This window comes from Actinacidiphila glaucinigra (assembly GCF_900188405.1).
GTDB classification, from domain to species: domain Bacteria; phylum Actinomycetota; class Actinomycetes; order Streptomycetales; family Streptomycetaceae; genus Actinacidiphila; species Actinacidiphila glaucinigra.
Window position 1 is genome coordinate 513,104 of the sequence record NZ_FZOF01000002.1, and the last position, 57,671, is coordinate 570,774.

Genomic DNA, 57,671 nt, shown 5'->3' on the forward strand with positions numbered 1-57,671 from the left:
CAGCACGCTCCCCTCCACCTCCCACAACGCCTCGTCCACCTCCCCGTACGGCGCCCTCCGCAACGCCTCCATCGCCTGCTCGAACCCATCCGTGACCGGCGTCTCGCTCTGCCTCATGGGCCCATGCTCCGCCCGCGGGGGGCGCGCGTCGCGCCGGACGCGCACGAGTCAGCGCGCGGCCCTGAACTCATCCCCTGCAGGCGGAAGCGCCGACGTCCCCGCTCGGACTCCCCGGCCGCCGGCTGGCTACCTGGTGGCTGCTTTGAGCAGAGCGCCGGCGTCGCGTTCATAACCGCGCTCATGAAGCGCCAACGCGGCCTCCATGACATCGCGTTCCGGTTGTTCCCGTCCGTAGATGTGGAGCAGGTTGTCCGCCAACTGGTCCTCGCTCAGTTCCCTCAGCAACACAAGCGCCGTGGCACTCTCGGCTGGCGTGAGAACCTCCCCGGTCCGTCGCATCACCGTGACCACTGCTACTTGGTCCCGGCGCGCGTGGAGCCGCTGGACGCTCTCCACGAGGCTCCGTGCGGCCACCACGTCACGAGCCCATCGTTGCCGGTCCCCATCACCATGCGGGACCGGCAACGATGCCGCCCCACGCCTGTTCGCAGATTCTTCAGCCAAGCCGGCTCGAACGCTGCTGTGCAGCGATTCGCTCTCCGCCCGCAGACGCTGGTTCTCACGGCGAAGCTGCCTCATTGCGTGTCGCATGGCTTTCACCGCCCGCCCCGAGGTGGCGCAGCTCGAACACGCCCGGCGCCTGGCTCTGGCGCACAACGTGAGCAAATCGCTCTTGCCGAAGACCAGCGACCTTCCCGCTTTCTCCGTGGCGGCCTCGTAGAGGAGCGTCACGAAGTCATCATCGGGAACCCGCTCACCTTTCTCGTACCGACTGATCCCGCTCCTGTCCTTCACAGATCCGTAGCCTCGCGCGGCCAGATGACGAGCCAAAGCCGCCATGGACATGTCCATACATTCAATCCTGAGCCACCTGAGCCGGGCCGCCAGTTCGACCCTCGCCAGCGACAGGCCCCCGGCACTGCCCTGAACCACTTCGCCAGTCATCCCGCTCCCCGGCCCTTCATCGCATCGACAGATCAGCATCCCAGTGCTGCCGGTCCCCCTCATTCCCGCCAGAGAATGGATTGTTGCCACTTAGACGTCAACACGAATTGCGCTGGACTGCGGTTGCGCAACCCGTCAAGACTGGTCGCCACGCACCGCCCGGCAACGGAGTGGGGGGCTCGGCCGTGCCATGCACGCATGGCCGCGAAGCAGCACTGCATGCGCCAATTGCAGACAAATAACCCAATAACGTAAGGACGCAGACAATGCAGCCGTCGTGGCAGGACCCGAAGTACGGAAGCAAGGTGCGCGTGGCTCTGTGGCTGGAGTCGGAGGTGGGGGTCGGAAACATTTTCACCAAAACGGATCTTCGGGACGCATTCCCGGGCGTCGCTCAGATCGACCGGCGCTTGCGGGACTTGCGGGATCACGACTGGCGGATCGACACGAATCGTGACGACCCTGCCCTGAAGGCAGTGGAACAGCGGTACGTCGCCAGAGGTGCTGAAATCTGGCTGCCCGGCCAGGCAAAGATCGCCAAGCACAAGAGCAGCCTGTCGCCCACTCAGCGGGTCAAGGTGTGGCGGGAGGACAACTTCGTCTGCCGGACTTGCGGCATCGGCAGCGGTGAACGCTACGACACGGCGAGTGTGGAAGTAGCCCAGCTCAACGTGGCCCGCCGCACGGTCCGTCTCAGCGGTGACAAGCTGACGCATCAGCTCGTCACCGAGTGCAAGCGTTGCGGAGCCGCCGCAGGCGATCGAACCGTGGAGCTGGATACCCTGCTCGCCCTGGTGGACGCACTCGCCCCGTTCGAGCGTGCGGTGTTCGCCGGCTGGATCGCGGCGGACCGGCGCGAACAGGAACCTCTGGAGAAGCTCTGGGGTCTCTACAGGACCCTGCCGATGGAATCGCGCGCGGCCGTCGCGCAAGCCGTAGCCGCCAAGTAACAACGGGGAGGGAACACACAATGCGGAAGTTTCCGCCGCCGCCGCGAGCGGCTGAGTTCAGCGAGCTGATCAAGAAGCGTCTGGAGGAGGTGAAGAGCGCCGGTGGCACCCGTGAAACGGTCACCATCGACTGGAACGAGCAGCAGGCCCACGTCGAGGTCATCGACCTCCCGGTCAAGTCGCTCTACTTCAATCCTGGGACGCACCGCATCCGTGCCCAGCGCAGCCACGACCCGGCGCGGGACGCGGTGCTCGACAAGGACGCGTGGTGCGACGACAGTCAGAACTACCTGCAGTACCTGCTGAGCGTTCTGCCCACGAATCCGAGCCTCCGGGACCCGGAATTCGACAAGCTGAAGGAGAGCCTGAAGGACTTCGGGCAGAACGACCCTGGCCTCGTGACCCATCACGGGATCCTGGTCAATGGCAACACCCGAGCCGCCGCCCTCCGCGAACTGGGCATCCAGTCGATGCGCGTCGGGGTACTCCCTGAATCCTTCACTTGGTCGGACATCAACGCCGTCGAGCTGTCGCTGCAGCTGCGCAAGGACCACCGACGGGACTACTCGTACATCAACCGGCTCCTCGCCATGAAGGAGCAGGCGGAGCTGGGCAGAACGCCTGAGGCGATCGCCAAGGACTTCCGGATCAAGACCCCCACGTACCACCAGGAGCGTTGGATCCTCAGCGTGATCGAGGACCTCATCGAACGCAGCCGCAGCGGCGGGGGGACTGGACTCAGGCTGGTCGACTGGGAAGGCGACCAGGAGAAGCTCAAGGAGCTCCAGCGCTTGTACGAGAAGCTCAAGACACTCGACCACGACGCCGCGGAGGTACTGAAGGAGTGGCGGCTCGCGGCCATTCTCCTCGGGTTCTCCAAGACTGACGTACGGCACATCGACGAGGACTTCCTCAAGGCACAGTACTTGGAGAAGACCATGCCGGCCGGCGTGTCTGGGGCAGGAGCGGCCGGGGAACCCGACGGAGTGGCGATCCCGGGTCTCGGGATCAGCGTCCCCGCGGCATCGTCCGAGGTCTCGTCCGCCCGCTCGCTCAATGACCGGATACTCCGCGCCGCCGCCACCGTACGCACCGGTGACGACCTGCTCGATGCCGACAAGGCCGAGGCTCAGGCTCTCCTCGACGACGCCGAGAAGGCCTTCGACTCCGCTATCGACGCGGCCGGCCGTGACGCGCGCATCCGGAAGCGCAAGCAGCTCGCGCCGGCGCGGCTCGGAGAGGCGATCGCGTGCATTGACCAGTGTGTGGTGGAGCTCGTGCAGGCACGTGCGCAGCGGACCCTTGACGAGGAAGCCTTCGATGACGCTGTCGTGAAGCTCCGCGAGAGCCTCGTCAAGCTCGCTCAACAAGCTGGACGTGGCATGCCGAACCCGGGGGACGGCGTTGCCTGGCTCGTCGACGCCGCCGCTTCCGGAGGCACGCAGTGACCACGTCCGGGGTCTCCCTTCGCCTGGACTTCGATTCATCCAGGACCAAGGTCGTCCTGACGACCACCGAGCAGTACCGGCACGAACTCGTCCGGCTGGCCGCCCGTTTCCGTACGGGCGGCCAGCTCGGCCCTCTCTCTGCTTCCGTCGCGCTCGACGAGTTGCTGGCGGACCTCAGTGCGCTAGGGAGCTGGCCTCACGCCACGGGTGTCGAGTGGGCTCCCGAACTGCAGGCGCTCGTCGTGGGCATCGTCCAGGACGCGAACACCGTCAAACGGCGGCTCAGCTCAGCCGAGCACGGCGCGGAAGTCTCCCCTGACGACGTGCCGGCGTTGCTCGGGGATGACTGGACCGCCGAGCTGAGCACCTTCCAACGACGGGACATCGCCAAGCTCTTGTCGCTCCAGCACGGGGCCAATTTCAGCGTTCCCGGTGCGGGCAAGACCCGTGTCGCCCTGGCCGTCTACGCGGCCCAGAGAGCGGCGGGGAAGGTCAGCCGCCTGCTCGTCGTATGCCCGAAGTCAGCCTACGAATCCTGGCAGTACGAAACCGCGGCCTGCTTCAGGCAGCCGCTGCGCACAAACGTCCTCGGCGGCGACACGCAAGACCAGTGGATGGAAGTCCTCATCGTCAACTACGAGCGGCTGGACCGCTCTCTGGGCCTGCTCGCCGCATGGCTGCAGGCAGGTCCGGCAATGATCATCCTGGATGAGGCCCACCGGATGAAGCTCGGGGCACGTGGCACCTACGGTGCCGCGTGCATGACCCTGGGCCCTCTCGCCCGCCGTCGCCTCATCCTCACCGGAACTCCGGCACCCAACGGCTCGAAGGATCTCGAGAGCCTGCTCGGCTTCGTCTGGCCGGGACACGGGCAGCGCAGCGTCGTCCAGGCCGTCGCAGGCGGCGACCTCGGTCATGCGAGTACCGTCCTCCGGCCTCTCTTCACTCGTACCACCAAGCAAGAACTTGGCCTGCCGCCCGTGAACACCCAGATCCGCTACGTAGACCTGCCACCGTTGCATGAAGAGATCTACGATTCACTGGTGAAGGGATCGGGTGGTAACGCCCGCGACGATCTCAGCGCTCTGGGGAAGACCGCCCTGAGGCTTCTCATGGCAGCCACCAGCCCGGCGCTACTTCTCGAAGGCACAAGCCGCTACGAGCCGCTGGCTTACCAGCTGCCCCCGCTGGAGATCCCCAAGAGTGACTCGCTCTACTCGCTTCTGCAGAACCTGCCCGATTACGAGCTGTCGCCGAAGTATCAGGAAGCGATCGCGATCGTGGCTGAGAACGCTGCCCGGGGGCGCAAGACCCTCGTGTGGACCACGTTCGTCCGTAGTCTGACGACCCTGGAACGGCTCTTCGCGAAGTACGCGCCGGCAACGGTGTACGGCGGCACACCGGACAGGGAGGAACAGCTCCGGCGATTCCGTGAGGATCCGAGTTGCATGGTGCTGATCTCGAATCCCGCCACTCTCGGTGAGGGAATCTCGCTGCACCATGTCTGTCACGACGCCGTCTACGTGGACCGGGACTTCATGGCTGGACGATACCTCCAAAGCCTGGACCGCATCCATCGTCTCGGCCTGGCGCCGGGAACCGACACACGAGTCACCGTGCTCGCGGTGCGCAACACGATCGACGAGGTCGTGGAAGCGCGCCTGAAGCAGAAGCTCGACTTCATGGGGAAGATCCTCGATGACCCCACGGTGCAGCAGCTGGCCGACCTCGAGGAGGAGCCCGCTGTCGCGGCAGGTCTGGCCCCGAGCGACATCGAAGCCCTCCTCCATCACATCCGGGGAAGTTCCTGACGTGTTGAGCTGCCCCGGTTCTCCGTTGCACGCCCTGGACCGGGGCGCCCGACCACGTGTGGGGAACCAGGCAGTCCGCACTTGATCGCCTCTGGTAGCGTGGCATTATTTTGCGCCACACCACGAGGAGCACGCCGATGGCTGATAGCGGTCCGGGAGAGCCTTCTAAGCCTCTGACCTCGATCGAGATCTGTGCAGGGGCAGGCGGACAGGCCGTAGGACTGCACCAGGCCGGCTTCCAGCACCTCGCCCTCGTTGAATGGGATGCCCACGCGGTGGCTACCCTCAAGGCCAACGCCGTCAGGTGGCCGGGCTGGAGCAAAGAGAAGGCAGAGCGCCTCACCCCGCAGGACGTAACAAAATTCCTCTCTTCTGAACAGCTCGAGGAACTTTCTACTGAAGATCTCGATGACCTGGATCTCCTGGCAGGCGGCGTCCCTTGCCCACCCTTCTCTCTCGCTGGAAAGCAGCTGGGTCCTGACGATGAGCGAGATCTTTTCCCCGCCGCTCTCGAAATCATCAAAAGGCTGCGACCCAAGGCCATCATGATCGAGAATGTACGCGGCATCCTTGAGCCTCCCGACACTTTCATTGGCTACCGTCGATCAATCCTGAGCAAACTTGCCGAATTCGGCTACTCAGTACCAAAGATCAAAGAACACTGGTCGGTCGAAGACCAGAACCACGAAATGCAGAAGGTTTGGAGGCGCGTCGATGCGGCCAATTTCGGGGTACCGCAGCTTCGCCCCCGAGCAATCCTGGTAGCTATTCGTGAGGATTGCCTGAACGGCCGAGAGTTCATTTGGCCGGAGAAGATTGCCGGCGATACGCTGGAACTCCGCGAAGCCTTGGTTAAGTCGATGCGCGAGCGCTATGACCGATACGCGGAGACTGCGCCAAAGGAAGCGAAGCAGGCAGCTGACAGGGCCTTTGAAACCTGGCACTCGAAGGCTGGTGGATCGGCCGTCGCCCCCACGCTCGTCGGTGGTTCCAAGAAGCACGGCGGTGCAGATCTCGGCCCGACCAGAGCCAAAAATGCCTGGAAGAAGCTGGGCGTAGACGGGAACGGCGTCGCCAACGATCCGGAGAAGTGTGATCCGGAGCGAGACCTGTTCCGACCTGCGGGCCCCATGCTCACCGTCCGGCAGGCCGCCACATTGCAGGGATTCCCTGAGGACTGGGACTTCCAGGGCGGCAAGACCGCTCGCTACCGGCAAGTGGGGAACGCCTTCCCTCCGCCGGTTGCCGAGGCCATCGGCAGGGCGATTGCCGCGGTCCTCCGCCCAGCGGAAGCGGACAGCCTGCTTGAGGGGTACGTACTCGCCTCAAGCAATGGGGAAGATGCGACCGACCCGTACGGAACTCAGGACACCCTAGACGACTCACTTCTGGCCAAGGTCCACGCGCCGGGCGATGACCGTCGCAGCGATCTGGTCGGCGCAGATGCCTGATGGCTCGTGCTCCCAGAAGCGGAGCACGAGCCACCCAGCTTCCTTGAGACGTTCGTCGGTGTCTCGGTCCCGCGCCACGTTGCGGGTGACCTTGTCGGACCAGTACCCGGGGTTCACCTTCGGCGCCTTGTAGTGCTCCGGGCAGCCGTGCCAGTAACACCCGTCAATGAACACGGCTACCTTGGCCGGCCGGAAGACCAGGTCGGCCGTGCGTCGCAGGTCGGGAAGTGGGCGGGCAGCCACGCGGTACCGCAGGCCGCGGGCGTGCACGAGCCGGCGGATCAGCTGTTCGGGCTTCGTGTCCCGGCTGCGGATGGCTTGCATGTTGCGTCGGCGCGCCGCCGACGACGCCCAAGATCCCTCCGGAGCTTCCCATTCCGCAGCGTCAGACATGTTTCCGAGAGTAGTCCTGCAGCTGGGTCGCGATGACCCGAGCTAAGCCTGGGGCTTCCCCTGGGTGCCGGGTTCGGTATAGAAGACCCTCTGTGTACGGTCTTCGCAATATCTTCATCATTACTAGCCGAAGCTGAAGACCGGCCACGCCAGCCTGCCCCGTCGCTGTCCGAGGAACCACGAGCGCATGTCTTCTTCTCCCGCACTGCCCGCCAGCTGGCAGTACGACGTCCCTACGAACGGCAGCACCCGGCTTCCACCGGACGCAGGGTACGCGAAAGCCCTGACCAATCAGGGCTACGGTTTCGAAGCGGCCATAGCGGACCTCGTCGACAACTCCATCGACGCGGGCGCGGAGTCGGTCGTGGTGCACTTCCTGCGTGACAGCGAACGCATCGTGTCGCTGCTCGTTCTCGACAACGGCCGTGGCATGGACGACCGGGAGCTCGACGACTCCATGACCGTAGGCCGCCGCCGTGACTACGGCGGACAGGCGCTCGGTATGTACGGCACCGGGCTCAAGGCTGCTTCCCTCTCCCACGCCCGCTCGCTTACGGTGATCAGCCGCACCAAGCGCAGCCGTGCGGCCGGCCGGAAGCTCACCGCCGAAGGCATCGAGGACGGCTTCCGTTGCGACATGGTCGATCCGGAGTTCGCGCAACGACAGATCGACGTGTACGACGGGCTGATCGAGTGGCACGGCACGATCGTCCGCTGGGACCGGGTACGTGCCTTCGAGACCGTGGCCCGCGGGCAGAGCGACCAGTTCCTGTCGGAGGCGATATCCCGGCTGGAGATGCACCTCGGTCTGCACCTGCACCGCTTCCTGACCAACGGGCTCAACCTCGACATAGCCGTCTGGGACGTGGAAACCGGGGAGGAGACGGACCACATCAGTGTCGACCCGCTCGACCCGTTCGCCAGCAAGGTACCCGGCAAGGCCGGCTACCCCCGGACGTTCCAAGCCGGAGTCGAAGGCGTGGGTGAGGTCGGGCTGCGGGCGCACATCTGGCCTGCCAAGTCGAAGCAGGCGGGGTTCCGCCAGATCGGCTCGCTCCTCGAACGACAGGGTTTCTACTTCTACCGCAACGACCGGCTCGTGCAGGCCGGTGGGTGGAGCAACCTTCGCAGCCCGGAGGGCCATCTCGTTCTTGCCAGGATCGCGGTAGACCTGCCGGCCGCTTCGAACGAGGTGTTCAGCCTGACCGTGAAGAAGGAGGGGGTCGAGGTCACCCCCGCCTTCACCCGGGGCGTCGAGAAGGCCACCGACGGCAATGGGACCTTCTTCGCCGCCTATCTGGCTGACGCGGAGGAGGTCTATCGCGAGGGCGCGTCACGAGCAGTCGTCGAACGCCCCTCCGTGATCCCCCCTGGCAAGGGCGTTGATCCGAAGGTGAAGCGCGCGGTGGCGGAAGAGCTACCCGTCAAGGGAGGCGAGGACCCGATCCGCATCGAGTGGGTCACGCTCGCCGACGACCGCTTCTTCGACCTGGACCGTGACGGTCACGCGATCCTGCTCAACAAGACCTTCAGGGACGACTTCAACGACGGCAAGCGCGGCGGGTCCAACGACGCGCCGGTCACCAAGACATTGATGTATCTGCTCCTGCAGGACTGCTTCGGGCTCGGCCGGTGGGAGAAGAAGCGCGCCGACCGCATCGAGTACTGGAACAGCATCCTGATGGCTTCCGTACTCGCACAACGTGAGCGCCGCGCCCGCACCATCTCCTGACCACGCCACCAGCGGCACCCCGGGCCGCATACACCAGAGGAACCCCCTTGAGCGACGCACTGCTTGAAGTCCACACCTCGGCGCTGGCAGGGATGACAGCCAGTCCCGGCCACTTCGAGAAGTGGGCGTCACTTGCCGCGGATGAGGACTTCCCGGAGGCCGATCTCAGCGAGGCGGCCTTCCGCACACGGCTCGTGGACGATGAGGCTGCGGGAGGGGCGCTGACGGCACTGTGGGCCCGTGCGCTGACCAAGTGGGACTTCGAAGAACAACCGCGATGGTCCCCCAGCACTGAAGCCCGTACCGACGAGCGCCGCACCGCGGTGTACGACCGGCTGCGCTTCGGTGAGGATCTGCGCAAGGTGCTCGGCACGGCCGTGCCCGTGGCACACATCGCGCCGGTGACCGTGATCGCCCGGGAGCATACGCCTTGGTACACCTCCGAGCGGGCGGCGGCGCGTTCCTTTTACTGGACAGCCTACGAACGCAAGCTCCGCGAGAAGGGTTGGTCAGAGTCTGCGATCGCAAGCCTCGACGAGGCGAGCCGGTCGGTCGTGGAACGGCTCGCCGACCCTGAGCAAGCCGCCGTACGCCAGTCCAAGGGCCTCGTGGTGGGATACGTCCAGTCCGGCAAGACGGCGAACTTCACCGGGGTGACCGCGAAGGCCATCGACGCGGGCTACCGTCTCGTCATCGTGCTCGGCGGCACCCTCAATCTTCTGCGCGCCCAGACACAGCGTCGTCTCGACATGGAGCTCATAGGCCAGGAGAACATCCTCCGCGGAGCTGACCCGGAGGACCCAGATTCGCTGGTGGGCATCGACTACGCCGGGTACGACGACGATTGGCCGGACTTCGTGCGCCACGGTGACCGGCCGTCCGCGCTGCGGGCCTTCGACATCGAACGCCTCACCACCCGTGACAGGGACTACATCAGCCTGGCGCAGGGCATCCGGGCGCTGGAATTCGAGAAGCGCGAGCCAACACTGCCGCTCTACGACTCGGTCAACCTGCACCGTGCGGCCGCACGCGTGATGGTCGTCAAGAAGAACAAGAGCGTTCTGACGAAGCTCGTGAAGGACCTCAAGCAGATCCACGGCATTCTCGGCGAGCTGCCTGCCCTCATCATCGACGACGAGTCCGACCAAGCCTCGGTGAACACATCGAACCCGAAGCAGTGGGCGCAAGGTGCGACCGAGCGCACGGCCATCAACGGGCTCATCTCGCAGCTCCTGGGCCTCCTCCCGCGCGGGCAGTACGTCGGTTACACAGCCACGCCATTCGCGAACGTCTTCGTCGACCCGGGCGACGCGGAGGACGTCTTTCCCAGCGACTTCCTCATCTCGCTGCCCCGGCCAGCCGGGTACATGGGCGTCCAGGACTTCCACGACCTAGACTCACCGCTCCGGCTGGATGAGCGCACCGTTGCCAACTCCCAGGAGATGGCACACGTCCGCGGTATCTACGACGGTGCAGATGACCGTCTCGGGGAAGCCATCGACGCCTTCGTGCTCACGGGTGCCCTCAAGCTCTTCCGAGCCGCACAGGGAGTGTCCGACAAGCCCTTCCGGCATCACACGATGCTGGTCCACGAATCAGTCAGGATGGCCGAACACGCGGCCCTCGCACAGCGCATCAATTCGATGTGGCACGCGGCCGGCTACTCCTCCAGCGAGGGCCACGCCCGTCTCGCAGACCTTTGGGCGCGTGACTTCGGTCCCGTGTCGGCCGCAAGGGCCGAGGGCCTTCCCAGCCCGGCGTCGTACGAGGAACTTCGTCCCTTCGTCAGCCGCGCCCGGCAGCTCATCTCGAAGGGCGGAAACCCCGTCGTCATCGTCAATGGTGACTCCGACCGTGACTTCGCGCAGATCGACCTCGACTTCGACAGGACTCCCAACGTCTGGAAGATCCTGGTCGGCGGTACCAAGCTGTCCCGAGGCTTCACCGTCGAGGGGCTGACCATCACGTACTACCGCCGGACCACGCGTCAAGCGGACACGCTGATGCAGATGGGCCGGTGGTTCGGCTTCCGGCCCGGCTACCGGGATCTCGTACGCCTCTTCATCGGCCGCGAAGAGGCGCTGACGAAGACCTCGTCCGCGGATCTCTACGAGGCCTTCGAAGCGATCTGCCGCGACGAGGAGTTGTTCCGGCAACAGCTCACTCAGTACTCCATTCTCGTGGACGGGAAGCCTCAGGTCACGCCCGCCCAGGTACCGCCCCTCGTCGCCCAGCACCTCTCGTGGGTCAAGCCTTCCGCGCGCAACAAGATGTTCAACGCAGAACTGGTCGAAGTGCGCTCGCCGGGCAGGCCGGTCGAGCCTGCGGCGTATCCCGTGAATCCGGCGGCGCTACGCCGCAACACGGAGCGGTGGCAGCCTCTGCTCGGCACCTTCTCCGGACACACGGCGGACTTCACCAATCCGCCGGACGGCAGTAGTGGACTGGCACGGACGTTTTCGGCCCTGACGGCGCGAGTTACGCATTCGGCGCTCATCGCCGTGCTCAGTTCACTGGAGTGGGAGCGCCCCGGGATCTTCCAGCCGCACCTCCAATACCTGGCACAGCTCGACGGGACGCTCGCCAAGGTCGACGACTGGCTGCTGATCGCGCCCCAGCTCACCCAGGCGAATCGCGTGGAGGCTTCGGTCCTCGGCTCCGTCCCTCTGTCGCTGGTCCGACGCAGCCGTCAGCCGGGGAAGCCGTCCTTCGGCCGCATTGCGAGTGTGGAGCACCGTACAGCAGCCCAGCGCCTCATCGATACGGCAGCAGCCGGAGGCGGCCCCGTAGCCATTGGGAACGCGGATGCGGGGCCGAATACGGGCGTCGCGCTGGTCTACCCCGTCGTCGAGGGCACGACGGACGCCGATGTGCGCGCGGCAATCTCTGGCGGCCACGCCGACCCCGCCAAGCTGGTCATGGCCTTCACCCTGATTCCGCCCCGTTCCGCTACCGACTCGACCCGCCGCCTGGTGCGGTTCCGCGCACGGAACTCCAGCCACGCCGACGAACCAATCGTGGCGGCACCCGGCGAGTAGTCCGGTGCTTAAAAGACCGGTCGACCGGGGCAGGCGTCCGGTCGATCGGTCGCTGAGCAGCACCCCGCTGGCCAGCGGTCTATCCCGGGCCTCCGTTGCAGAGCTGTGGCTTAAAGGTTCCTGCACCACTCCCCCGAGCGACCTTCTGTCACCGGCACGCAACACCACGTATCGCCCGAATCGGATCCGCCGTTGCTGGTGCGTCAGGACATCAAGAGCATCGGAGGAACCCCCATGGGCCGAGTCAACGCGGTGACGCGCTACGTGTCGCAGGCCGCCCTGGCGACATCTACGGCGGTCGCCACGGTGATCAGCTTCTCAACGCCTGCATCCGCGAGCGCCGTGGGGTACGCAAAGGTGGTCGGCTTCTGCATGGATGCCAAGGGGCAGGAGCTTTGCCTCCCCACCACCACTCTCGGCCACTTCGTGCGTGGGTCGGGCAGGAACGTGAACCGCCAGGAAGCATCCGTGCAGGACAGCTTCGGGATGGACAGCGCCGGCGGTAACTGGTGCAACTGGCGTATCGACTGGCGCTACTCGGACACGAATGGCCGTGTCTACCTCATCAGCAAGGGCGAAACGCACCGCAAGTGCACGCTGCACAGCTCGATCGGCCGTGTCGACACGACGCACCGCACGTTGAAGCACTACGGCAAGGCGTGTGCGGACTTCTTCGTCGCTGGCACCAAGCGCGCGTCGCAATGCCACTTCATCACCGAGTGACAGCCGGAGCGACCATGCCCTCTCAAATGCACCCCTCGCTGGCATCCCGCGCACTGCGCGTTCTCTTGGGCGCGGGAGTGAGCTATGCACTCGCAACTGGATTGGTCCTACTCATCTTCGCCTTGCTTCCCCAAGACGCTCTGCGGTCCCTTCAGGAGTCGGGATTCTTCTGGACCGTCCTCGCCACCGCAGTCGTCATCTTCGCGGCCGGAGCGTTGGCCCTCCGGGGCCGCCGCGAGCGGTAAATCCGTGCCACCCCGCCGACCACCGCTAGCCCATTCACACCAGCCCCGTGAGCAACACCCGTGAATTCGTGACTTCGTGCGCCCGTGTCGGGGACCGTGGGCGGGCGTTGAAGCACTGCGGAGGGGCCGGAGCGTGGGCCCCCGGGTGTCGCGGCATCGTCGAGGAACAGGGCGGGATCCCCATGGGCAACAAGTCGCCGAACGCGCGGTCGGGCCGGATGATGCGGTGGGTGCTGACGGCGGGGCTCAGCTACCTGGGGGCGATGTTCGTCGTGCTCGGATGCCTGTCGCTGCTGCCGAAGCGAACGCAGACCTCGCTGTCGGAGACGGCCGTGGGGTGGGCCGTGCTCGGGGTGAGCGTCGTGCTGTTCACGCTGTTCGCGGGGCGGAGCCGCGGGCGGTCCTGAGCACCTGGCCCGGGAGCCCTCAGGCGCGCATCCACTCCCGGGTGCCGAACGAACCGCACGTGCGCGAGGCGACGGTGGCCGCGAAGGCCAGGGCGGCGTCGAAGGACGGCGGGGTGAGGCGGGTCGTGATGTGCGTGGCGAGGTGGTGGGCGAGGGCGCCGTGGAGGACGTCGCCGGCGCCGAGGGTGTCGACCACAGGGGTGACGGCGGGGACGGGGATCTGCCCGTCGGGCCGGAGGATGGGGGACGCGCCCCGGGTCACGGCGGTCCAGCGGACGCCGGCGTCGTGGAGGAAGGCGAGGGCCTCGGCCGGGGTGGTGGTACCCGGGGGGTGGAAGTCGGCGGAGCACACGGCGACGTCGACGTAAGGGAGCAGGGTGGGCGTGGCGGGACGCCAGCTGCCCGCGTCCAGGAGGGTGGGGACCCCGGCGGCGCGGGCGAGGCGGGCGGCGGGGACGGCGAGGGCGGGGTGGTGGGCGTCCACGAGGACGACATCGGCGTCGCCGACCAGGACGGAGAGGTCTCCGGGCGGGGAGACGGAGGCCCCTGAGGCCGCGTTGGTCGAGGCGACGGCGCGGTCGCCGGTGGCGGCGGTGACCAGGATCGTGGAGACCGCGGGGGGTTCGGGGGAGTCCGCGGTGAGGTTGATGACGTCGACGCCGAGCGCCGCGAGGTCCGCGTCGATCGCGCCGGCGAGAGGGTGGCCGCCGAAGGCGGTGAGCAGCACGGCCTCGCCGCCGAGGTGGGCAAACGTGGCGGCGGCGCCCGTGGCGGGGCCGCCGGCGGCGACGGTCTGGGTGCGGGCGGTGAGTTTCTCGTTCGGGGCCGGGACGTGGTCGACGAGCGTGATGACATCGAGAGTGCAGAGGCCTACGAAGAGTGCGCGCATGGGCGCATAGTGGCAGCAGGGGGCGTGCGTTTGGCGTCTTACGCGCCTCCTACGGGTGGGGGTGCACCATTTTTCCGTGAGACCCGACGCGCAGAGCGTCGATGCCACTACGCTGAGTGCTCGCAATGGTGCGCGGGGAATGCCGTGAGCAGGAGGACCGCATGGGGAACGCGCGACCAGGTGGGGCGGGTCCGGCGGACGTCGAGGTGGTGCTGGCCAGGGCGCAGAACGCCTTCGACGTCGACGACCGCGTGCTGGGACGGCTGGCGACCGCGCTGATGGGCTGCACGGAGCTGGCGTCCTTCCGCCAGCGCAAGGGCCCGCCGCGCCGGCTGAGCCGCAGGACGCTGCGGCACACGTTCCTGCTGGCCGACGGCAGCACGCAGATGCTGTGGGAGATCGAGCACAACACCGGCCCCGGCAGCGACGAACCGCTGTACGAGGTGTATTCCGACCCGGATGCGCTGGCCGCCGCGCAGCACATGATCGACGCGCGCTTCGGCGAGCCCTCCCCGGAGGAGCTGGAGGCGGAGGCGGCGGACTGGCTGGCGCGGCTGCCGCAGCTGGCGATGGACCTGACGCCAGGGCCCCGGCAGTACACGGAGGACCACTCCGCCGAGCACGCGTGGCGGGTGCTGCGGCGCGCCGAGAACACGGACGTGCCGGGCGAGGAGCTGCGCAGCCGGCTGGGTTCGGCGGTCGGCCACGACATCGCGTACGTCACCGGGCGGCACACCCGGATCGGCACCGGCCGGGTCGCCGGCTGGACCCTGTACGAGCACGCCTTCCTGCTGGAGACCGGCGAGGAGATCAGCCTCTGGGAGGTCGAGCACACGATGACCCCCGACGGGCGGCCGGTCTGCGAGGTGTACGCCGACGAGACGTCGGCCTGCGACTCCGCGGACGTACGGCTGGAAGGGCTCTGAGCGTGTTCCGGCCGCGTTCGGGCCCGGCTCCGGCCGGGTTCCGGATTGCGGCCGGGGTGCAGCCGGAGGAAATTGGGGCGTAGGCGTGTCGGTGGGAGGCGGGAGGTTCCCATGCCGGTCCTGGCGGAGGTCGAGTTCCCCGGTGTGACGGCCCTGCAGTACGAGGAGGCGAACCACCGCGCGGGGTTCGGGCCCGAGCATCCGCCCGCGGGCCTGCTCTCCCATGCCGCCGTGATCACCAACGAGGGGCTGCGGCTGGTGAACGTCTGGCAGTCCGCTCAGGCGCTCGAGGCCTTCATGGAGATCATGATGCCCGCCGCCAAGGAGTCCGGTTTCCCTGAGCCGAGCGGGCCGCCGAGGATCTCCGAGCTCTACAACTTCGTCGTCCCGTAGACACGGACCGGCGGCCCTGGATGACGGGGGGTGTCACCAGGACCGCCGGAGTTCGTGTGGTCGTGCACGGCCGTTGACGGCCGACCGTGAAGAGCCGCGGCCGGCCGCGGCCGGTCCCGGCCGCTCGCCTCAGACGGACAGGCCCTTGCTGCGCAGCCAGCCCATCGGGCCGATCGGGTCGCCGCCGCCGGGGCGCACCTCGAGGTGCAGGTGCGGACCGGTGACGTTGCCCGTGGCGCCGACCCGGCCGATGGTGTCACCGGTGCTGACCTTGCCGGAGGTGACGATCATCGAGGAGAGGTGGCAGTACCAGAGCTCGGTGCCGTCGTCGAGGGTCAGGATGATGCGGTAGCCGTACGAACCGGCCCAGCCCGCCTCGGTGATGGTGCCGCTGTGGATGGCCTTGACCGGGGTGCCGGTCGGGGCGGCGAAGTCCTGGCCGGTGTGGGTGTTGGCCCACAGCGAGCTGGACTCGCCGAAGCCGGCGGTCAGCGAGTACGAGGAGACCGGCTTGACGAAGCTCTTGGCGAGCTCGGCCAGGCGCTCGGCCTCGATCTTCTTCGCGGCCTCCGCCGCGGCCTTCTTCTTGGCGGCGGCCTCGGCGCGGACCCGCTCCTGCGCGGCGGACTTGGCGGCCTTGGCCGACGCCTCCTGCTGTGCGGCGGTCCTGGCGGCCCGGTCGGCGGCGGTCCGCTGCTGCTGGGCCTGGTCGAGGATGCGGTTGCGCAGTGCCTCACCCGCGCCGGGGCTCAGGGCCCCGGCGACCTGCTTGGCCTCGGGCGCGCTGTCGTCCTCGACGAGGGCTCCGATGCCGGGCAGCTGCGACGCGTCGGGCAGATGGGGGAGGGAGACGGGGAGCGGGTTCTTGCCCTCGGCGGTGGCGACCCCTCCGACGCCGAGCACGGCCACGGCCGCGACCCCGAAGACCGCGGAACCGCGGCCCATGGAACGCTGCTTGGCGACGCGGTGCCGGGCGCGACGGGGGCCGGTGGACTCCTCCGTGGGGTTCCACGGCTCGGCCTGCGGGTCCTCGACGGGCGCGTCCTGGACGTCCCGGGGGCTCCCGAAGGCTTCGAAGGCCTCGATGTCCTCCTGCCGCGGGTGGGCGGCAGGGGCCTGGTACGCCTCGGGACCGGCGGCCTCGGGCTGCGCGGCGCCGGCGTCCGGGGAGGAGGTCTCGGCGGCGGCCGCGTCGAGCCAGCCGGCGGCCATGTTCCACTGGCCGGTGTCCCAGCCGTCGATGGCGTTCTTCGTCGGCGGTGCCTGCTCGGCTGCCGGGGGATTCCAGCCGGCGGCGATGTTCCACTCGGCGGTGTCCCACTCGGAGTACGCGGTCGCGGACCCCTGTTGCTGTCCGGGTATCAGGGCAGGCTCGTTCGACGCCACGCGGGCGCGCTCCTTTCCTTCCTTCTCGCCTACCGGGTTAGCTGACGGGTTCGGAGCAGGAAGGTCTCCTACGAGGACCGCGAACGGCCCCCGATTCACCCCAGGAAGTGGTTCCCCGGTTCCCGCGGACGGGATTCGGCAAGCGCACGGCGCCGCCCTGTCGGCGGCGGGATGACCGCGCTGCGTTATCGAACGTTAATAGAGGCGCCCGCCAATTCCAAGCCACTCAAGCGAGTTCATGACGGGAATCTATGCGGATGGACAGGACATAAGCGGACATTGGGCCGTGACTGCCGTGACCTACGGGAAATGTGAGTGTGCATCAGTCGTTATGCGGAAGGGAGTGCCGCGCTCACGAGGAGTGATGGTCACCCCGGACCCCGGCCGCCGAGCGCACGCCCCAGACGGCCGCCCAGGCGCTCGGCCGACGCGTCGGCCGACCGGTGCGCCGCGAGCATTCCGTGCACTTCACGCTGCAGGACCCGGGTGAACGTGACGTAGTGCGCGGTCGCCGGACGGGCCCTGGCGGCCTGCAGCGCGCACCGCAGCAGGGTCGTGTAACCGGGGGTCGCGGCGGACGGCGAGGGCGAGGGCTCCGAGCCGCGGCCCGCGGGGCGGTCGTAGAACCAGGCACGGGGGTCGTGAGGATCGTCACAGTTGACATCCCCGGCCCCGTATGCAGAGCGCCGCGCGGGGGCGAAACCCGCGCTGAGCAGGGCATGTTGGGCGTCGCGTCCGGTCAGGAAGCGAATCAGGTCCGCGGCGTCGCCGGGGCGGTCGCTGGTGGCCGCCACCCCCAGGCTCTGCCCGCCCAGGGCGGCGACGCCGGGGAGCCGGGCCACGCCGAAGCGGACGCCGGGGGCGAGGGTGGCGTCGAGCCGGTTGTAGGCGTACGGCCAGTTGCGCATCAGCACGCTCTGCCCCTCGGTGAACTGGGCGAGGGTGACCGACTCGTCCGCCTCCAGGGACTCCGGGTTGAGGTTGTTGGCGGCGCCCAGCCGTCCGAGCTCGTCCAGGCCCTCGCGCAGCCCGTCCTCGGTGCCGATGTAGCGGCCGTCGCCGTCGACGAGTTCGACGCCCGCGGTCCAGAAGGTCTCCAGGGTGTTGACGGTCAGGCCCTCGTACGCGCGCAGTTGGGTGGTGTAGGCGGCGTGGCCGAGCGGGCGGACGTCGGCGAGCAGGTCGCCGATCTTGGCGTAGCCGCGCAGGTCCGCGGGGCGGCGGCCGGCCTTGGCGAGGTCGTCTGTGCGGTAGTACAGCAGGCCGACGTCGGTGTTGAAGGGCACCGCGTACGTGCGGCCCTTCCAGCGCCCGGCGTCCGCGGCCTGGCGCAGGAAGTCCCCGTCGACGAGGGCGGGGTCGAGCGGACGCAGCAGCCCGCTGTCGGCGAACTCGGCGATCCAGCTGATGTCGAGGTTGACCACGTCGTACGCGGCGGTGCCCGACTGGAAGGCGCCGATCAGCTCGCTGCGCTGCTCGTCGGAGGCGGAGGGGAGCTCGACGAGCCGGGCGGGCCGGTCCGGGTTGCGCCGGTTCCACTGGTCGATCAGGGCGCGGCGGACCCCGGGTTGCCCGCCGGCGGTGAGGTCGGCGTCGCTGGCGACGATCAGCGGCCGGGAGCGGTCGGGTTCGGGGGCCGGGGCGGTGGCGGGGCCGCCGCAGGCCGCGGTGGCCAGCAGGAGCAGCACACCGAGGGCGCGGCGCCGGCGGCGGGCGGGGCGCGGGGGCCGGAGGGCGCCGCCCGCGCCTGCGGGGCCCATGGCTGTCATGACCCTCCCGAGGTGAGGCGGGTGATGGTCTCCGCGACCCGGTTCGGCAGGTCCTGCGTGGCCGCGAGGCAGGCGCCGCCGCCCTCGGTCACCGCCTTGTTGAAGCGCAGCGAGCAGCCGTAGCTCTCCAGGGACACCACCAGCACGGGGACGTCCACGTCCGGCGGATCCTCGCGGGCGCTGTCCTCGTCGTCGGTGATGAGGACGATCAGGGCGCCGGGGGAATCGGCGAGGGTGCGGGACCACCGGCGCAGGGCGGCGGCCACGGGGGCGTCCCGCTCGACCGGCGCCAGGGCGCGGATCGCGGCGTCCCGCGCGGCCGCGTCGTTCGACCCGATCGGCAGGAGGGTGCGGCCGGGCACCGCGGCGATGCCGTACCGGTAGCCGGAGGCGCGCGCCAGGACGGAGCGCACCGCGGGGACGTTGGCGCCGGAGTAGGAGGAGCTGGAGACGTCGACGGCGAAGAGGACGTCGCGCCGGGTGCCGGCGGCCCCGCCGTGGTCCCGCAGCGCGGCCTCTATGTCCGCGCGGGTGGCCGGTTCGCCGCCCGCCGGGGGGTCGGCGACGAAGACGGCGCTGTCCAGCGGGGTGTCGCCGGCCGCGTCCGTCCCGCTGACGTCCGTGCGGAAGCCCTGCGCGGCCAGCGCCCGCTGCCCCGGGCCGGAACCGAGCCATCCGGCGAGCCGGCGCACCGCCTCAGCCCGGTCGGCGCGGTCGGCCCGGCCGGTCTCCCAGGTCACCGGTACGAGGGTGAGGTCGAGGGGCGGCACGTCGGCCGGGTAGTAGGCCGTGTACGGGTCGGACTGGTTGCCCAGGCAGGGAGGACGGGACTCCAGGGCGGGGGTGACGAGGCCGGCCAGGGTGGACTCGGCGGTGAGCAGGGCCTGTTGGGTGCCGCGCCGTTCGACCAGCCAGGTGCGGGCGGAGCAGGCCAGGGCCCGGTCGTCCGCCGGGGGCACGGCGTCGGTGGTGACCCGGGTGCCGGGCCTCAGGTGCAGCAACTGGTCCAGGGCGGCGTCCGAGGAGTGCGGTTCCGCGCTGCGGACGACCACGTCCTGCGCGTGGGCGGCGTCGACCAGTTGCTGCGCGGTGCTGCCGGTACGCCCGACGCCCTCCAGCGAGGTGGTCGCGGCGACGACGGCCGGGGAGTGCGCGAGGGTGGCCGGCCGGCCGAGGGCGACGACGCTCTCCGGGCGCCGGGTCTCGGCCACGACCTGGGTGAGGGCGGTGCCGGCCGCCGGTATCCACACGTCCGGGTGCGGCCCCACGTCCCGCAGCGGCAGCGCGCAGTCCGCGCCGTCCTCGCAGGCGCGTTCCGGTTCGGCCCAGGCGGCGGAGGCGCGGAAGGCGGCGATGGTGCGGTCGGACGGTGCCGCGTAGACGGTGGTGTTGATCTGGCCGCAGCCCTCGGGCCGGCCGCCGAGCGAGGCGGTGGTGCCGGGGGCCTCACTGTCCTGGAAGGCGTCCAGCACGGAGGTGAGCGCGGCGCGCGTCTCCGGTGAGGTGAGCACCCGCAGTTCGAGCGGGGCGGGGCACAGCGGCGCGGGGCGGTGCGCCCACGTCCAGCCGGTGACGCCGCCCGCGAGCAGTGCCAGGGCGGTGCCGACGCCGACGGCCCGGTGCCAGAGCGGCTGGTGGGGGCCCGCCGTCCACGTCCAGGTGAAACCGGCGTACTGGGCGAGCCGGCGCAGCGGCGCCAGCCCGCGGGCCCCGCGGGCGGGGCGCGGGGCGAGCCGGGCCTGGGACAGGACGGTGTCGCCGGCGCTGTTGCTGGAGCGCTCGGTCGGGAACCAGGGGTCGTAGTCCACGCGCTCGTCGAGCGTGGCGGCGTACTCGCCGGCCAGTTCGTGCAGCCGGACCCCGAGCCGCTGCACGGTGACCGGGTCGTACGGGTCGGTGCCCTCGCTCAGCACCCGGACCAGGGCGCCGGTGAAGGGCGTCGGGTCGATGCCGTCGCCCTTGTGGATGCGCGAGCCGACCGCCGAGGAGGTGATCAGGGAGAACGGCCGCTCGGGCAGCGGCACCAGGCCGGCGTTGCCGGAGTAGCAGCAGTCCAGGACGAGGACGACGCGCTCGGCGCGCGAGGAGGCGAGCAGTTTCAGCAGGTCGCGGTACGGGATGCCGTCCAGGCGGGCGCCGTCCTTGGTGGACTCCCGGGTCATCAGGTAGAGCTCGGGCTCACCGGTGCCCAGGTCGACGTAGCCGTGCCCGGTGAAGTGGACCAGCAGCAGGTCCTGGGCCTGGGCGGCGGCGGTGCCGATCAGCCGCAGCGCGCGGTCGCGGGTGCGCGGCTCGGTGAGGGTCTCCACGGTGCGCGGGATGAACCGGCCGAGGTTGCCGGCGACGAGTGCGGCGCGCAGCCGCGCCACGTTGGCCCGGGCGGAGGGGATGTTGGAGAAGTCGCGGGCGTGTTCGTACTGCGACACCCCGATCAGGACCGCCCGCGACCGGGACGCGAACGGTTCGTACGGCATGCCCGCCGGACCTCCCCAGGGCCGTCTTCCTCCGGATCTAGTTCTCCAGCGTCTGGCGGATACGGGCCGCCATCGCCTCCAGCTCGCCTCGGGTCAGGGCGTCCCTGCCGGTGAGGACGCACTCCACGTCGCCGGCGCGGACGGTGACGCTGAGCGAGTCGCCGGGCTGGTTGCGCAGGTGGTTGCGCAGGGCTCGGAGCAGCGTGAGCGCGGTCGTCTGCAGGGTCTCCTGGAGGATCATCAGCAGCAGGTCGTAGGCGACGCCCATGCTCTCGCCGGCGGGCCGCTCCCTGCGGACGACCAGCGGCGCCAGTTCCTCGTCGGCCCGCAGCCAGACCTCCAGTCTGCGCAGGTCCTCCGCCGAGTCCTTGCCGCCCTCCAGCTCGATGGTCACGTATGTGTCCATGACGCCTCCCCTCATTCCCAGCCTACGCTGACGTACCGTCATTCACACGCCTTGTGCGAGGAGTTGTGTGTACCGGGCAGGAAGTCGCGGCGTCCGGAGGGGGGCCGGGGCACCCCGTCCGGCGGCGGCCCGGTGCGCCCGATGCCCGAGTGCCCCCGGTAAAAGGGATCCGCCCGGTCCTGGAGTCTTGGCCAACGGCTGCACGCAGGAGACGGACGAGCTCACGGGGAGCCGCCGCGCGTGGAACCGCCGGCGCGGGCCGCCCGGACGCCTGGCCGCTTCCCGGAGCGGATGGAAGGGCCGGACCGCCTCGCGGAGAGCCCTCCGTCCGGGTGGCAGCCGGCCCGTCCGGCCGTGCCGGGCCGCCTCATGATCGGCCGCCCATACTGGAACACATGGAGCACAACGCCGAGCTCAGGGACTTCCTGCGGGCCCGCAGGAACCGGCTGAGCCCGCAGGACGCCGGCATCACCGTCAGCGGTGCGCCGCGCCGTGTGCCGGGGTTGCGGCGGGAGGAACTGGCGCGGCTGGCCGGGGTGAGCACCGATTACTACACCCGTTTGGAGCAGGGCAGGCACCTGAATGTCTCGGAGGCGGTGCTGGACGCCGTCGCCCGGGCCCTGCGGCTGGACGCGGCCGAGCGCGCCTGCCTCTTCGAGCTGGCGCGGCACCGTACGCCGCCCCGCCGCAGGCCGGTGCGGCCGCAGCGGGTGCGCCCGGAGGTCCACCGCGTGCTGGACCTGCTGGGCGACCTCACCCCGGTGTTCGTCATCGGCCGCCGCACCGACGTACTGGCCGCCAACCGCATGGCCCGCACGCTGCTCACCGACTTCGACACGCTGCCCCACCGCGACCGCAACCTCGCCCGCTTCATGTTCCTCGACGACGCGGCCCGCGACCTCTACCGGGAATGGGACAAGCACGCCGCCGAGACGGTCGCCGCCCTGCGGCTGGACGCGGCCCGCCACCCCGACGACCCGGGACTGACCGAGCTGGTCGGCGAACTGACCATCAAGAGCGCCGAGTTCCGCGCCTGGTGGGCCGACCACAACGTGCGGCAGCGGTCGCACGGGGTGAAGCTCTACCACCACCCCGTCGTCGGCGACCTGACGCTGTCGTACGAGCACGTGCTCTTCCCCGGCGACAGCGACCAGCTCGTGTGCATCCACACCGCCGAGCCCGGCTCCACCTCCGAGGCGGCGCTGCAGCTGCTGGCCGCGTGGACCGGCTCCGGCACACCCGCCAGCGGGTTCCCCGACCCGGAGCCCGACCCCCGGTGACACCGCGAGGGCGGCACCGGCGTCGCGCCGGTGCCGCCCTCGACGGGGGTGCGTCAGCAGCCGTCCGGCTTGATGCGGACGATCTGCGGGTCGTGGTCGCTCGCCTGGTCGGCGAACTCCGCGTTGATGTGCACCACGTCGTAGTCGAAGCGGCGCAGCGCCGGGCTGAGCAGGATGTGGTCCAGCGACTGCGAGTTGCCCTCGTAGACGTAGGTGTAGCGCTCCGACTTCGGCAGCGTGGTCAGCAGGTCCTTCAGCACGCCGCCCGAGGTGAGCGTGGACACCGTGCCGGAGAACTCGTAGTCGTTGAGGTCGCCGAGGACCACGACGTTGGCGTCGCGGTCGGCCGCGAGCAGCGACTTCACAAAGGTGTTGACCTCGGTGGCCTGCAGCTTCCGCTGGGTCTCGGAGCTGCGCACCGGCTGCTGGTTGACGCTGTGCAGCGGCTGGTCGCCGCCCTTGGAGTTGAAGTGGTTGGCGATGACGAAGACCGGCTTGCCGTGGAAGCGGAACTCGCCGACCAGCGGCTTGCGGCTGGCGTTCCACGCCTCGCTGCCCGGGTTGATCCGGCCCGGGGAGACCGACAGCTCGGCGCCCTTGCGGGTCTTGACCGCCTTGACCGCGGTGGTGGCGTCGCCGCCGGCGCGGTCGGTGAACTGCACGCGGTGCGGGTTGAAGAGGAAGACCTGGCGGATGTTGCCGCCGGGCTCACCGCCGTCGGTGCCGTCCGTGGGGTCGACGGAACGCCAGCTGTAGCGGGGGCCGCCGGCCGCGACGATCGCGTCGGTGAACTTCTGCAGGGTCTGGCCGGCGGCGACGGTGCCGTCGTCGGCGGCGCCGTTGTCGTCCTGGATCTCCTCCAGCGCCACGATGTCGGGCGAGGAGAGGTGGGTGACGACGCCGTCGGCGAGCCGCGCGAACTTGTCGGCGGGGTCGGTGGGGTCGAGGTTCTCCACGTTGTACGTGGCGACCGCGAGCTCACCGCCCTTCTGCTTGCGGGTCACCTCGCGCTCCAGGCCCTTGTCGACCAGCGTGCCCAGCTGCGTGGCCTGGAGGTTGTAGCCGCCGAAGCCGTCGTAGTCGATCGCGCCGGTGGTGGTGCCCGCCAGCCGGTCGCCGACGTCGGCGGCCGGGACGTCGGCGCCCGCGCCGATCGACATGACCTTGATGCGGCCGGTGTTGGGCTGGTCGTACGAGCCGTACACCGTGCCGCCGCGGCGGGTGGGGTTCTCGTCCGGCTTCACCGTCACCCAGACCTCGTGGTACTGGGTGGTGCCGCCGACGACGCGGGCGTCGGAGAACCGCGCCAGCTCGCCCTCGTGGGCCTCGTAGAAGTCCAGCGCGTAGCGGGCCGGGTCGAGCGGCAGGCCCTCGATACTGCCGCCGGCGGCGTCGGGCGCGTACGCGGCCGGGACGGTGGCCGCGTCCAGCGTGACGGGGGCCGGCAGGGCGTTGCCCGCCGAGAGCACGGCGGTGGTCGGGGCGGTGACCTCGGTGACCGACTGGCTGCCGGTGCCCGGGTAGTACTCGGAGACCTTGCCGGTCACCAGCACCTTGTCCCCGACGGCGACGGTGGGCGTGACGGAGCCGGTGTAGACGAACACACCCTCGCTGGTGCGGGCGTCGGCGTCGGCCTCCGGGTCCTGGATCCAGTAGCCCTTTGAGCCGGTGGTGCGGACGCCGGTGACGATGCCGGGGACCCGGGTGACGGTCTGGCCCTTGAGCGGGGAGACCCGGGTGGTGCCCTGGATGTCGTGGATCCGGGTGGTGCCGGGCTCGGTCGGCTCGGGGTCGGGCGTCGGGTCCGTGCCGCCGCCGCCCGGGGTCTGCCCGGCGGCGTTGACCGGGGTCGGCGCGCCGGCGGTGAGGTCGGCGGCGTTGTCGTCGGTGTCGGCAAGGGACGCGCCGCGGGCGACGGAGGCGGTGTTGCTCGCGCCGGTCGCGGGGCCGCTGCCCTCGCGCACGACCGCGGTGCCGAAGCCCACGAGGTCGACCACGCGCGGGTCGGCGGCGCAGTCGGCGGCGGTGATGCAGGTCAGCGGGGTGGTGCCGTTGACCAGGGCGATGGTGCCGCTGGTGCCGCTCATCGCGATCGAGCCGCTGGCGTCGGCGGCCGGCAGGGGGGTCGTGCCGCCGGTGCCGGCGGACTCCGACACGAGGTAGCGGCCGCCGGGGGCGATCGCCCCGGTCAGCGCGGTCGCCTGCCACTTGGAGGCGGCGGACGGCGAACCGGGCAGGTACTGCACGCTGTAGCCGGCCAGGTCGTACGCGGCCGAGCCGGCGTTGGCGAGCTCCACGAAGTCGTTGGTCAGCGTTGCGCCGGAGTTGCCACCGCCGCCGTACACCTCGGCGACGACCGCCTGGCTGGAGGGCGTCGCGTGGGCGGCGGGCAGCCCGGTCAGAACGACGGACGCGGCGATTCCGGTCGATATGAGCGCGAGCGCCGCGGCGCGGTTGCGGTGTCGGCTCGGTCTGGCGATCGGCACGAGGGTTTCTCCTATCGGGGTCCAACAGCCCGTCGACGACGGGCAGCGCACGGCGGACCGGCTCAAGTTACGCGCGTAGAACCAGACATGACAAGGGCGCCGAGGTGAATTCTGCGAGTCCGCCCGGGCGCGCACCGCGGCACCGGGGCCACCGGCGAGCCCCCCGGCGCGCGGGCGCCACCGTTCGGGCGACCCCCCGATGGGTCACCCGGCGCGCCGGGACCGGCCGGGATTGCCACATTGATGACGTCCCGTCAGTACCGGTCGCCCACCTCACCCCCGCGGAGCTCGACGTGCGCCCACCCCCCGGACGGCCCGGCCGCCGTCACCGGCCCGCCCTCGCCACCGCCCTGCTGGCGGCCGCCGGCGTCCTGCTCACCCCCGCCCCGGGCACCGCCGCGCCGGCGCCCCCCGTCGCCGGATGCGCCCCGGTCGCCTTCGCAGGCACCGGCACGCCCGGCCGCGGCGGCGACGGTGCCGCCGCCACCGCGGCCACCCTGCACGATCCGGCCGGGCTCGCCACCGACGCCGCGGGCCGCCTCTACATCGCGGACTCCGCCAACCGCGCCGTGCGCCGCGTCACCCCGGGCGCGGCGGGTGCCGCGCCCGTCATCGCGACCTTCGCGACCACCGACTTCGCCCCGTACGGCCTCGCGGTCGGCCCGGACGGCACGGTCTACGTCTCCGGCGAGGGCAAGGCCGTCTCCCTACGCCCCGACGGCAAGGGCACCAAGACGCTGCTCACGGAGGCCGGCCGCCACGACGCCGTCGCCGTCGGCGGGGACCGCTCCGTGTACGTCTCGGGTGGCACGGGCGGCGGCCTGCGGCGGATCCCACCCGGCGGCAAGGCCCCGGTCCGCCACTTCGCCGGCACGACCGTGGGCGCCCTCGCCGCCGACGGGGGCGGCAACGTCTACGCCGTCGTCGACGGCCGCGTCCGCCGCATCGACCACGACGGCCGGGCCACCCCGGTGCCCGGCGCCGCCCGGCTCACCGCGGGCGACGTCCACGGCCTCGCGGTCACGGAGGACGGTTCCCTCTTCTACCCGTCCCCGCGCGCCCGCACCTCCGGGACCGCCCCGCTGAACCGCCCCTGGGGCACCGCCCTCGCCCCCGGCGGACGGCTCTACGTCTCCGACCAGGCCGCCCACCGCGTCTACGTGGTGGCCCGGCCCGTCCTCGTACCGGGGCGGCTGCGCGTCACGTCCGGCCCGCACGGCCACGCCACCGGCGACGTCCTCAAAGGCGTCACCGGGAAGGGGACGACCGTCACGGCCCACAGCGAACCCGTGCGGGGCGTCCTCGTCCAGCAGGCCAACGGCCTCTTCTCCTACACCCCGCGGGAGAACTTCTCCGGCACCGACGCGTTCACCGCCACGATCACCGACGCCTGCCACAACGCGACGACCCGCACCGTCCTGGTGCGGGTCGTCGCCAAACCCCTGCCGCGCGCCGGGTGACGCGCGGCCCCGTCAGCCGCGCGCCTCGGCCACGGCCGCGCCGAGGGCCTCCTTGATGCGCGGGCCGAGCCGGGCGAAGCCCAGCTCCTTCATCGCGGCCCGCAGCAGCTCGTCGTCCGAACGCGCCTCGCCGTCGCCGTCGATCCACCGCACCAGCGCGGTCAGTTCCTTCGCCGAGTACGCCGTCACGGCCTTCCCCGGCGTGACCGCGGGCTTCCGCGGCCGCCGCGCCGCCGGCTTCGCCTTGGCGACGGGCTCGGGCTCGGCGGCGGGAGCCGCCTCCTCCGCGACCGCGGCCTCGGGCACCGCAACGGGGCCGGCTTCCTCGGCGACCGCAGCGGCCTCGGCCTCGATGACCGGCTCAGGCTCCGCCTCGACGACGGCCTCGGGCTCCGCAACGGGCTCCGCCTGAGCGGGCGCCTCCTCCGCCACCGGCTCAACGACCGGCTCGGACTCGGCCTCCACCGCAGCAGCGGCGTCAACAACCGGCTCAGGCTCCGCCTCGACAGCGACCTCGGGCACCGCAACGGGGGCGGCTTCCTCGGCGACCGCAGCGGCCTCGGCCTCGATGACCGGCTCGGGGGCGGGGGCGGGAGCTTCCTCAACGACCGCAGCGGCGGTCTCAGCCACCGGCTCAGGCTCCGCCTCGACGACGGCCTCGGGCACCGCAACAGGCTCCGCCTGAGCGGGCGCCTCCTCCGCCACCGCCTCAACGACCGGCTCGGACTCGGCCTCAGCTGCAGGAGCGGCGTCAACAACCGGCTCCGCCTCCTCCGCGACCGCGGCCTCGGGCTCCGCAACGGGGGCGGCTTCCTCGGCGACCGCAGCGGCGGTCTCAGCCACCGGCTCGGGCTCCGCCTCGACGACGGCCTCGGGCCCCGCAACAGGCTCCGCCTGAGCGGGCGCCTCCTCCGCCACCGCCTCAACGACCGGCTCGGACTCGACCTCCACCGCAGCAGCGGCGTCAACCACCGGCTCAGGCTCCGCCTCAACAGCGGCCTCAACCACCGGCTCCGCCTCGGCCGACGCAGCCTCCACCTCAACGACCGGCTCGGGCTCCGCCTCCGCGGGAGCCGCCCCCTCCGGCGCTTCCGACGCGGTGCGCGGTTCGGGGACGACAGGGGTCTCCGGCTCGCCCAGCAGCGCGACGACCTCGGCGGTCTCCGCCCGGCGCTCCGTCAGTTCCTCGAGCACCGCGCCGAGCCCCTGATGCCCCAGGCGGTCACGGGTGGCCTTGAGGTTGGGCAGCCGGTACAGCGTGCCCTCGTCCGCGGCAAGGCGGTCGAGCAGCTCCGCGAGTTCCTCGAAGGGGAGGGTGTCCAGCGCGGCCTCGGGGCGCAGGAGGCGCCCCAGTTCGGTGAGCCCGGCCTCGGCGGCCTCGGCGGCGCGGGAGGCCTCGTCGAGGAAGTCCGCGTCCGCGGGGACGGCCGGGCGGCCGGCGCCGCCGAGGGCGGCCCAGTCGTTGCGTTCGGTGGCCGCGGAGGCGAGGGCGGTGTGCACGGCGTCGCGCCGCGGCCGTCCCGTGGCCAGCCCGCGGACGCGTCCCCGCAGGGACCGGCGGCGCAGCCAGGCGACCTTCACACCGCGGTCCCGGCGCCAGGCGCCGCTCGCGGTGGCGGCGACGAACTCGTCCAGTTCGGCCTCGGCCACGTCGTACACGTCGGCGTTCAGCGTCCGCAGGGTGAGCCGTACCCGCAGCAGCAGCGACACGGTCCGGCCGCTCTCGGCCACCGTGCGGGGGATGTCGATGCCCAGGGCCTCGGCCTCCTCCAGGCGCTCGGCGGCGGCGCGCAGCGCCGGCAGGTCGCGGCCGCGAAGTTCCGCGAGGACGGTGGAGGCGGCGCGGGCCTCCTCGGGGCCGGCGACGGTGTCCACGGCGGCGTACCAGGCGTGGGTGTCGGTCGTCAGCGTGAAGCCGCCGAGCTCCGCGTAGGCGCGCAGGTCGTCGCGCGTCTCCTCGGGGAGGGAGGCGATGTCGGCGGTGCTGTGCAAGGAGGGTGCGGTCATATGAGGTCCGGTTCCTGGCAAGTGCGGTGGGCGTCGGCGGCGTACGCGCGGCGGAGCGGCCCCGGGCCGGCGTGCTCGCGGTGGCCCCACGATACGGGCGCGGTACACCCCGGCGCACGCGCCCCGTCCGTAACAGCGGGCACGGCGGTGCCGTCCGTGCACGGAGAGAGAGGGGCCGGACGCCCCATGTGACCCCGGTGCCGTTCCGGGACTCCTGCGACCCCCGCGACCAAAGGGACAGATTGCACCAGGAGGCGACAGAAGGACTGCATGGGATAATTCGAAGTGGGCACGAAAGGGACTTTTTCGTGATCGACAAGACCGTGTGGCGCGGTTACGAGAGCGGCCGGCCTGACCGGAGCGGCCAGGCCGAGGCCTTCGACGCCATCGGTGACCGCTACGACGAGGCCTTCCCGCACAAGGAGGGGCAGTTCTCCGCCGGCGTGTGGCTCGTGGACACCCTGCCGCCCGGATCCCGCGTGCTGGATCTGGGCTGCGGCACCGGACTCCCCACCGCCCGGCAGTTGAGCGACGCCGCGTTCGACGTCGTCGGAGTGGACCTGTCCGAGGGCATGCTCGAACTCGCCCGGACGTACGTCCCCGGCGCCGTCTTCCACCAGTTGGACGTCGCCGACCTGCGGCCCGGCGGCCCGGTCCGGCTCGGCCGCTTCGACGCCGTCGCGGCCTTCTTCTCCCTGCTGATGCTGCCGCGCGCCGAGATCCCGCACGCGCTCCGCACGATCCACCATCTGCTCGTCCCGGGCGGGCTGTTCGCCCTGTCGATGGTGGAGGCCGACGTGGACGACTTCTCCATCCCGTTCCTCGGCTTCACCATCCGCGTCTCCGGCTACCTCCGGGAGGAGTTGCTGCACGTCATCGAGTCGGGCGGCTTCGAGATCGTCAAGGAGTTCTCGTACACCTACGCCCCGGCCTTCAGCGACGTACCGCCGGAGGAACAGGTCTTCCTCTGCTGCCGGCGAATCGGCTGAGGCGGGCGGGACCAGGACGTGGCGCGGCACCGCACCCCCGGCGAGGACCCCGGCCCGGCCGGGGGCGGAGCGGAACCGCCCGGGCGGCACACCCCCGGCACCCCCTGGCCCCGGGACGCCGACGCGCCCCGCACTCCCGGACAGCCGCAGACGGACCGGCTCCGCTACCTCGACGCCGCGACCCGGCGCATCGCCGCCGGCATGGACCTGGACGAGACGCTGCGCGAACTGGACGCGGCGGCCGTCCCCGCCTTCGCCGACGTGATCTTCGTCCATCTGCACGACCCGCTGCTGACCGGGGAGGGGGTGGAGGGCCTGGACGCCGCGGACGACGTCGTCCTGCACCTGCACCCCACCCGGCGGCGCACCCCGGAGCGGCCGTCGCCGGAGCTGCCCTCGCCGGACGCGGAGGCCGCCGCGCCCGAGCCGCCGCAGATCGCGCTGCGGTGCGTCAACCGCCCCGGGCCGCAAGGGGTGGCGGAGTGCGTACGGCTGAACACCACCAGCCGGCTCACCCGGTTGCTGAGGGAGGGCCGGCCGTGCTTCGGCGACGCGCCCGGCATCGCCCCCGCCGCCAGGGAACTGCTGGGCCCCGTGGTCGGCCCGCCCGGCGCACTGCCGCCCGGCCGCCGCCTGATCATCGCCCCGCTGCACGGCCGCAACCGCCTCATGGGCACCCTCGCCCTGCTGCGCCGCCCCGAGCGGGCGCCGTTCACCGCGGACGACCTGCTGGTCGCCTCGCAACTGGCGACCCACACCGCGCTCGGCGCCCACAAGGCGCTGATGTACGGCCACGAGGCGTCCGTCGCCGACGCGCTGCAGCGCACCATGCTCCCGGCCTCCCTACCCGAGCCCACCGGGGTCCGGCTGGCCAGCCGCTACCTCCCCGCCTCGGAGACCGCACGGGTGGGCGGCGACTGGTACGACGCCATCCCGCTGCCCGGCAGCCGCGTCGCGCTCGTCGTCGGCGACGTGATGGGCCACTCGATGACCTCCGCCGCGATCATGGGTCAGCTGCGCACCAGCGTGCAGGCGCTCGCCGGGCTCGACCTGCCCCCGGACGAGGTCCTGCACCACCTCGACGACCAGGCCCAGCGGCTGGGCATCGAGCACATCGCCACCTGCATGTACGCGGTCTACGACCCCATCTCGCACCGGCTGCTGATCGCCAACGCCGGCCATCCGCCACCGGTCCTCCTCCTCCCCGGCGGCAAGGGCGAGGTGCTGCCCGTGCCCGCTGGCGCGCCGATCGGCGTCGGGGGCGTCGACTTCGAGACCGTCGAGATGCCCGCGCCCACCGGGGCCACGCTGCTCCTCTACACCGACGGCCTGGTCGAGTCCCGCGGCCACGACATCTGGACCGGGGTGGAGAACCTGCTCGCCCGCGTCCAGACCCCCGGACGCGACCTCGCCCCACCGCCGCTGGAGGCCCTGTGCGACCAGGCGCTCGGCGACCTCGGCCCCGGCGGCTCCCGCGACGACGACATCGCGCTGCTCGCCGCCCGCTTCGACGGCTTCCCCACGCACAGCGTCGCCTACTGGTACCTCGCCCCCCAGCCCGAGACCGCCTGCCGCGCCCGCCGGCTCACCCGCCGCGCCCTGCACCGCTGGGGCCTCGACCCGATGCTGGAGACGACCGAACTCCTCGTCAGCGAGGTCGTCACCAACGCCGTCCGCTTCGCCTCCCGCCCCATCACCCTGCGTCTCCTGCGCACCGATGTGCTGCGCTGCGAGGTCGGCGACGACTCCCCCCTGGTCCCCCGGCTGCGCCGGGCCGGACCGGAGGACGAGACCGGCCGCGGCCTGTACGTCGTCGACCGCCTCGCCGCCCACTGGGGCGCGCGGCGCCTGGGCACGGGCAAGGTCGTCTGGTTCGAACTCCCCATCCCCGACGAGGTCCGCCGCCGCGGCACGACCCCGGCATAGGCCGGGTCGTCCTGGCGGCCGCCGGGGTCCCGCACCCATTCCGGTGGGGTCTCGGGCATGTCACACCCCTGCCGCGGACCGCCTCCGCCACAAAAGGCAGGGCGAAACGCAATAATCCCGACATGCGCACACACATCGCCGCAACCGCACTGCTGCTCGCCGTCACCGGCCTGGCCCTCGGTGGCTGCGGCTCCTCCTCCGACACCACCGCCACGGCCCCCGAGACCGCCGTGTCCTCGCAGTCCCCGGTGGCCCGGACCGACCAGGAGAAGACCCTGCCCGACGCCGGGATGCCGTCCGCCCTCACGGACGCCGAGCGGGTCACGCTGATCGCGGCCCTGCAGGCCGTCAACCCCGACTTCGCCAAGGACCCCGACAAGGCCATCGACGCCGCGCGCGAGCAGTGCAGCGCGATCAACAGCAACAGCCCCCAGGCGGACGCGGAGGCCGCCAAGCGCTTCACTTACCACGGCAACGAGCTCACCGAGGCCCAGGGCAAGGCCATCAACGACGTCCTCAAGCGCCTGAAGTTCTGCGCCGCCTGACACCCCGCGTCCGGGCTCCCGGAACGCCGAGGGCCCCCGTCCGGAAGCACTCCGGCCGGGGGCCCTCGGGCGATACGACGCGGTTGCTACCGCACGTCGACGTAGTCGCCGGTGGCGGAGATCGCCGGGGTCGTCGAGGTGCCCTCGAAGCGCAGGCGCCAGTAGCCGTCGTACTTGGCGGTGGTGGTCGCCTTCACGTTGCCGGACGAGTCCGAGTACACCGTCTTGACGGTCGTGTACGTGCTGGTGCCCGCCTTGCGGAACTGCAGCTTGACCGCCTGCTTGGTGTAGCCCTTGTAGGTGTTGGTCTCCCAGTTGGCGCGGGTCAGCTTGCCGGTCGCCGTAAGGGTCTTGCCCTTGCGGACGGGCTCCGGGGTCGCGTTGACCGTCAGCCGGGAGTTGCGCTGCACCCGGGTCGAGGCGAGACCGCCCTGGTCGACGTAACCGACCTGGGTGATGTCGAAGTCGGGGCTGAGCGGGTCCTGCCCGTTGAAGGCGATGGCCAGGGCTCCGGCCTTCCAGGCACCGGCGTCGGAGTTCAGCAGCTCGCCGTCGGCCGGGTAGATGTCGATGCTGCCCTTGCACGTGGCGGTGGTCGACGACTTCACGGTGCAGGTGGCCGGGTCGTCGCCGAGCAGCTCGTTGACCGGAGCGTCGTAAGAGCCCTTGTAGATGTACGGGCCGGTGAGGAAGTCCGCGGCGGTGATGTCCACCTCGGCGCCGTGGGTCAGGGTGTAGCTGACCGGGACGACGACGTGCTTGGCGGTGCCGACCTTGATCGCCGCGCCCACCTTGACGTTGGAGAAGGTGGCGTTCAGGACGTAGGGCATGTCCTCCGCGGCGGCGGAGGCGCTGAACGCGGTCCGGTGCGAGGAAGCGCCGTGAGCGGCTTCCCGGATCTCGGCGACGCCCGCACGGTAGGAGGCGGCGTCGTCGGCCTGCGCCGACGGAACGGCGAAGGAGGCCAGGGCCAGGGCGCCGGACGCGGCGGCCACGGTGGCTCGTATGTTCATGCGTTCCCCTGATGGAGAAAGCCCCCGTGGGGCTCGGATTGATCGGAGTCAGGCGACTCGGGTGATCAGACGTGTAACCAGAGGGAATGGTTGTACGCAGAGTGAAAACTTCTGGCGGAAATCATGAAGGCCGCGCCACGGACCGACCATCCTGCGCGCCGGATCCCGGCCCTGCCTGCACCGCATCACCCGCCCGCCCCACGACGAAGCGCCCCCCTGCCCGGCCCGTCGGCGGATTCCAGCGGTCGTCACAACACGCGGTCAGTGCCAGGCGGTCGTGGGGAGTGTACGCAGGCGCTCGGCCGGGGTTTCCCAGCCGAGCGTTTTGCGTGGGTGACCGCTGAGTTCGGCGGCGACGGCGCGCAGGTCCTCACGGGTGGACAGGTCTGTGCCTTGGGGAAGTACTGCCGCAGCAGGCCGTTGGTGTTCGCGTTCGAGCCGCGCCGCCAGGGGCCCGCCGGGTCGCAGAAGTAGACCGGGACGTCTGTGGCCGAGCACGCCCACATGGTCGAGCGGCCCGACGCGAACGGCGCGAGGCTCCTCGCCCGCGTCCGCGCCCGCCGGCTGGAAGCCACCTGAGACTCCCGCCGGCCTCCGACGGCAAGCACCACGGGAGGCCGACGGCCGAGCCCCCACCCCACGGGCGCGATGCGGGCTCACCCATGTCTGCTCCTCCGCGTGCGGCCCGCTGTCGGTGCTGAGCGGCACGTCGTCGGACACGACGATCTCCCACCACTCCACAAATGGCTCAGGTCGCGGCGTCGAAAGATCCTGGTGATGCTGTCAGAGAAACGTGGCCGCCATCGCACCGGCAGTGCGCACCGGTGACCGCGCCGTACAGGAAGGTGGCGGCCATGACAGCGATGCCCAACGCAGGGCAAGGGCGTCGGGGTACCGACGGCGGCAAGGTGCTCAACGGCCCTGATCTGTTCGCGGGGGCCGCACTGATGCTCAGCGGGCCGCTGAGCATCCTGATGGGCGCATCCGGCATCGCAGAGGACACCCCGTTCGCATCCTCGTCGCAGTATGCCTATCGGTTCGATCTGACCACTTGGGGAGTGATCCATCTCGTGGTCGGAGTGGCGCTCGTGGTTGCCGGCCTGGGCGTCCTGTCGAACAAGAGTTGGGGCCGCGGGGCCGGTGCAGCGTTGGCCGGGATCAGCCTGATCACCCAGTTCATGTTCGTTCCGTATTACCCGGCGTGGGCCATCCCGGTGATGGTCCTCGACCTCGTGATCGTGTTCGCGCTGACGAGGTTCCACGTCGGAACCGGCGGCGGCCAGTCAACGTAGTCACACAACGACGAAGGCCGGCGCAGATCTTCCGGTACGACGTAACCATCCCCATACGCGTGCACGCGCCAGTAACCGGCGTCCGGGCGGAACCGCATGGTGATGATGTGGCCTTCGAGCGCCATATCGCCGCTCACCTGGAAGCTCTGATCGGGATCGGGCAGCGCGACCACCTTGGCGTGGCGAACGTCGGCCTCACCGGTGCCAGGGGCGTTGGCCCGGCATCCGCCCGCACCGCGTTGCAGGACGCGACTGCATCGTCAGCGGGGACAAGGCCCTTGCCGCTGGGCCGACCTTCGATCGGCAAGTGAGTCATGTCACAACCGCGCCTTACGCCTCTGACGGCTAAGCGACTTCACATGACCGGCACCGCAAGCGGCGCCCAAGCTTGATCGTTTGCACTTCGGGCCGGCAGCGGGCCGGCAGACGGTTCCTCAGGCCGTGAAACGGGCTGCGGCCCCACCGGTCTGAACCAGTGGGGCCGCATTCACGCAGGACAGCGGTGGCGAGACCAACCGCCTGCGGGTAGGCCGTGTGGGACTCGAACCCACAACCAATGGATTAAAAGTCCACTGCTCTGCCAATTGAGCTAACGGCCCGCACCCCGCAGCATAGCCGGACGGCGGCCGTGGCTCCGAGCGCATTCGGCCCGTGCGGCGCGGCCGCCGCCGACGAGCGGCGGGGACGGTCAGCCGGGGGTGTCGGCCGGAGCGGGTGCGGGGACCTCGACGGAGGCGGGACCCCGGTCGCGGAGGAACCAGTGGCGGGCCGAGACGAACCACCATGTCGCGGCGAAGCCGAGGACGACCAGGACCGCGATCGGCGCGTAGTTGAAGGTGTCGACCGTGACCGGGCTGACCTGGGGCAGCATGAAGAGCACGGTGATGAAGACGACCCAGGACACGGCGATGACGCCGATCGGACGGGACCAGCGGCCGAGGTGCCAGGGGCCGCGCTCGAAGTCGTCGCCCTTGCCGAGGCGCAGGAACGTCGGTATGACGTACGCGATGTAGAGGCCGATGACCGCGATGGAGGTCACGGCGGCGTACGCGGTCAGGTTGATCAGGTACGGCAGGCCGAGGACGAGCGCGCCGAGCGCGGCCAGCCAGACGGCGTTCGTGGGGGTCTTGGTGCGCGGGTTGATGCGGTGCCAGACCGCGGAGAAGGGCAGCGCCCCGTCGCGCGAGAAGGCGTAGATCATGCGGCTGTTGGCGGTGACGGAGGCCATCCCGCAGAAGAGCTGGGCACCGATGACGACCAGCAGCAGGAGCTTGCCGCCGACGTCGCCGAGGCCGTCGATGAGGATCTGCGCCGGGGGGACGCCGGTCGGCGTGCCGAGGACCTCGTCGTACGAGCGGATCGCGTACGTGAAGCCGAGCAGCAGCACGAAGCCGGCGATCCAGGAGATCCAGATGGAGCGGACGATGCCGCGCGGCCCGGCGGTGGCGGCGTCGTGGGTCTCCTCGGTCATGTGGGCGGAGGCGTCGTAGCCGGTGAAGGTGTACTGCGCCATCAGCAGACCGAGCAGGACCACGTAGAAGCTGCTGCCCCAGCCGGTGTTGTTGACGAAGTGGGTGAAGACGAAGGACGTCGACTGGTGGCTGTCCGGAACGAAGGCGAGCGCGCCGACGATCAGGCCGACGCCGAGCACGTGCCACCAGACGCTGATGTCGTTGAGGAGCGCGACGATGCGGACGCCGAAGGTGTTGAGCAGTCCGTGCAGCACCAGGATCGCGGCGAACAGGACGATCGTGTGGCCCGGGGTGCTGCTGAAGCCGAACTGCAGGTCCAGGTAGGCGTTGAGGAAGCTCGCGGCGCCGAAGTCGATGCCGGCGGTGACGGCGACCTGGCCGAGCACGTTGAACCAGCCCGCGAACCACGCCCACGCGGCGGCGCTGCGCGGCGGGGCGAGCCGGTGGGCCCAGTAGTACAGACCGGCGGAGGTGGGGTACGAGGAGCAGATCTCGGCCATCGCCAGGCCGACGACCAGGGTCATCAGGCCCACGACCAGCCAGCCCCAGGTGATCACGGCGGGGCCGCCGGTGTTCATGCCGAACGCGTAGAGGGTCAGGCAGCCGGAGAGGACCGAGATGATGGTGAAGGAGACCGCGAAGTTGGAGAACGCGGACATCCTGCGGGCCAGCACCTGGGTGTAGCCGAGTTGGCGGAGGCGTTCCTCGTCGGTGACCGCGCCCGGGGGCCTGGCGGCCTCGTCCGGTCCTTTAGGAATTGTCATGCCCCCAGCGATTCCCCCGCCGGGGGCATGACATGCGTCATATCCTGTCCGGAAGTGGACGGAAACTCCCGTGACCGGGGTCACAGGGAACCCGGTGGTCCGAACGGACACTCCCGATGGTGTGGAGACGACACTGAACGAACGGCTGCGGTCGGGGGACCGCGCGGCGTTCGGCGGGCTGTTCGACGCCCACGCACGGGTGGTGCACGCGCACGCCCTGCGGGTGACCGGTGACTGGGCCACGGCCCAGGACGTGGTCTCGCTGACGTTCCTGGAAGCCTGGCGGCTGCGCGGGAAGCTGGGCGCCGAGGTGGTGAACACCCGGGCGTGGCTGCTGGGCATCGCCACCAACGTGCTGCGCAACACCGCCCGGACGGCCCGCCGCCACCGGGCCGCGATGTCCCGCCTGCCGCCGCGGCAGCCCGTGCCCGACTTCGCCGACGAGGTCGTCGGCCGGATCACCGACACCCAGCGGCTGGCGGCGGCTTCCCGGGCCCTGGGCAGACTGCGCCGGGCCGACCGCGAGGTGTTCACCCTGTGCGTGTGGGCCGATCTGGACTACGCGGCCGCCGCCGAGGCCCTCGGCATCCCGGTGGGCACCGTCCGCTCCCGGCTGTCACGGGCCCGCGGACGCCTGCGCACGCTCGCGGAGGCCGAACTGGCCCACGGCGGCGACGTTCCCGTGGCACCGGCGGCCGCCGAGCCCGAACCGATGCCTATGCCTATGCCGAAGGAGAGGACCCGATGAGCGCCGCCGACCCGCGCCGGCCGGAGCAGTGCGAACGGGCCGAGGCCGAGGAAGGCGCCCTGCTGCTGCCCGCCCCCGCCGCCGCGGGCCTCGATCCGGACACCCACCGCCTGCTCAAGCGGCACTTCCTGGACGAGATCGCCGACGGGACGCCGGCACCGTACCCGACGGCCGTTCCCCGCCGGCGGCTGATGACGGTCCTGGCGCCCGCCGCGGGCGTCTGCCTCCTGCTGGTGGTCGTCGCCGCCGGCCTGCGGGCGCTGAACACCGCCGCCGGCAACCAGGCCGAGCCTCCCGCGTCCCCCGCCGCCGTACGGCTGCTGGGCCGCATCGCACTCGGCGCCGACGCGGCACCCGCCGGCGCCGTCCGCGACGACCAGTACGCCTACGTCAAGGTGACCGGACACGCCACCGCACTGGACGGGGACACCGGCGCCACCGAACCCACCAACGAGTCGGGCGAGTTGTGGACGTCCGTGGACGGCAGCGGCCGCACCCTGACCCGCGACCGCGGCGGCGACCGATGGGACGACGCCCCGGGACCCGGCAGCCTGTCCTCGCCGACGTACCGCTTCCTGGAGGCCCTGCCCACCGAGCCGGACGCCCTGCTGGCACGGATCCGCCGGGAGTCCGACCCGCAGTACGGCCCCGCCGTGGACTCCACCGTCGGCGTGGACCAGGGCGCCTTCGTCACCATCGGCGAACTGCTGCGCAGCGGGACCGCCCCGCCGGTCACCGCCGCCGCCCTGTACCGGTCCGCCGCACTCATCCCCGGGGTGATCACCGTGCGCGACGCGGTGGACGCCACGGGCCGCCACGGCGTGGCGGTCGCACGGGCGCACAACGGCGAGCGCATCGAGTGGATCTTCGACGAGAAGACGCTGCGCCTGCTCGGGGAACGCACCGTGCTGCTGGAGGACGGTGCCTGGGGGGAGGCCGGCACCGTCGTGGAGTCGATCGCGTTCACCGCCGACGGCATCTCCGACCGGGCCGGCGAGACTCCCCCGGAGGGGCGTCCGGCGGGCTGACGTCAGCCGTTGCGCTTCCGGCGCGGCTTGTCCGTACGGCGGTCGTTGGCGTCACGGTCGCGGCCGGGGCCCCGGAACCGCCCCGGCCCTTCCAGGGCCGGGGCGGGCGGGACCAGGGCCGGTTCAGGAAAGCGTCTTGTAGCCGCTGATGCCGTCCATCAGCAGCTTGCGCGCGCCGAAGGCGCCCTTGCCGTTGCCCTTGTAGAGCCAGACGCGGTTCTTGGTGTCCCTCACGAGCAGGTCCATCCTGCCGTCGGCGGTGATGTCCCCGGCGCCCGCGACGACGTTGTAGTCGGCGCCCCACTTGGAGGCGAGCTTCACCCGCGCCTTGAGGTGCCCCTTGCCGTCGCCGTTGTAGCGCCACAGCACGTTCGCCTTGTCCTGGACGAGCAGATCGCCGAAACCGTCCCCGTTCAGGTCACCGGCCCCCACGATCTTCTTGTAGCCCGTCCACTTCGACGCCAGCTTCACCCGCGACGCCAGCCGGCCCGAGCTCGTCGCCTTGTACAGCCACACGTCCGAAGTCGACGTCTTCCTCACCACCAGGTCCGGACGCCCGTCGCCACTCAGGTCGCCCGGCGAGGTCAGCACGTCGAACGCCTGGAAGCCGGTGCCCATCGAGAGCTTCGGACCGGCCGTGCTGACGCTTCCCCCGCACCTGCCGCTGTACCGGTACAGCGCGCCGGAAGTCGTCCGCACCAGCATGTCCGCGCAACCGTCGCCGTCGAGGTCGCCGAACGGCACGAAGCGGTAACCCGTGTTCCAGCCCTTGGAGCTGGACATCGCCACACCGCCGTTCAGGTCGAAGCCGAGGTGGCGCAATGTGCCCGATGTCGTCAGCCCGACCAGCTCGCCCGTGCCGTCCCCGTTGAAGTCTCGCCAGGCGCTCTTGGCACCGGCCAACTGCACCGCGCCGCTGCTGACCGTCCGGAACCCGCTGCCGTCGCCCGGATCGGCGGCCAGGGACCACGTGTGGCGGCCGCCCGGGACGACCGCGCCGCGGTCGTCCCTGCCGTTCCAGGTCGTGGCGATCTGGGCGCCCTCGTGAGCGGTCCCGCGGATCGTCCGTACGGCCTTGCCCGCCGCGTTCCGGAAGGTGAGGCTCCAGCCCACCGGCGGCCGGGACAACTGCCATGTGCCGTGCCAGACGTTCTGGGGCGGCGACCACAGCAGGTTGGAGTAGTCGTCCGTGGTGGCTTCGATCGAAGTGACCGGCGAGCGCGGTACGCCGACGCGCTTGACGTGGATCCTGTTGCCGGCGTCCACGAAGGCGACGTCCCCGCCGTACTTGTCGACGGTCCAGTTGATCCGGCGGTCGGAGACCAGCCCGTCCTCTGCCGGCAGGTCGGCGAACTCGCCGGTGACCGCCGCCGTACCCGCTCCGCCGTGGAAGTCCGTCAGCAGCAGCTTGCCCGCCGCACGGTCGTGGCGGACGAGGAAACCGTCGCCGAGCAGGGCCTCGCCAGAGGGCACGGCGATGCTCTTCTTGCCGATGCGGTCCCAGACGCCCGCCTTGCCCGCCGGCCCGCAGGACCAGTACACCCAGCGGCCGACCGTCTGCAGTTCCTGCGGCACGCAGCCGGCTCCCACGTCGACGGCCGACGAGGTCTTCCGGGTCTTCAGGTCGAACACGTCGACCGTGCCCTTGACCGGACCCGGTTTCCACAGTCCGGTGCCCCAGACCGAGGCGGCGGTGGTGGTCCGGGTCAGCGTGACGTTGTTCTCCCGGTGCTGTTCGAAGTCCCCCACGTACTGCTTGCCCTGGGTGCCGTCGTCGACGACGGTGTAGCGCCCGGAGGAGTCGACGATCCGGTTGCCGGTGTTCGGCAGGACGACCGAGGCCAGCGAGCTCGGGGTACGGGGTGAGTTCACCGAGTCGCCGTGATCGGCGTACGCGATGTGCCCGTTGCCCAAGGCGTGGAGTTCGACGCAGTCGGATCCCGCCTGGCAGGGCTTGTACCAGTTGTGGAGCGGAAAGAGCAGCGCCCGCGGCCCGGGCTCGGGAGCCCCGGTCGGCGCCAGGTCGAACCCGTAGAGCGACCGCAGGGAGCTGCCGTCCGCGTCGGAGGCGACGGACAGCTTCCCGGCGCCGAGGGCGAGGCCGTCGACCCGGGCGTTGACCGCGTGGAGGGGCAAGACATCGGTGACCACGGGCTCGGCGCCGGAGGCCGTCACCCGGCGCACCGCCCAGTCCGTCACGCCGGCGCCGCCCACGACCAGCACGCTGCCGTCCGCGGCGGTGACGAGCTGGTTCGTGGCATACGTCAGCAACGTCCGGGCCTCACCGCCGCCCACCGGGACCGCGGTCAGTGTCCGACCCGGGCGCGAGCTCAGCGGGTCCCGGGCACGGGCGACGACGATCCAGTCACCCGCGAGGGCCAGCGTCACCACGGGCTGGAAGGACGCGCCCTCCAGCGGGGGGATCGCGACCGCCCTCGGTTCCGCCGCCGTGTCGGCACGCGGAACGACCCAGGCGTTCAGCGCGCCCGCGGAGCCGAACCAGCCGAGCACGCGGTCCGCGGACAGCGCGATCCTGGACGGCGGCGCGGCCAGCGAAGCGAACAGGCCGGTGACCGCGCCGGTGGCGTAGTCGACCAGCACCAGCCGCTTGCCGGACGGTCCGCCGCCCAGTTCCAGCACCGCGCCGCGCAGGTCCTGGGCGACGGTGCGGATGGATGTGTACCCCTCCGGCAACGCGTCCGCCGGCAAGGCGACGTCGGTCACCTGCCCCTCGGCGGCGCGCAGCAGATGCAGTCCGGTGATCGTGCCCCCGGCGGGCTTCTCGTAGGTGAGGACCTCGGACATCGTGAACGCGCCGGTGATGAACCGGCCGGTGGGAAGGGCCGTGACGACGCGCTCGCCGTTCGCCAGGTCCACGACCGACATGCTCTTCGACGCGGGGAAGCCCATGAGCCCCGAGTTGACCAGGGCCGTCATGGCCGTGAGCGGCTCTGTCCTCCCGCTCGCGAAGTCCGTCCAGAGGTACTCGCCTTTGCCCTCCTGCGTGTGCAGGAAGCCCGAGCCGCCGGCGGTGTACAACGTGTCCCCGAGCGGTGCGGAGCGCACGCCGGCGGGGAAGACCGCCTCCGCCGGGGTGCCCGAGTCCGCGGCCGCCGGCAGCGCCACCGGGCCCAGCCCGGCCCCCAGCAGGACGATCGCGGCGGCGGCAAGGGTCCTGGGGCGGGCGCTGAGGCCCGTCGTACGAACCCTGTCCGAAGTGGAGGTTCCCATACGGGACATCAGAAGATCCCCTTGAAAGTGTTCCAGCCGGTGTCGATCTCGGTGCGGGTGCCGAAGACCTGCACGTCCCCGTAACGGGTCCACCAGGTGGAACCGGGTCCTACCTCGAGTCCCGTGCTGACGAGTGCGCCCAGACCGCCGCGCACGGGGGCACGACGGGCCACCCGAACCTCCTGCATCCGCAAAGCGAGAAGCGTCGGGGGCGAACGGTCACGGCTCGGCGCGCGCGAAAGGCGCTGCGCAGTCTCAAGCCCCCCGGCTGTACCCCCCACACAAGTGGCCAGAGCCTAACAGCCGCCGTACAGGAAGAGAAGGTCTGCACCAACCGTCCGACCTGGGTTTTCGCCCGAAACGGCAGGGGCCCGGCGGATGGATGTCCATCCGCCGGGCCCCTGCCGTTCACCTGATGTCAGCCGTTGCGCTTCCAGCGCGGCTTGTCCGTGCGGCGGTCGAAGCCGCCGGCGGGGCGGTGGTCGTCACGACGGCCGTACGGGCGGCGGTCGTTGGCGTCACGGTCGCGGTTGAACGCCGGGCGGTCGTCGCGGCGGTCCCGGTTGAAGGGGCGGTCGCCACCGAAGTGCCGGTCGCGGGACTCGTGGGAGCGCGCCGGACGGTCGTCGCGGCGGTCGTACGAGCGCGCCGGGCGGTCGTCGCGGCGGTCGAAACCGCGGTCGCGGTCACGGTCGCGGTTGAACGAGGGACGCTCGTCGCGGCGCTCGCGGTTGAAGGAGGGACGCTCGTCACGACGGTCCCGGTTGAACGACGGACGCTCGTCGCGGCGCTCGCGGTTGAACGACGGACGCTCGTCACGACGGTCCCGGTTGAACGACGGACGCTCGTCACGGCGCTCGTAGCCGCGGTCACCGCGGTCACCGCGCTCGCCCCGGTCCCGGTCGCGGAACGACGGGCGGTCGTCGCGACGGTCGTCACGGCGGCGCTCGTAGTTGCCCCGGTCGTCGCGGCGCTGGAAGGTGCGCTGCTCCGGCGCGGACGCCTCCGCGGCAGGCGCGGGGACGGTCGCCGCGGCGGCGACCGCCTCGGCGGCCTCGGCCTGGGCGGCGGCCACGGCGGCCTCCGGGTCCTCGCCGCGCTCGCGGGCGGCACGGGCGGTGAGGCGGTCGGCCTCGTCGCGCAGCTCGGCGGCCCGCCGCTGTGCGCGCTCCAGGGACTTGGCGAGGTCGGCGACCTCGCGCTCGGCCTGCTGGGCGGCGTTGCCGGCCGCGTCCGCCTGCACCTCGGTCAGCGACCGGGCACCGGTGATCTTGGCCACGTCCTCGTCGAACGCCCCGGCCCCGCCGACGACGTGGCGCGAGGCGTCGACGCCCGCGTCCTCCATCAGGCGGAAGATCTGCTTGCGCTGGTGCGGCAGGGCGAGCGAGACGACCGTGCCGGACTGGCCGGCGCGGGCGGTACGGCCCGAGCGGTGCAGGTAGTCCTTGTGGTCGCCGGCCGGGTCCACGTTGAGGACCAGGTCGATGCCGTCCACGTGGATGCCGCGGGCCGCGACGTCGGTGGCGACGAGGACGTTGACGTAACCGTCCTTGAAGTCGGCCAGCGTGCGGGTGCGGGCGCCCTGGGTCATGCCGCCGTGCAGGGCGTCGGCCTTGACGCCCGCGTCGCGCAGCTGCTCGGCCACGCGGTCGGCACCCATCTGGGTGCGGACGAAGATGATGGTGCGGCCCTTGCGCGCGGCGATGGCGGCGGTGACCGGGGCCTTGTCCTTGGGCTTCACGACCAGGACGTGGTGGGTCATCGTGGTGACCGCGCCCGCCGAGGGGTCGACCTCGTGCGTGATCGGGTCCTTGAGGTACCGCTTGACCAGGGTGTCGATCTCGTTCTCCAGCGTGGCGGAGAACAGCAGCCGCTGGCCGCCCTGCGGGACCAGGTCGAGGATCTCGGTGACCTCGGGCAGGAAGCCCATGTCGGCCATCTGGTCGGCCTCGTCGAGGACGGCGATCTGCACCTGGTCCAGCGCGCAGGCGCCGCGCTCGATCAGGTCGCGCAGCCGGCCCGGGGTGGCGACGAGGATGTCGACACCGCGCTCCAGGGCGTAGATCTGGTTCTGCATGGAGGTGCCGCCGCAGACGACCTTCATCTTCAGGCCGAGCACGTCACCGTACGGCTGCAGCGCGTCCGCGACCTGCATCGCCAGCTCGCGGGTCGGGGTGAGGATCACACCGCGCGGGTGCTTCCGCTCGGTGCGGCCTTCGGCCAGGGAGGTGAGCAGCGGCAGACCGAAGGAGAGGGTCTTGCCGGAGCCGGTGCGGCCGCGGCCGAGGATGTCGCTGCCGGCCAGGGCGTCGGGGATCGTCGCCGCCTGGATCGGGAAGGGGGTGGTGACCCCGTTCTGCGCCAGCTTGCGGACGATCGACTCGGGCAGCCCGAGGTCTCCGAAGGTCACGGTGGGGGTCTCGGGAGCGGTGGGCTCCTCGACGACGGCCTCTTCGGTGACGGCCTCTTCGGTGACGGCCTCTTCGGTGACGGTGTCTTCGGTGACGGCCTCGTCGGCGCCGTCGGTGTCGATGGGCATGGCGGAACGGTCGGCAGTGTCAATAGACATGCTGAAGCTAAAACCTCTCGGAGATTTCGGCACGCGCCAGCTCCGGAGGTTGCTTACAACCGCCTCAATGCGGTCAGCCACAGGAGAAAAGGAACGCGCCAACGCGGCGCGCTTCGGTTCGGCGCCGGGCAGTGGGATCAAACGATCTACCAGCATACGCATACGAGACCGCTTTGGCCAATTCGGTCCCCTCGGTCCCCCAGGCTCCCCCCTCGCCCGCTCCTCCCCCTCCTCACGCGGCACCGTTCACAGAGGGCGCGCTGGACGGCGACGGCTCGGGCGAGCCGTCCCCGGACGGCGGCGGGGAGCTGTCGCCGGGCGAGGACGTCGCCGACGGCCGGTCCGACGGGGGCGACGACTGCGAGGGCCGCCCCGAGGACGAAGGACGTCCCGAGGGCTTCGCGCTGTGGGAGCGGCCCGGGCCCTGGGTCGGCCCCGGCACCGACTCCTGCGCCGACACCGAGGGCGAGCCGGCCCCGGGCGCGAACCCCCCGGGACGCCCCTCCACCCCGCCCGGGCCGCCGCCGGGCATCACCATTCCGCCGTCCTGCCAGGTCCCGCCGGCACCCCCGGCCTCCCCGGCGACACCGGAGGAGGCACCCTTCGGCTGGGCGTCGTCGTCCGCGCCGCCCACGCTCACGCAGCCGGTCACGGAGCCCAGGGCGAGCACGGGCAGGAGCAGCAAGGCCGCCGTTCGCGCGCGGGCGGTGGCAGGGGTCACGGGGGCACCTCTGATGGGTATGACGGGACGGGTGGGGCCGGTGGGTCCCACGGGTCCGGCGGTGGCCGTCGCGGGATCGGGTTCCGCGCTGCCCAACGGACACGCCGCCCTCGGGGACACGCCCGTACGGACGGGAGCACGGCCGGACTGCGGCACGTCCGCCCCGGCGCGGGCACCCGAACGGCTCCCGCCCGGCGACGGCTTGGCGCGTCCCCGGCACCGGAATCCGCGTCGGACGCTGCCCGAACGGCCGTCCGTCCCGGACAATGAGGGTGTGCTGGAGATGTCACGCGAAGCGTTCGAGGAACTGGTCAGCGACGCGCTGGACCGGATCCCGCCCGAGCTGGCCCGCGTCATGGACAACGTGGCGGTCTTCGTCGAGGACGAACCCGACCCCGCCGATCCGGAGCTGCTGGGCCTGTACGAGGGGACGCCGCTGACCGAGCGCGGGGAGTGGTACGCGGGCGTCCTGCCGGACCGGATCACGATCTACCGCGGCCCGACCCTGCGCATGTGCGGCACCAAGGAGGAGATCGTGGAGGAGGTCGCCACGACCGTCGTCCACGAGGTGGCACACCACTTCGGCATCGAGGACGATCGCCTGCACGAACTCGGCTGGGGGTGAGCCCCGGTCACCCCCGCGGGCCCGCGGGGGACTCCGTCCGGCGGCGCATGCCTCGCGACGGCCCGGGGCATACGTCGGCAATGGTCCGTGTTCGATCTCGTGTGTCCCGCATCCGTGACCTGTGGCGCCGCCGCCGCACCGCCGCACCGCCCGCCCCGTCGCTCACCGCCTCCCCGGCCCGCCCGTACCTGGGCGCCCTGGGGCTTCTCGCGGTGACGCTGGTGGGCGGCTGGCTCGGCCTGGTGGTGCTGGGCAGCATCGAGGAACCGGTCGGCCCGATGAACACCCGGATGTCGCTGCACCCGTCCTGGACCGGGGACACCGAGGTCAACGTCTCCCCGCTGGGCGCCCTCCGGCTGGACAGCCACGACGGCCCGCTGCGTCTGGTCGTGGACGTCGACACCCTCGACCCCGACCGGGCCCGGACCCTCGTACGGCACCCCGAGCGGATCAGCGGACTGCAGAGCGAGGTCACCGCCGACGTCCAGCACAGCACGGCCGAACTCGCCCTGCGGTCCTCGGTCGCCGCGCTGACCGGCGCCACCGCCCTCGGCCTCGCCGTCTACCGCCGGCCCCGCCGCGCCCTCGCCGCGGGCGGGCTGTCCCTCGCGGTGCTGGTGGCCTGCGCGGGCACCGCGTACGGCACCTGGAACCCGCGCAGCGTCCTGGAGCCCCGGTTCTCCGGGCTGCTGAGCAGCGCCCCCTCGGTCGTCGGCAACGCGCGCAGCATCGTCAGCGACTTCGACATCTACCAGCAGGAACTCGCCCGCCTGGTGACGAACATGACCCGGCTGTACGACGCGACGTCCACGCTGCCCGCCTACAACCCCGACCCGACCACACTGCGGGTGCTGCACGTCTCGGACATCCACCTCAACCCGGTGGCCTGGCAGATCATCGAGTCCGTCGTCACCGAGTACAAGATCGACGTGATCGTCGACACCGGCGACCTGATGGACCACGGCACCGCCGCCGAGAACGGCTTCACCTCCGCCATCCCCGACCTCGGCGCGCCCTACGTCTTCGTCCGCGGGAACCACGACTCCATGGACAGCCAGCGCGCGGTCGCGAGCCGCGCCAACGCCCACGTGGTCGACGACGGCCGGTCGGTGGTCGTCAAGGGGCTGCGCATCGCCGGCATCGGCGACCCGCAGTTCACCCCGGACCGCTCGGTCGAGGCGGCCGGCGACCCGTCGGAACGGGTGGCCGGACAGAAGCTCGCCGAGGCCGTCCGGCGGCAGAACGCCACCGGCGCCAAGGTCGACATCGCCGTCGCCCACAACCCCATCGCCGCCGCGCAGACGGACGGCATCGTCCCGCTGATCCTGGCCGGGCACACCCACACGCGGAACGTCGGCGTCCTGGAGAAGGGCAGCCGGCTGATGGTGCAGGGCACGACCGGCGGCGGGGGACTGCGCGCCGTCGAGGGCGACACCCCCCAGAAGGTGGAGGCCTCCGTGCTCTACCTGGACCAGGACACCCACGCGCTCCAGGCCTGGGACGAGATCACCCTCGGCGGGCTCGGGCTGTCCACCGCCGAGGTCTCCCGCCACCTCCCCGAGGAGGTGGAGCCGGGCCGCGCCCCGTCCCCCTCGCCCCCCTTCTCCTCACCTTCCGGGAGTCCTTCCGGGAGCCCCTTCGTCACGCCCTCCACGACCGCGACGAGCAGCCCGTAAACCGTTTTGGCGATCCCCCCTGGCATCCCATATGCTGCTGACGCGTCCGATGGCCGAAGATCCGCCGGCGGACCGTTCAGCCCTCATCGTCTAGTGGCCCAGGACGCCGCCCTTTCAAGGCGGTAGCACGGGTTCGAATCCCGTTGGGGGCACATACGTCTGCGTCGTCCCGCAGGCCATGCGCGTTGGCAGTGCAGCCGGTTCACCGGCCGCGCTGCCTTCTGTGTTTTCCGGGCCCGGACCGGTGCCGCCCGCCACAGGCCCGCAGGTCACACGTGCGTCGCACCACCCGGGGTCTGATACGCTGGTCCAGCGAGATCGGCCCGCCAGTGCGTGTCCGACCGGTCACCGAGAATCACCGACCGGGAGCCAGGTGTCCGGCGATCCGTCCCTCGCACAGCGCGGCGGAATCCCGTTGGGAGCACGCACAAACGTGTGGGAGACTGTCTCTCGCGCAGAGCGCAAAGCAAGGTCCTGTGGAGCAGTTTGGAGTGCTCGCCACCCTGTCAAGGTGGAGGCCGCGGGTTCAAATCCCGTCAGGACCGCGCTGGCTGGGTAGCTCAGTTGGTACGAGCGATCGCCTGAAAAGCGATAGGTCGCCGGTTCGACCCCGGCCCCAGCCACCAGCAACCCCCGTCGAGATTCTCGGCGGGGGTTTCGCGTTGCCCCCATGGTGACCGTCCTCGCCCTCGTGGTGGCGGCCGACCGGGGGACGCCCTCGCGGAGGCAACTGACGTCACGCGGCGCCGAGTCGCGCCGGGCACCGGCGCCGTGACCGGACCCCACCGGCGCCGCCGCGCACGTCCCCGCCCGGTCCCCGGGGCGGGGATCGCCCGGAGGTAATGCGTTCGCCCGTGGGGCGCGGCGGATGCGATGCTGGAACGCGTATGTCTACGCAGCCCCCCTCCCCCGCATTCGGCGAGCTCGGCGCACGACTGGCCGAGCTCTCCCTGCGCGACGCGCACCGCCTCGGCCGTCGCCTGGACGGCGCACGCCGCATCCGCAAGCCCGAGGCCCGCTCGGCCATGCTGACCGAGATCGGGGCGGAGATCGACAAGGCCGCGCTGAAGGTCGAGGCGCGGCGCACCGCCATACCCGCGATCAGCTACCCGGAGCAGCTGCCGGTCAGCCGGAAGAAGGACGAGATCCTCGCGGCGATCCGCGACCACCAGGTCGTGATCGTCGCCGGCGAGACCGGTTCCGGGAAGACCACGCAGATCCCCAAGATCTGCCTGGAGCTGGGCCGCGGCGTCCGCGGCCTGATCGGCCACACCCAGCCCCGCCGGATCGCCGCCCGCACGGTGGCCGAGCGCGTGGCGGAGGAGCTGCACACCCCGCTGGGCGAGGCGGTGGGCTGGAAGGTCCGCTTCACCGACCAGGTCGGCGACAACACGCTGGTCAAGCTGATGACCGACGGCATCATGCTGGCCGAGATCCAGACCGACCGCGAGCTGCAGCAGTACGACACGATCATCATCGACGAGGCGCACGAGCGCAGCCTCAACATCGACTTCATCCTGGGCTACCTCGCCCAGCTGCTGCCCCGCCGCCCCGACCTCAAGGTCGTGATCACCTCCGCCACCATCGACCCGGAGCGCTTCTCCCGGCACTTCGGCGACGCCCCGATCGTCGAGGTCAGCGGGCGTACGTATCCGGTCGAGGTGCGCTACCGCCCGCTGCTGGCCGATGGGGGCGGCGAAGCCGACGAGGCCGACCGCGACCAGGTCACCGCGATCTGCGACGCGGTGGACGAGCTCCAGGCCGAGGGCCCGGGCGACATCCTGGTCTTCCTCTCCGGCGAGCGGGAGATCCGCGACACCGCCGACGCCCTGAACAAGAGGCAGTTGCGCCTCACCGAGGTCCTGCCGCTGTACGCGCGGCTGTCCTCCGCCGAGCAGCACCGGGTCTTCCAGCGCGGCACGGGCCGCCGCATCGTGCTGGCCACCAATGTCGCGGAGACCTCGCTCACCGTCCCGGGCATCCGCTACGTGATCGACACGGGGATGGCCCGCATCTCCCGCTACAGCCACCGCACCAAGGTTCAGCGGCTGCCGATCGAGCCGATCAGCCAGGCCAGCGCCAACCAGCGCAAGGGCCGCTGCGGCCGGCTCGCGGACGGCATCTGCGTGCGGCTGTACTCCGAGGACGACTTCCTGTCCCGCCCGGAGTTCACCGACGCCGAGATCCTCCGCACCAACCTGGCCTCGGTCATCCTGCAGATGACCGCCGCCGGACTCGGCGACATCTCCCGCTTCCCCTTCATCGACCCGCCGGACGCCCGGAACATCAAGGACGGCGTGCAGCTGCTCCAGGAGCTGGGCGCCCTCGACGGGCAGAAGCTCACCCAGACCGGCCGCAAGCTCTCCCAGCTGCCGGTGGACCCGCGGCTGGCCCGCATGGTGCTGGAGGCGGAGCGCAACGGCGTCGTGCGCGAGGTCATGGTGATCGCGGCCGCGCTGTCGATCCAGGACCCGCGCGAGCGTCCCCAGGACAAGCAGCAGCAGGCCGACGAGAAGCACCGCCGCTTCGCCGACGAGACCAGCGACTTCATGGCGCTGCTCAATCTGTGGCGTTACGTCCGCGACCAGCAGAAGGCGCTGTCCTCCTCGGCCTTCCGCCGGATGTGCCGCACGGAGTATCTGAACTACCTGCGCATCCGCGAGTGGCAGGACATCTACAGCCAGCTGCGCACGGTCGCCAAGACGATGGGCATCCACCTCGCCGAGGGCGACCACGAGGTCAACGCCCAGCACGTCCACCAGTCCCTGCTGGCGGGCCTGCTGTCGCACGTCGGGCTGAAGGACACCGACAGCAAGAACGAGTACCTGGGCGCCCGCAGCGCCAAGTTCGCCGTCTTCCCCGGCTCGTCGCTGTTCAAGAAGCCGCCGCGGTGGATCATGTCCGCCGAGCTGGTGGAGACCTCACGGCTGTGGGCGCGGGTCAACTCCCGTATCGAGCCCGAGTGGATCGAGCCCCTCGCCCAGCACCTGGTCAAGCGCTCCTACAGCGAGCCGCACTGGGAGAAGGACCAGGCGGCGGTCGTGGCGCTGGAGAAGGTGACGCTGTACGGCGTGCCGATCGTCGCCGACCGCAAGGTCAACTACGGGAAGATCGACCCGGAGACCAGCCGGGAGCTGTTCATCCGCAACGCGCTCGTCGAGGGCGACTGGCGCACCCACCACCAGTTCTTCCACGACAACCGGAAGCTGCTGGCCGAGGTGGAGGAGCTGGAGCACCGGGCGCGGCGCCGCGACATCCTCGTCGACGACGAGACGCTCTTCGACTTCTACGACCGCCTGGTCCCCGAACACGTGGTGTCGGGCGCGCACTTCGACTCGTGGTGGAAGCACAAGCGGCGCGACGAGCCGGAGCTGCTCAACTTCGAGCAGTCCATGCTGATCAACGAGAACGCCGAGGCCGTCACCAAGGACGACTACCCCGACTCGTGGCGCCAGGGGAAGCTCAAGCTCCGCGTGACGTACCAGTTCGAGCCGGGCGCGGACGCGGACGGCGTGACCGTCCACATCCCGCTGCAGGTGCTCAACCAGGTCACCCCGGACGGCTTCGACTGGCAGATCCCGGGACTGCGCGAGGACGTCGTCACCGAGCTGATCCGCTCGCTGCCCAAGGCGATCCGCCGCCACTACGTGCCGGCGCCGAACTACGCGAAGGCCTTCCTGGACCGGGTCGTGCCCGTGCAGGATCCTCTTCCCGAGACGCTCGCCCGCGAGCTGCAGCGGATGGTGGGCGTGCCCGTCACCGCCGAGGACTTCGACCTCGCCAGGGTCCCGGACCATCTGAAGATCACCTTCCGGGTGACCGACGAGCGCCGGCGCAAGCTCGCCGAGGACAAGGACCTGGAGGCGCTGAAGCTGCGGCTTCGGCCGAAGACCAAGGCCGCGATCAGCAAGGCTTTCGACGCCGCAGGTTCCATCGGCATCGAGCGCCGCACCGGGCTCAAGCAGTGGACGGTGGGCACCCTGCCGCGCACCTTCGAGACGCGGCGGTCCGGGCAGCCGGTCAAGGCGTACCCGGCACTGGTCGACGAGGGCGAGAGCGTGGGCGTGCAGCTCTTCGACACCGAGGCCGAGCAGGCCGCGGCCATGTGGCGCGGCACCCGCCGGCTGATCCTGCTGAACGTGCCCGCCAACCCGGCGAAGTTCGCCGCGGACCGGCTGTCCAACCAGGACAAGCTCGCGCTGTCGCGCAGCCCGCACGGCTCGGTGAACGCCCTGTTCGACGACTGCGTCACCGCGGCCGCAGACCGGCTCATGGCCGAGCACGGCGGCCCCGCCTGGGACGAGGAGTCCTTCCGCAAGCTCTACGACTCGGTGCGCGCCGACCTCGTCGAGCTGACCGTCAGGACGGTCGCCCAGGTGCGCCAGGTGCTGGCCGCCTGGCAGGCCTGTGAGCGCCGCCTGAAGGCCACCCAGAGCCTCGCCCTGGTGGCGAACCTGGCGGACGTCAAGGAGCAGCTGGGAGCCCTCGTGGGGCCCGGTTTCGTGGCTTCCACGGGGGTGCGCCGGCTGCCGGACCTGCTCCGCTACCTGGTGGCCGTCGACCGGCGGCTGCAGCAGATGCCCACGGGCGTCCAGCGGGACACCACGCGCATGGAGAAGGTCCGGGAGATCCAGACCGAGTACGCCGAGCTGCTGGCCGCCCAGCCGGCCGGGCGGCCCGTCCCCGAACGGGTGCGCGACATCCGCTGGATGATCGAGGAACTGCGGGTCAGCTACTTCGCGCACGCCCTCGGCACGGCGTTCCCGGTATCGGACAAACGCATCTTCAAGGCCCTCGACGAAGCCTGGGGCTGATCGGGTTCGCAATCACCCTCTGACCTGCTGTACAGTCTTCCTCGCGGCCAAGGAACGACGGCCGCGAAACCTGGTCCTGTGGAGCAGTTTGGAGTGCTCGCCACCCTGTCAAGGTGGAGGCCGCGGGTTCAAATCCCGTCAGGACCGCAGTACATGCAAGGCCCGCGTCCAGCGAAGGACGCGGGCCTTCTTGTTGTGCGCGGGGCGGCCGTCGTGGCCGGGATGCGGTTGTGGAGGGGGCCGGTCCCCTGGTTCCGTCCGTTCCCGCGTGGTACGCCTGGCACATGAGCGCGACGCCGAGGGACCCGGGCCCGGCGCCCCGGGACGTGACGCGGGCACTGCTGCGCGCGCACCTGGCGGCCGCGGCGGGGGGCGGGCGCCGGCACCTCACCCGGCACTGCCCGGTGTGCCACCGGCTGATGCGGCTGACGCTGCGGCGCGCGCCCGTCCCACTACCGCAGGAGAGCGGAGAGGAACAAGACTCCGGCATGTGACGGGAGTCACGTGAAAAGTTCTGACTCTGAGGGAACTTGGGGCCTCCTGTGGGACCGTCAATTTAATATGTGCAATTGCACTCATGACAGAGGGCCCAGTCCTCACAACACGGACACATCACACGCACAAAAAAGATCGCACCGGAGCCGGCGGACTCCGATGCGATCAACGTTCCTACGGGCTTCCCTGATGGGGGCAGGGACCCTTCGGAGCGGACGTCGCGGCGGGTTGGGGGCCCCGCGTTGACGTCCGTTTGTTCAGGTCAGGCCTCGCTGCGCTGCTGCGGAATGCCCGCGAGCAGTGCACGGACCTCCGCCTCGCGGTAGCGGCGGTGCCCGCCGAGCGTGCGGATGGACGTGAGCTTGCCAGCCTTGGCCCAGCGCGTGACCGTCTTCGGGTCCACGCGGAACATCGTGGCGACCTCAGCGGGGGTCAGCAGCGGCTCGGCATCAGGGGTGCGAGCGGTCATGAGCGGCCTCCTCGAGAGAACCGAACCAACACGGTTCTTTCCTCTAAATTCTGCACCTTGACCCGCGTTGCCCGAAATGGCGGACGCGGGCCGAGTCGGTAATAGGACGAACGGCTTGTCCTTGGCACTACAACTACACCATCTGTCCAGCCGTGTCGGCCAAACCGATGGATTTGCCCTCTGAGGTGTCTAAGCTCGACGGAAGCCGATGGACCGGGCCATAACGGACAGTCACACCTGAGTGACGATCAGTCACAGCCAACCCACGAGCCACAGCCCCACCTCAAGGGGATGCAATACCGGACATTCCACTCAGAGCGAGCGGAAAGAGGTCCTTCCGGACCCGATGTCCCATATTGTCATGGGGGGTGGGGATGAGGGCAAGACCCCTAAACGTGCTTTAGGTCACGCTTAGGCCAAAGGTACCGGTCGGCCGGACTCAGGACCAAAGTCCCTCCGCCCCCGGCCGGCTCCCGACGGACCCTCAACTCGCGTACTGGAGCTCCCGAACGGCCCGCCACCGGTCGGTGAGCCGCTCGTACGCCTCGCCGGCCCGGGTGCCGTCCTCGTCCCGCAGCGCCGCCAACGCGTCCGCCACGTCGGCGGCGGACCGGTCCCCCGCGAGGGAGTCCGGGGCGATGGCGTGGACGAGCCCCCCGTAGTCGAGTTCGACCAGGGAACGCGGGTGGAACTCCTCGAGCCAACGCCCTACATCTACCAGGCCGTCGATCAAAGGTCCCTCTTCGAGTGAATCCTTGAGCACCCGCAGTGCCCGGGCCGTCCGCCGGCGGGCCTGCACCATCGGCGTCCGGTAACGCATCACCGGCTGCTTGGACTCGCCCGCGCCCGCGGGTTCGTACTCCCGCTCGGAATCGTCGAACAGCACGAACCAGCGCACCGGGACGTGCCATGTCGCCCCGCGGATCCAGGGCCTCGCGTCGGCGTTCTCGGGCTTCTCCGCCCGCCACGCCGCGAAGTCGGCCTCCGCCTGCTCGCGCGCGGCCCTGGGCAGCACCGCGTCCACCACGGGGACGGGGAACTCCTCGACCAGTTCGGACAGGGCCAGCCAGCCGCGCAAGCGGGTGCGCCAGGGGCAGACGTGGGTCACGCCGTCCACGACCGCGACGAAGGCCTCGCCGCTCTCCCGGACCGGGACGGCGACGGGCGGGACCGAGAGCAGACCGGCCAGCGACTGCCGCAGTTCGTCCTGTGCGGTCCGCTGCGCGCCCTGGGCGGCGTACCGGTACCAGTAGCCGCGATCGGGCTCCGGGAAGGCCGCCAGCGGCTCGTACACCCGCAGATACGCCGCGTACGGGACCAGCACCGATGACAAGCCCACACCCGCTCCCTCGTGACGGCTTCCGCGCCCTGGCATCGTCCCACGTCGCTTCCGGCACGGGGGGTGATCCACGACACTGGGAAGATGTTCAGGGCCGGGTGGTTCTAGTCTTCTGCCGACCGGCCCTCCCCCACCCACCCGGAGGGCGACCTCTGGACATTCGGGAGTCACCACAGTGACCGACGTACGTCAGACACCCGGCATCGTCTCCACGCTGTTCCGATCGGAGCAGGGCGGTCACGAGCAGGTCGTCTTGTGCCAGGACCGCGCCAGTGGCCTCAAGGCCGTCATCGCGATCCACTCCACCGCCCTGGGCCCGGCCCTCGGCGGCACCCGCTTCCACGCGTACTCCTCCGACGAGGCGGCGGTCGAGGACGCGCTGAACCTCGCCCGCGGGATGTCGTACAAGAACGCGCTCGCCGGCCTCGACCTCGGCGGCGGCAAGGCCGTCATCATCGGCGACCCGGACATGGACAAGTCCGAGGAGCTGCTGCTGGCCTACGGCCGCTTCGTCGCCTCGCTCGGCGGCCGCTACGTCACGGCCTGCGACGTCGGCACCTACGTGGCCGACATGGACGTGGTCTCCCGCACCGCCCCGCAGTGGACCACCGGCCGCTCGCCCGAGAACGGCGGCGCCGGCGACTCCTCCGTGCTGACCGCCTGGGGCGTCTTCCAGGGCATGCGCGCCTCCGCCCAGGCCAAGTGGGGCGACCCCACGCTGCGCGGCCGCAGGGTCGGCGTGGCCGGCGTCGGCAAGGTCGGCCACCACCTGGTGGAGCACCTGCTCAAGGACGGCGCCGAAGTGGTGATCACCGATGTTCGCGGCGAGGCCGTCGACCGGATCATCTCCCGTCATCCGGGGGTAACCGCCGTCTCCGACGCTGACGTCCTGGTCCGCACGCCGCTGGACGTGTACGCGCCCTGCGCGCTCGGCGGCGCCCTGAACGACGACTCGGTGCCGGCCCTCACCGCCTCGATCGTCTGCGGCGCGGCCAACAACCAACTCGCCCACCCGGGAGTCGAGAAGGACCTGGCCGACCGCGGCATCCTGTACGCGCCCGACTACGTCGTGAACGCCGGCGGCGTGATCCAGGTGGCGGACGAGCTCCACGGCTTCGACTTCGACCGGGCCCGCGCCAAGGCGACGAAGATCTTCGACACCACGCTCGCCATCTTCGAGCGCGCCGCCGCCGACGGCATCCCGCCGGCCGCCGCCGCCGACCGCCTGGCCGAGCAGCGCATGGCCGAGCGCACCCCGGCGGAGAGCTGGCTGCGTCCGTGACCCACGGGGGCCGCGGCACGTCCGCGGCCCCACCGGCACGCCCCCGTCCGCGTGTGCGGGGGCGTGTCTTACATCACAAAGCGGACACCCGCGGGGCACCGCCGACGTACGGTGTGCGCGCGTCCTCGCGTGTCGGGGCTGCTCCCGGCGGGCCTCCGCGACGAGGACGGCGGGCCGGACATCCGACCGTTACCACGCCCCGGCAGCCAGACCGTGGCGGAAGAAGGTAAAATCGCGACTGACCAGCCAGGACGGGGCCATCGACGGCCCCTGCTCCGACGCGCGTCGTGCGGGCGACGTACCGTGCGGCCTCGGAAGCAGGTACCGTTGAAGTCCTACGGACCGGGACTCTCATCCGAGGGCCCGTTCCACATCGTGAACGCGTGTCAAGACTCGGGGCCGTCGAGCCCCACCGTTGAGGGGGTCGAGCCAATGGGGCGCGGCCGGGCCAAGGCCAAGCAGACGAAGGTCGCCCGCCAGCTGAAGTACAACAGCGGCGGTACGGACCTTTCACGTCTGGCCGAAGAGCTGGGCGCATCGTCGACACTGCCGGTCAATCCGGAGGTACAGGAAGACGACGATGACGACGAGCTGGAAGACGACCCGTACGCACGGTACGCGGATCTCTACGGCGACGACGAGGACGACGACGAGGACGACGAGTCCCAGTCCTCATCACAACGCCGTCGCGCTTGACGCAGCACATTCCGTTCCAGCTTGACCACTGACCCGGTCCGGGCATCGTCCGGACCGGGCTTTGTGCTGCTCCGGACCGGTCAGCCCGCGTAGTCCCCGGTCAGCCCGCGTAGTCCCCGGTCAGCTCGACGGCCTCGGCGTGCTCGCCGCGCTCCACGATCCCGCCGGCCACCCAGGCGTCCAGGCCCCGGTCGGCCAGCGTCGTCAGCGCCACGTCCACCGAGCCCTGGGGCACCACGGCGACCATGCCGACGCCCATGTTCAGGGTCTTCTCCAGCTCCAGCCGCTCCACGCCGCCGAGCTCGCCGACCGTGCCGAACACCGCGCCCGGCGTCCACGTCGAACGGTCCACCGTGGCGTGCAGGTGGTCCGGGACGACCCGGGCCAGGTTGTTGGCCAGACCGCCGCCGGTGACGTGCGAGAAGCCGTGCACCTCGGTCGTACGGGTCAGCGCCAGGCAGTCCAGCGAGTAGATGCGGGTCGGCTCCAGCAGCTCCTCGCCGAGGGTGCGGCCGAACTCCGGCACCTCCCGGTCCAGCGCCCAGCCGGCCCGGTCGAAGAGCACGTGCCGGACGAGCGAGTACCCGTTGGAGTGAAGACCGGAGGACGCCATGGCGATCACGACGTCACCCTTACGGATGCGATCCGCGCCCAGCAGCCGGTCGGCCTCGACCACGCCCGTACCGGCGCCGGCGACGTCGAACTCGTCCTCGCCCAGCAGGCCCGGGTGCTCGGCCGTCTCGCCGCCGACCAGGGCGCAGCCGGCGAGCACACAGCCCTCGGCGATGCCCTTGACGATGGCCGCGACCCGGTCCGGGAAGACCTTGCCGACGCAGATGTAGTCGGTCATGAAGAGCGGCTCGGCGCCGCACACGACCAGGTCGTCGACGACCATGCCGACCAGGTCGTGGCCGATGGTGTCGTAGACGCCCATGCGCCGGGCGACGTCGACCTTGGTGCCCACGCCGTCGGTGGCGGAGGCCAGCAGGGGCCGCTCGTAGCGCTTGAGCGCGGAGGCGTCGAAGAGCCCGGCGAAGCCGCCGAGACCGCCCACGACCTCCGGGCGGGTGGCCTTGCCCACCCATTCCTTCATCAGCTCGACCGCGCGGTCGCCCGCCTCGATGTCGACTCCCGCCGTGGCGTAGCTGGCACCGGTGTTCTCGGACATGGCTGTGTTGTGTCCTTGCGTCGAATGCTTACGGGCGACGGAGCGCGTCGGCCGCGTCGGGGCCGCCGGC

General features: G+C 70.9%; 45 protein-coding genes, 5 tRNA genes, 1 pseudogene and 1 riboswitch (2 of these 52 running past the window's edge). Of the genes and pseudogenes, 29 read left to right on the plus strand and 22 right to left on the minus strand.

Annotation, left to right across the window (positions count from 1 at the left end):
- Together CHF15_RS44730 and CHF15_RS06330 are read right to left on the minus strand one after the other, a co-directional pair.
- Positions 1-117: the 5' portion of a hypothetical protein gene (locus CHF15_RS44730; RefSeq protein ID WP_179279674.1), read on the minus strand. Its footprint begins 267 nt before the window's first position; 117 of the gene's 384 nt are visible here — the first part of the coding sequence; its start codon is at positions 115-117; its stop codon lies beyond the left edge, outside the window.
- A gap of 129 nt (positions 118-246) precedes the next feature.
- Entirely contained in the window at positions 247-1,065 is an 819-nt protein-coding gene (locus tag CHF15_RS06330; RefSeq protein ID WP_089222600.1) for a hypothetical protein, read from the minus strand.
- A gap of 266 nt (positions 1,066-1,331) precedes the next feature.
- On the opposite strand from CHF15_RS06330, the gene CHF15_RS06335 reads away from it, so the two are divergent.
- The 4 genes from CHF15_RS06335 (at position 1,332) to CHF15_RS06350 (ending at position 6,725) form a co-directional block, all read left to right on the plus strand.
- The gene (locus CHF15_RS06335) at positions 1,332-2,015 is read left to right on the plus strand and encodes a hypothetical protein (RefSeq protein WP_089222601.1); all 684 of its coding nucleotides are present in this window, start codon (positions 1,332-1,334) and stop codon (positions 2,013-2,015) included.
- A gap of 20 nt (positions 2,016-2,035) precedes the next feature.
- Complete coding sequence (locus tag CHF15_RS06340) at positions 2,036-3,463, plus strand: ParB N-terminal domain-containing protein (protein WP_089222602.1); 1,428 nt, start codon at positions 2,036-2,038, stop codon at positions 3,461-3,463.
- Positions 3,460-5,274 carry a DEAD/DEAH box helicase gene (locus tag CHF15_RS06345; RefSeq protein ID WP_089222603.1) on the plus strand — a complete coding sequence of 605 codons (1,815 nt, stop codon included), beginning with the start codon at positions 3,460-3,462 and terminating at the stop codon, positions 5,272-5,274. The genes CHF15_RS06340 and CHF15_RS06345 overlap by 4 nt, the downstream gene beginning before the upstream one ends.
- Positions 5,275-5,411: 137 nt before the next feature.
- Complete coding sequence (locus CHF15_RS06350; protein WP_089222604.1) at positions 5,412-6,725, plus strand: DNA cytosine methyltransferase; 1,314 nt, start codon at positions 5,412-5,414, stop codon at positions 6,723-6,725.
- On the opposite strand, the gene CHF15_RS06355 is transcribed toward CHF15_RS06350, so the two are convergent.
- Positions 6,657-7,118: a very short patch repair endonuclease gene (locus tag CHF15_RS06355; RefSeq protein ID WP_089222605.1), complete on the minus strand. Its 462-nt coding sequence runs from the start codon at positions 7,116-7,118 to the stop codon at positions 6,657-6,659. The genes CHF15_RS06350 and CHF15_RS06355 overlap by 69 nt on opposite strands.
- Before the next feature lie 187 nt (positions 7,119-7,305).
- Here CHF15_RS06355 and CHF15_RS06360 point away from each other — a divergent pair, with 187 nt between their 5' ends.
- The 4 genes from CHF15_RS06360 to CHF15_RS06375 all read left to right on the plus strand — a co-directional run bounded on the left by CHF15_RS06360 (position 7,306) and on the right by CHF15_RS06375 (position 13,263).
- Positions 7,306-8,850, plus strand: a complete 1,545-nt coding sequence (locus CHF15_RS06360) for an ATP-binding protein (protein WP_089222606.1) — start codon at positions 7,306-7,308, stop codon at positions 8,848-8,850.
- A gap of 47 nt (positions 8,851-8,897) precedes the next feature.
- A complete protein-coding gene (locus CHF15_RS06365; protein WP_410169621.1) occupies positions 8,898-11,888 on the plus strand; it encodes a Z1 domain-containing protein in 2,991 nt (996 codons plus the stop codon).
- A gap of 234 nt (positions 11,889-12,122) precedes the next feature.
- Positions 12,123-12,611, plus strand: a complete 489-nt coding sequence (locus CHF15_RS06370) for a hypothetical protein (protein ID WP_089222607.1) — start codon at positions 12,123-12,125, stop codon at positions 12,609-12,611.
- Between the two features lie 427 nt (positions 12,612-13,038).
- A complete protein-coding gene (locus CHF15_RS06375) occupies positions 13,039-13,263 on the plus strand; it encodes a hypothetical protein (protein WP_089222608.1) in 225 nt (74 codons plus the stop codon).
- 19 nt (positions 13,264-13,282) lie between these two features.
- Here the strand turns inward: CHF15_RS06375 and CHF15_RS06380 are convergent, their stop codons facing one another.
- The gene (locus CHF15_RS06380) at positions 13,283-14,152 is read right to left on the minus strand and encodes a PfkB family carbohydrate kinase (protein ID WP_089222609.1); all 870 of its coding nucleotides are present in this window, start codon (positions 14,150-14,152) and stop codon (positions 13,283-13,285) included.
- Positions 14,153-14,313: 161 nt separating this feature from the next.
- Between CHF15_RS06380 and CHF15_RS06385 the strand changes: the two genes are divergently transcribed.
- Positions 14,314-15,078: a DUF6227 family protein gene (locus CHF15_RS06385; RefSeq protein WP_089222610.1), complete on the plus strand. Its 765-nt coding sequence runs from the start codon at positions 14,314-14,316 to the stop codon at positions 15,076-15,078.
- Positions 15,079-15,189: 111 nt separating this feature from the next.
- Positions 15,190-15,471, plus strand: coding sequence for a hypothetical protein (locus tag CHF15_RS06390; RefSeq protein WP_089222611.1), 282 nt, complete (start codon positions 15,190-15,192; stop codon positions 15,469-15,471).
- Between the two features lie 129 nt (positions 15,472-15,600).
- On the opposite strand, the gene CHF15_RS06395 is transcribed toward CHF15_RS06390, so the two are convergent.
- The 4 genes from CHF15_RS06395 to CHF15_RS06410 all read right to left on the minus strand — a co-directional run bounded on the left by CHF15_RS06395 (position 15,601) and on the right by CHF15_RS06410 (position 21,506).
- A complete protein-coding gene (locus tag CHF15_RS06395) occupies positions 15,601-16,857 on the minus strand; it encodes a M23 family metallopeptidase (protein ID WP_089222612.1) in 1,257 nt (418 codons plus the stop codon).
- Between the two features lie 11 nt (positions 16,858-16,868).
- Positions 16,869-17,008, minus strand: a riboswitch (cyclic di-AMP (ydaO/yuaA leader).
- Between the two features lie 217 nt (positions 17,009-17,225).
- Positions 17,226-18,626, minus strand: a complete 1,401-nt coding sequence (locus CHF15_RS06400) for an extracellular solute-binding protein (RefSeq protein ID WP_089222613.1) — start codon at positions 18,624-18,626, stop codon at positions 17,226-17,228.
- Positions 18,623-21,100 (minus strand): caspase, EACC1-associated type, encoded by a 2,478-nt coding sequence (locus CHF15_RS06405; RefSeq protein ID WP_089222614.1) that lies wholly within the window; start codon positions 21,098-21,100, stop codon positions 18,623-18,625. The genes CHF15_RS06400 and CHF15_RS06405 overlap by 4 nt, the downstream gene beginning before the upstream one ends.
- A 37-nt stretch (positions 21,101-21,137) precedes the next feature.
- Positions 21,138-21,506 carry an effector-associated constant component EACC1 gene (locus CHF15_RS06410; protein WP_089222615.1) on the minus strand — a complete coding sequence of 123 codons (369 nt, stop codon included), beginning with the start codon at positions 21,504-21,506 and terminating at the stop codon, positions 21,138-21,140.
- Positions 21,507-21,901: 395 nt separating this feature from the next.
- On the opposite strand from CHF15_RS06410, the gene CHF15_RS06415 reads away from it, so the two are divergent.
- On the plus strand, positions 21,902-22,786 hold the full coding sequence (locus CHF15_RS06415) for a helix-turn-helix transcriptional regulator (protein WP_089222616.1): 885 nt from the start codon (positions 21,902-21,904) through the stop codon (positions 22,784-22,786).
- Positions 22,787-22,839: 53 nt separating this feature from the next.
- Here the strand turns inward: CHF15_RS06415 and CHF15_RS06420 are convergent, their stop codons facing one another.
- Positions 22,840-25,218, minus strand: a complete 2,379-nt coding sequence (locus CHF15_RS06420) for an endonuclease/exonuclease/phosphatase family protein (protein WP_179279684.1) — start codon at positions 25,216-25,218, stop codon at positions 22,840-22,842.
- A 347-nt stretch (positions 25,219-25,565) separates the two neighbouring features.
- On the opposite strand from CHF15_RS06420, the gene CHF15_RS06425 reads away from it, so the two are divergent.
- Entirely contained in the window at positions 25,566-26,732 is a 1,167-nt protein-coding gene (locus CHF15_RS06425; RefSeq protein WP_089222618.1) for an Ig-like domain-containing protein, read from the plus strand.
- A 12-nt stretch (positions 26,733-26,744) separates the two neighbouring features.
- Here CHF15_RS06425 and CHF15_RS06430 read toward each other — a convergent pair whose 3' ends face one another.
- Positions 26,745-28,739: a hypothetical protein gene (locus tag CHF15_RS06430; RefSeq protein WP_089222619.1), complete on the minus strand. Its 1,995-nt coding sequence runs from the start codon at positions 28,737-28,739 to the stop codon at positions 26,745-26,747.
- A 308-nt stretch (positions 28,740-29,047) separates the two neighbouring features.
- On the opposite strand from CHF15_RS06430, the gene CHF15_RS06435 reads away from it, so the two are divergent.
- The 3 genes from CHF15_RS06435 (at position 29,048) to CHF15_RS44735 (ending at position 32,199) form a co-directional block, all read left to right on the plus strand.
- The gene (locus CHF15_RS06435; RefSeq protein WP_089222620.1) at positions 29,048-29,728 is read left to right on the plus strand and encodes a class I SAM-dependent DNA methyltransferase; all 681 of its coding nucleotides are present in this window, start codon (positions 29,048-29,050) and stop codon (positions 29,726-29,728) included.
- An 18-nt stretch (positions 29,729-29,746) separates the two neighbouring features.
- Positions 29,747-31,654, plus strand: a complete 1,908-nt coding sequence (locus CHF15_RS06440) for a SpoIIE family protein phosphatase (protein ID WP_089222621.1) — start codon at positions 29,747-29,749, stop codon at positions 31,652-31,654.
- 122 nt (positions 31,655-31,776) lie between these two features.
- Positions 31,777-32,199 (plus strand): hypothetical protein, encoded by a 423-nt coding sequence (locus CHF15_RS44735; protein ID WP_089222622.1) that lies wholly within the window; start codon positions 31,777-31,779, stop codon positions 32,197-32,199.
- An 86-nt stretch (positions 32,200-32,285) separates the two neighbouring features.
- On the opposite strand, the gene CHF15_RS06450 is transcribed toward CHF15_RS44735, so the two are convergent.
- Together CHF15_RS06450 and CHF15_RS06455 are read right to left on the minus strand one after the other, a co-directional pair.
- A complete protein-coding gene (locus CHF15_RS06450; RefSeq protein WP_089222623.1) occupies positions 32,286-33,212 on the minus strand; it encodes a hypothetical protein in 927 nt (308 codons plus the stop codon).
- A 261-nt stretch (positions 33,213-33,473) separates the two neighbouring features.
- Positions 33,474-33,703, minus strand: a pseudogene (locus tag CHF15_RS06455) (transposase); the annotation flags it as partial.
- 363 nt (positions 33,704-34,066) lie between these two features.
- On the opposite strand from CHF15_RS06455, the gene CHF15_RS06460 reads away from it, so the two are divergent.
- The gene (locus CHF15_RS06460) at positions 34,067-34,504 is read left to right on the plus strand and encodes a DUF7144 family membrane protein (protein ID WP_245938687.1); all 438 of its coding nucleotides are present in this window, start codon (positions 34,067-34,069) and stop codon (positions 34,502-34,504) included.
- Positions 34,505-34,611: 107 nt separating this feature from the next.
- The gene (locus CHF15_RS44340; protein ID WP_143681533.1) at positions 34,612-34,815 is read left to right on the plus strand and encodes a hypothetical protein; all 204 of its coding nucleotides are present in this window, start codon (positions 34,612-34,614) and stop codon (positions 34,813-34,815) included.
- A 215-nt stretch (positions 34,816-35,030) separates the two neighbouring features.
- On the opposite strand, the gene CHF15_RS06465 is transcribed toward CHF15_RS44340, so the two are convergent.
- Both CHF15_RS06465 and CHF15_RS06470 read right to left on the minus strand, forming a co-directional pair.
- Positions 35,031-35,103 (minus strand) — tRNA-Lys (locus CHF15_RS06465).
- A gap of 89 nt (positions 35,104-35,192) precedes the next feature.
- A complete protein-coding gene (locus CHF15_RS06470; protein WP_089222624.1) occupies positions 35,193-36,740 on the minus strand; it encodes an amino acid permease in 1,548 nt (515 codons plus the stop codon).
- A gap of 121 nt (positions 36,741-36,861) precedes the next feature.
- Here CHF15_RS06470 and CHF15_RS06475 point away from each other — a divergent pair, with 121 nt between their 5' ends.
- On the plus strand, positions 36,862-37,488 hold the full coding sequence (locus CHF15_RS06475; protein WP_089222625.1) for an RNA polymerase sigma factor: 627 nt from the start codon (positions 36,862-36,864) through the stop codon (positions 37,486-37,488).
- Positions 37,485-38,516: a CU044_5270 family protein gene (locus CHF15_RS06480; protein WP_089222626.1), complete on the plus strand. Its 1,032-nt coding sequence runs from the start codon at positions 37,485-37,487 to the stop codon at positions 38,514-38,516. The genes CHF15_RS06475 and CHF15_RS06480 overlap by 4 nt, the downstream gene beginning before the upstream one ends.
- Before the next feature lie 123 nt (positions 38,517-38,639).
- Here the strand turns inward: CHF15_RS06480 and CHF15_RS06485 are convergent, their stop codons facing one another.
- The 4 genes from CHF15_RS06485 to CHF15_RS44345 all read right to left on the minus strand — a co-directional run bounded on the left by CHF15_RS06485 (position 38,640) and on the right by CHF15_RS44345 (position 45,037).
- Positions 38,640-41,747: an FG-GAP-like repeat-containing protein gene (locus CHF15_RS06485; RefSeq protein ID WP_089222627.1), complete on the minus strand. Its 3,108-nt coding sequence runs from the start codon at positions 41,745-41,747 to the stop codon at positions 38,640-38,642.
- 8 nt (positions 41,748-41,755) lie between these two features.
- Entirely contained in the window at positions 41,756-41,920 is a 165-nt protein-coding gene (locus CHF15_RS44740; RefSeq protein ID WP_179279675.1) for a hypothetical protein, read from the minus strand.
- A 245-nt stretch (positions 41,921-42,165) separates the two neighbouring features.
- Complete coding sequence (locus tag CHF15_RS06490) at positions 42,166-44,316, minus strand: DEAD/DEAH box helicase (RefSeq protein WP_089222628.1); 2,151 nt, start codon at positions 44,314-44,316, stop codon at positions 42,166-42,168.
- A gap of 232 nt (positions 44,317-44,548) precedes the next feature.
- Positions 44,549-45,037: a hypothetical protein gene (locus CHF15_RS44345; RefSeq protein ID WP_143681534.1), complete on the minus strand. Its 489-nt coding sequence runs from the start codon at positions 45,035-45,037 to the stop codon at positions 44,549-44,551.
- Positions 45,038-45,311: 274 nt separating this feature from the next.
- On the opposite strand from CHF15_RS44345, the gene CHF15_RS06495 reads away from it, so the two are divergent.
- From CHF15_RS06495 to CHF15_RS06530, 8 genes are all read left to right on the plus strand, one after another.
- Positions 45,312-45,662 carry a metallopeptidase family protein gene (locus CHF15_RS06495; RefSeq protein ID WP_089222718.1) on the plus strand — a complete coding sequence of 117 codons (351 nt, stop codon included), beginning with the start codon at positions 45,312-45,314 and terminating at the stop codon, positions 45,660-45,662.
- A 47-nt stretch (positions 45,663-45,709) separates the two neighbouring features.
- A complete protein-coding gene (locus CHF15_RS06500) occupies positions 45,710-47,338 on the plus strand; it encodes a metallophosphoesterase (RefSeq protein ID WP_378360120.1) in 1,629 nt (542 codons plus the stop codon).
- Positions 47,339-47,417: 79 nt separating this feature from the next.
- A tRNA-Glu gene (locus CHF15_RS06505) sits at positions 47,418-47,490 on the plus strand.
- A gap of 318 nt (positions 47,491-47,808) precedes the next feature.
- A tRNA-Asp gene (locus tag CHF15_RS06510) sits at positions 47,809-47,883 on the plus strand.
- A 4-nt stretch (positions 47,884-47,887) separates the two neighbouring features.
- Positions 47,888-47,964, plus strand: a tRNA-Phe gene (locus CHF15_RS06515).
- A gap of 261 nt (positions 47,965-48,225) precedes the next feature.
- Positions 48,226-52,152: an ATP-dependent RNA helicase HrpA gene (gene hrpA, locus CHF15_RS06520; protein WP_089222630.1), complete on the plus strand. Its 3,927-nt coding sequence runs from the start codon at positions 48,226-48,228 to the stop codon at positions 52,150-52,152.
- Positions 52,153-52,224: 72 nt separating this feature from the next.
- Positions 52,225-52,299: transfer RNA gene (locus CHF15_RS06525), tRNA-Asp, on the plus strand.
- A gap of 137 nt (positions 52,300-52,436) precedes the next feature.
- On the plus strand, positions 52,437-52,646 hold the full coding sequence (locus CHF15_RS06530; RefSeq protein ID WP_089222719.1) for a DUF6274 family protein: 210 nt from the start codon (positions 52,437-52,439) through the stop codon (positions 52,644-52,646).
- Between the two features lie 263 nt (positions 52,647-52,909).
- Here CHF15_RS06530 and bldC read toward each other — a convergent pair whose 3' ends face one another.
- The gene (bldC, locus tag CHF15_RS06535; protein WP_003949541.1) at positions 52,910-53,116 is read right to left on the minus strand and encodes a developmental transcriptional regulator BldC; all 207 of its coding nucleotides are present in this window, start codon (positions 53,114-53,116) and stop codon (positions 52,910-52,912) included.
- A 484-nt stretch (positions 53,117-53,600) separates the two neighbouring features.
- A complete protein-coding gene (locus CHF15_RS06540; protein ID WP_089222631.1) occupies positions 53,601-54,491 on the minus strand; it encodes a hypothetical protein in 891 nt (296 codons plus the stop codon).
- A gap of 139 nt (positions 54,492-54,630) precedes the next feature.
- Between CHF15_RS06540 and CHF15_RS06545 the strand changes: the two genes are divergently transcribed.
- Both CHF15_RS06545 and CHF15_RS06550 read left to right on the plus strand, forming a co-directional pair.
- A complete protein-coding gene (locus CHF15_RS06545) occupies positions 54,631-55,737 on the plus strand; it encodes a Leu/Phe/Val dehydrogenase (protein ID WP_089222632.1) in 1,107 nt (368 codons plus the stop codon).
- Positions 55,738-56,064: 327 nt separating this feature from the next.
- Entirely contained in the window at positions 56,065-56,433 is a 369-nt protein-coding gene (locus tag CHF15_RS06550) for a DUF3073 domain-containing protein (RefSeq protein WP_245938689.1), read from the plus strand.
- Positions 56,434-56,533: 100 nt separating this feature from the next.
- On the opposite strand, the gene purM is transcribed toward CHF15_RS06550, so the two are convergent.
- Positions 56,534-57,601 carry a phosphoribosylformylglycinamidine cyclo-ligase gene (gene purM / locus CHF15_RS06555; protein ID WP_089222633.1) on the minus strand — a complete coding sequence of 356 codons (1,068 nt, stop codon included), beginning with the start codon at positions 57,599-57,601 and terminating at the stop codon, positions 56,534-56,536.
- 28 nt (positions 57,602-57,629) lie between these two features.
- A protein-coding gene (gene purF, locus CHF15_RS06560; RefSeq protein ID WP_089222634.1) for an amidophosphoribosyltransferase crosses the window boundary here: on the minus strand, positions 57,630-57,671 show its 3' end. Its footprint extends 1,476 nt past the window's final position; 42 of the gene's 1,518 nt are visible here — the last part of the coding sequence; the start codon falls outside the window, past its right edge — the gene reads right to left on this strand; the stop codon is at positions 57,630-57,632.

What these genes read in the sequence shown, in the direction of transcription:
- CHF15_RS06430 (WP_089222619.1), bottom strand. Translation starts at nt 28,739, where the DNA reads ATGACCGCACCCTCCTTGCACAGCACCGCCGACATCGCCTCCCTCCCC.
- CHF15_RS06340 (WP_089222602.1), top strand. Translation starts at nt 2,036, where the DNA reads ATGCGGAAGTTTCCGCCGCCGCCGCGAGCGGCTGAGTTCAGCGAGCTG.
- bldC (WP_003949541.1), bottom strand. Translation starts at nt 53,116, where the DNA reads ATGACCGCTCGCACCCCTGATGCCGAGCCGCTGCTGACCCCCGCTGAG.
- CHF15_RS06485 (WP_089222627.1), bottom strand. Translation starts at nt 41,747, where the DNA reads ATGGGAACCTCCACTTCGGACAGGGTTCGTACGACGGGCCTCAGCGCC.
- CHF15_RS06540 (WP_089222631.1), bottom strand. Translation starts at nt 54,491, where the DNA reads ATGCCAGGGCGCGGAAGCCGTCACGAGGGAGCGGGTGTGGGCTTGTCA.
- CHF15_RS06385 (WP_089222610.1), top strand. Translation starts at nt 14,314, where the DNA reads ATGGGGAACGCGCGACCAGGTGGGGCGGGTCCGGCGGACGTCGAGGTG.
- CHF15_RS06400 (WP_089222613.1), bottom strand. Translation starts at nt 18,626, where the DNA reads ATGACAGCCATGGGCCCCGCAGGCGCGGGCGGCGCCCTCCGGCCCCCG.
- CHF15_RS06390 (WP_089222611.1), top strand. Translation starts at nt 15,190, where the DNA reads ATGCCGGTCCTGGCGGAGGTCGAGTTCCCCGGTGTGACGGCCCTGCAG.
- CHF15_RS06370 (WP_089222607.1), top strand. Translation starts at nt 12,123, where the DNA reads ATGGGCCGAGTCAACGCGGTGACGCGCTACGTGTCGCAGGCCGCCCTG.
- purM (WP_089222633.1), bottom strand. Translation starts at nt 57,601, where the DNA reads ATGTCCGAGAACACCGGTGCCAGCTACGCCACGGCGGGAGTCGACATC.
- CHF15_RS06530 (WP_089222719.1), top strand. Translation starts at nt 52,437, where the DNA reads ATGAGCGCGACGCCGAGGGACCCGGGCCCGGCGCCCCGGGACGTGACG.
- CHF15_RS06335 (WP_089222601.1), top strand. Translation starts at nt 1,332, where the DNA reads ATGCAGCCGTCGTGGCAGGACCCGAAGTACGGAAGCAAGGTGCGCGTG.
- CHF15_RS06330 (WP_089222600.1), bottom strand. Translation starts at nt 1,065, where the DNA reads ATGACTGGCGAAGTGGTTCAGGGCAGTGCCGGGGGCCTGTCGCTGGCG.
- CHF15_RS06470 (WP_089222624.1), bottom strand. Translation starts at nt 36,740, where the DNA reads ATGACAATTCCTAAAGGACCGGACGAGGCCGCCAGGCCCCCGGGCGCG.
- CHF15_RS06460 (WP_245938687.1), top strand. Translation starts at nt 34,067, where the DNA reads ATGACAGCGATGCCCAACGCAGGGCAAGGGCGTCGGGGTACCGACGGC.
- CHF15_RS06380 (WP_089222609.1), bottom strand. Translation starts at nt 14,152, where the DNA reads ATGCGCGCACTCTTCGTAGGCCTCTGCACTCTCGATGTCATCACGCTC.
- CHF15_RS06500 (WP_378360120.1), top strand. Translation starts at nt 45,710, where the DNA reads ATGCCTCGCGACGGCCCGGGGCATACGTCGGCAATGGTCCGTGTTCGA.
- CHF15_RS06355 (WP_089222605.1), bottom strand. Translation starts at nt 7,118, where the DNA reads ATGTCTGACGCTGCGGAATGGGAAGCTCCGGAGGGATCTTGGGCGTCG.
- CHF15_RS44735 (WP_089222622.1), top strand. Translation starts at nt 31,777, where the DNA reads ATGCGCACACACATCGCCGCAACCGCACTGCTGCTCGCCGTCACCGGC.
- CHF15_RS06450 (WP_089222623.1), bottom strand. Translation starts at nt 33,212, where the DNA reads ATGAACATACGAGCCACCGTGGCCGCCGCGTCCGGCGCCCTGGCCCTG.
- CHF15_RS06405 (WP_089222614.1), bottom strand. Translation starts at nt 21,100, where the DNA reads ATGCCGTACGAACCGTTCGCGTCCCGGTCGCGGGCGGTCCTGATCGGG.
- CHF15_RS06375 (WP_089222608.1), top strand. Translation starts at nt 13,039, where the DNA reads ATGGGCAACAAGTCGCCGAACGCGCGGTCGGGCCGGATGATGCGGTGG.
- hrpA (WP_089222630.1), top strand. Translation starts at nt 48,226, where the DNA reads ATGTCTACGCAGCCCCCCTCCCCCGCATTCGGCGAGCTCGGCGCACGA.
- CHF15_RS06350 (WP_089222604.1), top strand. Translation starts at nt 5,412, where the DNA reads ATGGCTGATAGCGGTCCGGGAGAGCCTTCTAAGCCTCTGACCTCGATC.
- CHF15_RS06360 (WP_089222606.1), top strand. Translation starts at nt 7,306, where the DNA reads ATGTCTTCTTCTCCCGCACTGCCCGCCAGCTGGCAGTACGACGTCCCT.
- CHF15_RS06480 (WP_089222626.1), top strand. Translation starts at nt 37,485, where the DNA reads ATGAGCGCCGCCGACCCGCGCCGGCCGGAGCAGTGCGAACGGGCCGAG.
- CHF15_RS06415 (WP_089222616.1), top strand. Translation starts at nt 21,902, where the DNA reads ATGGAGCACAACGCCGAGCTCAGGGACTTCCTGCGGGCCCGCAGGAAC.
- CHF15_RS06490 (WP_089222628.1), bottom strand. Translation starts at nt 44,316, where the DNA reads ATGTCTATTGACACTGCCGACCGTTCCGCCATGCCCATCGACACCGAC.
- CHF15_RS06410 (WP_089222615.1), bottom strand. Translation starts at nt 21,506, where the DNA reads ATGGACACATACGTGACCATCGAGCTGGAGGGCGGCAAGGACTCGGCG.